Consider the following 53916-nt stretch of genomic DNA (forward strand, 5'->3'; position numbering starts at 1 on the left):
GCGGCAGGCGTCGCGGGTGCGGCCGGGCATGCCGGGCTGGCCGGACGCGCAGGCATGGCGGCGCCTGGGCGTGCAGACCGGCGGGCGCCTGATCGAGCCCGTGTCCCCGTTCGCGCACTGCGGCGCGGACGGCTGCGCCGCGGCGCTGAAGGGCATCCAGAGCCAGTACTACATCGGCGACCATCCGGCGCTCACCCAGAGCAGCGGCTGGCAGGATGCGTGGGTCTCGCAGGTCAGCCCGTACGCGGTGGCGGCGCGCACCGCGCAGGACGTCGCCGCGGCCGTGCGCTTCGCGCGCCGGCACGGGCTGCGCCTGGTGGTCAAGGGCGGCGGCCACAGCTACCTCGGCACGTCGAATGCGCCGGACTCCCTGCTGGTCTGGACGCGCGCGATGAACGACATCGCCATGCACGACGCCTTCGTCGGCCACGGTTGCGCGCCGGAGACGGCCGGGCCGGCCGTGAGCATCGGCGCCGGCGCGCTCTGGGCCGAGGCGTACGCGGCCGTCACCACGCGCGGCGGCCGCTACGTGCAGGGCGGCGGCTGCACGACGGTGGGCGTGGCCGGCCTGGTGCAGGGCGGCGGCTTCGGCAACTTCTCGCGGCGCTACGGCACGGCCGCCGCCAACCTGGTCGAGGCCGAGGTGGTCACGGCCGACGGCGAGATCCGCATCGCCAACGCGGCCACCAACCCGGACCTGTTCTGGGCATTGAAGGGCGGGGGCAGCAGCTTCGGCATCATGACCCGCCTGACCCTGCGCACGCATGCGCTGCCGGCCTTCTTCGGCGGCGTGTTCGGCAAGATCGAGGCCACGACCGACGAGGACTTCCGCGCGCTGGTGGCGCGCTTCGTGGCCTTCCATGCCGCCAGCCTGTGCGACGAACATTGGGGCGAGACCGTGTCGCTGCGCGGCGGCGGACGACGGATGCAGCTGTCGATGGTGTTCCAGGGACTGGACGAAGCCCGCGCCCGCGCCATCTGGGCGCCGTTCCTCGACTGGGTGCGGGCGCGCAAGGCGTACCGCTTCGAGGAGCCGCTGATCGTGCAGATCCCGGCGCGGCATTTCTGGGATCCGGCGTACCACGCCACGCACCTGCCGGGGGCCATGACGGTCGAGGACGGCCCGCGCGGCGCGGGCGAGCGCTTCGTCTGGACCGGCGACCGCGAACAAGCCGGCGGCTTCCTGCACGGCTACCGGTCGGCCTGGCTGCCGGCCGCGCTGCAGGACGCCGCCAGCCAGGACCGCCTGGTCGACGCCCTGTGCGGCGCGGCCGCCCAGTGGGACGTCGAACTGCACTTCAACAAGGCGCTGGGAGACGCCGCGCAGGACGCCCGCGACGCCACGCGCGACACGGCGATGAACCCGGCGGTGCTCGACGCCTTCGTGCTGGCGATCATCGCCGGCGCCGGCGGTCCCGCGTTCCCGGGCATGCCGGGCGCCGGGCCGGACGAACGGCGCGCCCGCCAGCGCGCCACCGCCATCCACGCGGCCATGGACACGCTGCTCGAAGTCGCCCCCGGCGCCGGCGCCTACCTGTCGGAAAGCGACTACTTCCAGCGCGACTGGCAGCAGGCCTACTGGGGTGGCAACTACGCCCGCCTGGCACGCGTCAAGCGCGCCGTCGATCCGGACGGCCTGTTCTTCGTGCACCACGGCGTGGGCAGCGAGGCGTGGAGCGCCGACGGTTTCACGCGCAGGCCGGCCTGACGGGCCGGCGGTCCTGCGGTCCTGCGGCCGAAAGCAGGAAATGTGCGGAGGTGGTAGCATCGGCGCCGGATTTTCGATTGGAGGAGGCGTCCGTGAGTTTCGTGTTTCGGCTGATGGCGCAGGACGAGGATGCGGCGCCGGCGGTCGCCTTCCAGGACAGCATCAGCCCCGGCTACGTACCGCTGTGGGAAGACATCGGCGTCTACGACGCGCTCTACAACAGCGACGGCCGCGAGGCGCGCGACGTCTCGCGCGCGATCGCCTACGGGATCGACAGGCTGGCCGACGACGAATCGCTGGGGCGGATGCTGCCGGCGACGTGCCGCCTGTCGGAAGCGATCCGCTTCCTGGAGAACGTGCACCGGGGCTGCGTCATCCACGCCTCGGCGCGCGTCGAGACGCGCTGAATCCCTGGCGCGCGGGCCTGAATGCAACCTGAAGATTCGGCCGCCCGGCGGGGCGGAACCGGACAAGCGCTGGTGTACTATTTCATCTCTTGAAATTGCCGGATTGTCAAAGCTGGCATCCCATGGAGACAATATCGATGCGCATCCGCTTTCTTTCCGCCGCCGCCGTCGCGGTCCTGACGAGTTCCATGGCCGGCCCGGTCGCCCGGGCGCAGGAGGTCGTCGGCAGCGCGACGTCGCCGGACGGCGCATTGAGCGTGGAGGTCCAGCTCGGCCCGACGGGCCGGCTCGGCTACGACATCAAGCGCAAGGGCAAGGACATCATCGCGCCGTCGCGCCTGGGCTTCAACCTCGCCAATGCCTGGAAGCTGGACGGCGGCTTCAGCGTGCGCGACACCCGCGTCAGCGAGCATGACGACACCTGGGAACAGCCGTGGGGCGAGCGCCGCCACGTGCGCAACCACTACCGCGAACTGCGCGTCGAACTCGAACAGAAGGAACGCGACCAGCGCGCGCTGGCCGTGGTGTTCCGCGTCTACGACGACGGCGTGGGCTTCCGCTACGAATTCCCCGAACAGCCGCAACTGCGCGACGTCGAGATCACGGACGAGCTGACCGAATTCGCGGTGGCCCAGCCGGCCACCGCCTGGTGGATCCCGGCCGGCGAGCTGCCGGGCCTGGAAGAGCTGGTGCGCAAGGCGCCGCTGAAGGAAATCGGCACCGCCAACACCCCGCTGACGATGCGCCTGGAGGACGGCACCCACGTCGCCATCCACGAGGCGGCGCTGGTCGACTACGCATCGATGTGGGTGCGCAAGGTGGACGGCCAGTTGCTGCGCGCGCAGCTGGCGCCGTCGAGCCGCGGGGCCGCCGTCGTGCGCCACGGCGCCTTCACGACGCCCTGGCGCACGCTGCGCATCGCCGACGACGCGGCCGGCCTGTACATGTCCGACCTCGAACTGAACCTGAACGAGCCGAACAAGCTGGGCGACGTTTCCTGGGTCAAGCCGTCGAAGTTCGTCGGCGTGTGGTGGAGCATGCACCTGCAGCAGACCACGTGGAACGCGGGCGAGCGCCACGGCGCCACGACGAAGAACACCAGGCGCTACATCGACTTCGCCGCGAAGAACGGGTTCCGCGGCGTGCTGGTCGAAGGCTGGAACCAGGGCTGGGAAAGCAACTGGGGCCACGGCGGCGCCGACTTCAGCTTCACCAGGCCGTATCCCGACTTCGACCTGCCGGCGCTGGCCGCCTACGCCAAAAAGAAGGGCGTGCGCCTGATCGGCCACCACGAGACGGGCGCCAACCTGGTCGCCTACGAAGGGCAGATGGACGATGCGTATGCGCTGTATGCCGCACTGGGCGTGGACAGCGTCAAGTCGGGCTACGTGCACGAGGCGGGCACGATGCTGTTCCCCGGCGCCGACGGCAAGCCGTACTACGGCAACTACGATTCGCAGGATGGCGTTCGCCACTTCCAGAAGGCGGTGACGGAGGCGGCGCGCCATCGCATCGCGGTGGATACCCACGAGCCGATCAAGGACACCGGCCTGCGCCGCACCTACCCGAACTGGCTGTCGCGCGAAGGCGCGCGCGGCGTCGAGTACAACGCCTGGGGCAACCCGGTCAATCCGGTCGACCACGAGGCCAAGCTGGTGTTCACGCGCATGCTCAGCGGCCCGATGGACTACACGCCGGGCGTCCTGAGCCTGGTCGGCGCCGAGGGCAAGGTGTTCAATTCGACGCAGGCCAAGCAGCTCGCCAACTTCGTCGTGATCTACTCGCCGATCGCGATGGCGGCCGACATCCCGGAAAACTACGCCAAGTACCCGAAGGCCTTCAAGTTCATCAAGGACGTGCCGACCGACTGGGACGATACCCGCGTCCTGAACGGCGCGGTGGGCGAGTACGCGACCATGGCGCGCAAGGACCGCCATTCGGACGACTGGTACGTCGGCGCCGTCACCGACGGCGAGGCGCGCACGCTGCCGCTGCCGCTGTCCTTCCTCGACGCCGGCAAGGACTACGTGGCCGAGATCTACCGCGACGGCGACCAGGCCGACTACCGCAACGAGCACCGTTTCGACCTCGTCGTCGAGAAGCGGACGGTGACGGCGCGCGACACGCTGCAACTGAAGCTGGCGCCGGGCGGCGGGCAGGCGATCCGGTTCGCGCCGAAGCATTGAGGCGCCGTTCCTACGGCTGCTGGATGGCCGGCGCCGCAGGAACGAGCAGCGCATCGCGCGCCGCGCCGGCCGGCGGCGCGAGCACGAAGCGCGGCACCCACAGGACGAGGCCGCTGTGCGGCAGCACGAATCTCCGGATGCCGCCCGACTGCGTGCGGCGGGCGGCCCCACCGATACCGGCCAGCGTGCCGAAACCGAAATCCCGCATCACGTTGGCGAACAGGACCGCCGAGGAATAGGTCGACGGTCCGATCGCCACGCTTACCTTGCCGCGAAAGCGCAGGGGATTGTCCATGTCGGGCTGGCGCCAGGTCCCGATCTCCCCATGCACGACCTGGCCCGCCGTCTCGCCGCGCGCGGCGTCGGGTTCGAGCACCGTCTTCACGTAGGTCGAACCGGTGCGGTAGGGCCGCATCGCCAGGTACGGCATCAGGCCGTCCAGCCACAGCGCATCATCGCCACCGCCGTTTTCCGACACGTCGATCGTCAGCGCGCTCACGCCTTCCTCGCGCATGCGCGCGAACGCCGCGCGCGTGAACGACAGGAAGCGCTCCCGGAACGCGCCGTCCAAGGAGCCCACCGTGAGCACCGCGCGCGCGCCGGGACGGATATCGATGCGGAACCGGCGCGCGAAGTCGCCATCGTCGCGCAGCAGCGCGGGAACGGCCGTGGCGGCGGCGACGTCCATCGTCCATTGCCGGGCGCCGTCTTGCAGCCGCAGGCGGTAGCGCGCGGGGCTGCCGCAAGTCTTCCAGTGGTACAGCCACCAGCGCCGCGCCAGCAGCGCGGCGCGGAACAGCGGGGTGTCGCCATGCACCAGGGCGGACAGGTCGGCTACCGCCGCCGTGGCCGGCACGCCGTCGATGGCCAGGATGCGCGTGCCTGCCAGGGGCGTCGCGCCGCCGCCCAACGCGGCGCGGATCGACAGCGTGCCGTCCACGCCGATGTCGACTTCGTACGGGAACAGCGTGCCGCCGGCCGCCAGATGGGCCATGGTGTCGGCGCGCCAGTCCGCATGGCCGACGAACAGGTGGGCGTCGGCGAGCAGCGGGTTGAGCGTCGCCAGGCGGCGCCAGGCGTCGTCGCGCGTCATGGTCGGCGGCACATCGGCCGCGAGCGCATCCAGTGCGCGGTCCAGCGCGGCGGGATCGACCGAAAAGCCCGGATCCGGATGCACGCGCATGATCGTGTGGCGGATGAAGGCGATGTCGTCGCGGAACCCGGCGGCGTCGATCGGGGCCTGGCCGGCGGCCGATGCCGTTGCCGGGACAAGTAGGCAGGCCAGGACCCAGCGGGCGAACATGTGTCGGAGTGTTGTCATGGAAGTCGCTTGTGCATGTCGTTGTTTGTTGAAATAATATAGGTGTTTTTCAACAAAAAGAGAAGCCATGAAAAAGCGCGCCATTGATGACCGCACTATCGACTACCGGGCGATCGACGCCCCGGACCTGATCGACGTGCTGTCCGCCCCGCTGCGCCAGGAAATCGTCGACATGCTGGCCGCGCTCGGCGGCGAGGCCGGTGTAGCGGAACTCGCGCTGCAGATGGGACGCCATGCGGACGGCCTGTACTATCACCTGAAGATCCTGTGCAAGGCCGGGCTGGTCGTCGATGCGGGCGCCGGGGAAGGCAGCGAGCGCCGCTACCGCCTGGCGGGGGATGGCGTCCAGCCCCTGCGGCTCGCCTACCGCACCGGTAGCGCGCCCCATGCCGCGGCCCTGCGCAAGTTCGCGCACGGTCTGCTGCAGGTGGCGGAAAAGGATTTCGGTGAGGCGCTGGAGATGGAGGACGTCGTTGGCGCCGGTCCTGTGCGCGAGTTATGGGCGGCGCGCAACAAGGCCTGGCTGACGCAGGCGGAACTGGAAGAGGTCAACGGCTTGCTGGAACGCCTGTGCGAGCTGATGAGCCGCCCGCGCTCGGACGAACGCAGCCGCCTGATGAGCTGCGCGTTCGTGCTGGCACCGCATGCCGCGCTGCCCAAGCGGCGCGGCCAGCAGGAAGCTTGACGCCCCGTGACGATTCGATAGGTTTGCGCCCGCCATTGCGTGGCACTATCGGGGATTCAGCCATCGAAGGAAATCCATGCGCATCACCTCGTCGCCCATCCTCCTCGCGGCCGTGCTGGCCTGCGGCAGCGCCCACGCCGCCGGCCCGCGCGTGCAGGAAGAACGTTTCGATACGCCCAGGCTGCAGCTGGCGCGCCTGACCCTGCACGAGGACGGGCGTGCGCCGGTGCGCTACTACCTGTCGAAGCCCGCGCAGCGCGCGCCGCTCGTGCTCTACATCCAGGGGTCGGGCTGCCTGCCGCCGTTCAGCGGGCTGGGAACGGACAACCGTTCGTCCACGATCTATTCGTGGGTGCAGCTCGCCGCGCAGGGGCGCTACGCCGTGATGTCGGTCGACAAGCCCTACCAGCCGGACGCGCCGCCGCCGGAAGGGAAGGGTGTTGCGAACGGCTGCGGCGCCGCCTTCAACGACCATTTTTCCTTCAACACCTGGCTGGCCACCCTCGAGACGGCGCTGCGCCATGCCTTGGGCCGGCCGGAGGTGGACGCGCGCCGCGTGCTCGTGATCGGCCTCTCCGAAGGCGCGCCGATGGCGGCCGCGCTGGCCCGCGCGATGCCCGCGGTGACCGACGTGGCCCTGGTCGGCGCGAACGGGCCGAGCCAGTTGTTCGACTTCGCCGCCGGCATCCATCGCGCGGACGCCAGCGACGACGACAAGCTGGAGCGCCTGCAGGAACTCGACGCGCAATACGCCGCCATCGCCGCCGATCCGCGCAGCACGAGCAAGTTCATGTGGGGGCATACCTACCTGCGCTGGAGCAGCTTCTTCGCCCATTCCACCGCCGCGGAACTGGCGCGTTCGCGCGCCCGCGTCTATCTGGTGAGCGGCATGCGCGACGAGGCCGTGCCGATCCTGTCCACCGAGGCGCTGTACGCGCAACTGCGCACGCAGGGACGCGACGTGACCTTCCGGCGTATCCCGGACGTCGGGCACGGCCTGGTGGAGGAAGGGCTGTCGATGGAGGAAACCGGGCAGCGGCTGCAGCGCGAGTACGACGCCATCATGGCGTGGTTCGAACGGCGCTGAAGCCGTCCGGCACTACTGCAGCGCCTTCTCGATATCGTCCGCGATCTCTTCCGGCTTGGTGGTCGGCGCATAGCGGTGGATGACCTTGCCGTCGCGTCCGACCAGGAACTTGGTGAAGTTCCACTTGATGGCCTCCGTTCCCAGCACGCCCGGCGCCGTTTCCTTCAGGTGCTTCCAGAGCGGATGCGCTTGCTCGCCGTTGACGTCGATCTTGGCGAACATGGGGAAGGTGACGCCGTAGTGCTTTTCGCAGAAGGCGCCGATCTCGGCGTCGCTGCCCGGTTCCTGGTGGCCGAACTGGTCGCAGGGGAAGCCCAGCACCTCGAAGCCGGGGCCGCGCGCGTGCAGCTCGCGGTAGACCTTTTCCAGGCCCTGGTATTGCGGCGTGAAGCCGCACTTGCTGGCGGTGTTCACGACCAGCAGGACCTTGCCGCGGTAAGCGCCCAGGTCGACCGGCTGGCCGGCGAGCGAGGTGGCCTGGAAGTCGAATACGTTCATGGTTGTCTCCTGCAGCGGGATGAATTTCGATGCAAGAGTGTAGAGCAAAGCGGCGATGCGTGCGTTGCAGGCGTCGCGGCCGAAAACCGGGGTCAGAGCCCTTGGAAAGCAAAACCGGGCTCTGACCCCTGGCGCACCAGGCGTCACACGAGGCCCAGGTGCTGGGTGCCGGCGGTCAGGTCGCGGTCCTTCGCATGCTTGCTGTTGAGCTTGATGTTCAGGCGCAGGTCGTTGACGGAGTCGGCGTTGCGCAGCGCGTCCTCGTAGGAGATCTTGTCGGCCTCGTACAGGTCGAACAGGGCCTGGTCGAAGGTCTGCATGCCCAGCTCGCGCGACTTCTTCATGATTTCCTTGATCTCGTGGACCTCGCCCTTGAAGATCAGGTCCGAGACCAGCGGCGAATTGAGCATGATCTCGATGGCGACCACGCGTCCCTTCGCTTCCTTCTTCGGGACCAGGCGCTGCGAGATCAGGCCCTTCAGGTTCAGCGACAGATCCATCAGGAGCTGCTGCCGGCGCTCTTCGGGGAAGAAGTTGATGATGCGGTCGAGTGCCTGGTTGGCGCTGTTGGCGTGCAGCGTGGCCAGGCACAGGTGGCCGGTCTCGGCGAAGGCGATCGCGTGTTCCATCGTCTCGCGGTCGCGGATCTCGCCGATCTGGATCACGTCCGGCGCCTGGCGCAGCGAGTTCTTCAGCGCCGCCTCGAAGCTGTCGGTGTCGACGCCGACCTCGCGCTGCGTGATCACGCAGTTCTTGTGCGGATGGACGAATTCGACCGGGTCCTCGATGGTGATGATGTGGCCGTAGCTGTTCTCGTTGCGGTAGCCGACCATCGCCGCCAGCGTCGTCGACTTGCCCGAGCCGGTGGCGCCGACCATGATCACCAGGCCGCGCTTGGTCATCACCACGTCCTTCAGCACGTCCGGCAGTTCCAGGTCGTCGAACTTCGGGATCGTCGTCGTGATCACGCGCAGCACCATGCCCACGGCGCCCATCTGCATGAAGGCCGAGACGCGGAAGCGTCCCAGGTCGCCCGGGCTGATCGCGAAATTGGCTTCCTTGGTCAGCTCGAAGCCGGCGGCCTGCTTGTCGTTCATGATGGCGCGCGCCAGGTCGGCCGTGTGCGAGGCGCCGAGGGCCTGGTTCGACACCGGCGTCATGCGGCCGTCGATCTTGATCGCCGGCGGGAAGCCCGTCGTGATGAACAGGTCGGAGCCGCCCTTGCTCACCATCAGGCGCAGCAGGTCGAACATGAATTTGGAGGCCTGGTCGCGTTCCATCGTGCGTTCTTCCTATGACTTAGCCGGGAAAGTTTTCCGGGATCTTGGCGGCGGCGCGCGCGGCGGCCGAGGAGATGACGTTGCGGCGCACCAGGTCCGTCAGGTTCTGGTCCAGCGTCTGCATGCCGACGTTCGAGCCGGTCTGGATCGCCGAGTACATCTGGGCGATCTTGGCTTCGCGGATCAGGTTGCGGATCGCCGGCGTGCCGATCATGATCTCGTGCGCGGCCACGCGGCCGGAACCGTCCTTGGTCTTGAGCAGGGTCTGCGAGATCACGGCCTGCAGCGATTCCGACAGCATCGCCCGCACCATCTCCTTTTCCTCGGCCGGGAACACGTCGACGATACGGTCGATGGTCTTGGCGGCCGACGAGGTGTGCAGCGTGCCGAACACCAGGTGGCCGGTCTCGGCGGCCGACAGCGCCAGGCGGATCGTCTCCAGGTCGCGCAGCTCGCCGACCAGGATCGCGTCCGGGTCTTCGCGCAGCGCCGAACGCAGCGCGTTGTTGAAGGACAGCGTGTGCGGGCCGACCTCGCGCTGGTTGATCAGGCACTTCTTCGATTCGTGCACGAATTCGATCGGGTCCTCGATGGTGAGGATGTGGCCGTATTCGTTCTCGTTCAGGTGGTTGACCATCGCGGCCAGCGTGGTCGACTTGCCGGAGCCGGTCGGGCCGGTCACCAGCACCAGGCCGCGCGGACGCATGGCCAGTTCGGTGAAGATCTTCGGCGCGTTCAGCTCTTCCAGCGTCAGGATCTTGGACGGGATCGTGCGCATCACGGCGGACGCGCCGCGCTCCTGATTGAAGGCGTTCACGCGAAAGCGCGCCAGGCCCGGAATGGCGAACGAGAAGTCGCACTCCAGCATCTCCTCGTACTGCTTGCGCTGGCCGTCGTTCATGATGTCATAGATCATGCCGTGCACGTCCTTGTGCTCCAGCGGCGGCAGGTTGATGCGGCGCACGTCGCCATGCACGCGGATCATCGGCGGCAGGCCGGCCGACAGGTGCAGGTCCGACGCCTTGTTCTTCACGGAGAAAGCAAGCAGTTCCGAAATGTCCATTTATAATCCTTGGGCCCTGGCGCAGCCGTTCCGCCGGGGCGCTTGTAACTGAAAAATATTTCCTACAGAAAACCATTATGTCCACAATCGCCGCGAACTTGCAAGCTGTCGAAGCGACAATCGAGGCCGCCTGCCTGGCCGCCGGACGGCCGCGTTCGGCGGTCCAATTGCTGGCCGTGTCGAAGACCTTCCCTGCGCAAGCCGTGCTGGAGGCGGCCGCCAGCGGCCAGCGCGCCTTCGGCGAAAACTACCTGCAGGAGGGCGTCGACAAGATCGCCGCTGTGGCGAAAGCGCGACCGGAACTGCGGCTGGAATGGCATTTCATCGGCCCGATCCAGAGCAACAAGACGCGCCCGATCGCGACGCACTTCGACTGGGTGCACACGGTCGACCGCCTCAAGATCGCCCAGCGCCTGGCCGAGCAGCGCCCGCCCGAGCGCGGCATCCTGAACGTCTGCCTGCAGGTGAACATCAGCGGCGAAGCCAGCAAGAGCGGCGTGCGTCCGGACGAACTGCCGGCGCTCGCGCAGGCCGTGGCGGCGCTGCCGAACCTGCGCCTGCGCGGCCTGATGGCGATCCCGGAACCGCAGGCCGACCCGGCGCTGCAGCGCGCGCCCTTCGCCCGCCTGCGCGCGCTGGCGCAGGAACTCGGCAAGGCCGGCATCGCCGTCGACACGCTGTCGATGGGCATGTCGGCCGACATGGGCGCGGCCGTCATGGAAGGCGCGACCATCGTGCGCGTCGGCAGCGCCATCTTCGGCGCGCGCCATTACGAATGAACATAGAACGGGGACTCCCATGAAGATCAGTTTCATCGGCGGCGGCAACATGGCGACTGCCCTCATCGCGGGCCTGGCCGGCAATGTGGCGCAGGGCGCGGACATCCACGTGGTCGATCCGGAGCCGGAAGCGCTGCAGCGCCTGCATGCGGCCTACGGCGTGACGAGCGCGCCGGACATCGGCGCCACCGTCGCGGCCAGCGACGTGATCGTGCTGGCCGTGAAGCCGCAGCAGATGCGCGACGTCGCCCTCCACCTGCAGTCGCAGCTGTCGGGCGGCCCGCTGCTGCTGTCGATCGCCGCCGGCATCCGCGCCGAAGACCTGTCGCGCTGGCTGGGCGGCTACGGCGCCATCGTGCGCACGATGCCGAACACGCCGGCGTTGATCGGGCAGGGCGTCACCGGCATGGTGGCGCTGGCGGGCGTCGGCGCGGCGCAGAAGGAAGCGGCCGACAGCATCATGCGCGCCGTCGGCCTGACCGTGTGGCTGGACGAGGAAAGCCTGATCGATCCGGTGACGGCGGTGTCGGGCAGCGGTCCCGCCTACGTGTTCTACTTCCTCGAGGCGATGCAGCAGGCCGCGCGCGACATGGGCCTGTCGGCGGAGCAGGGCAGGGCGCTGGCCCTGGCCACGTTCACCGGCGCGGCCCAGCTGGCGGCGCAATCGGACGAGGGCGTGGAAGTGCTGCGCCAGCGCGTGACGTCGAAGGGCGGGACCACGCATGCGGCCATTTCCAGCATGGAGGCGGCGGGCGTGAAGGAGGCGATCGTCGCGGCCATGAAGGCGGCGGCGGCGCGGGGCAGGGAATTGGGCGAGGAACTGGGGAAGTAAGCACCCCTGATACGTCGCCCCGGCGCAGGCCGGGGCCCAAGTTCGTGGCATGCCTGCAAATTGGACCCCGGCCTGCGCCGGGGCGACGACCGGCGGCGCTAGCGCCTGAACTGGCGCACGACGCCCAGCACATTGCGCACCATGCCCACGCCGGACATGAGCGCGCCGGCCAGCCCGGCGAGCCGCTTGCGCTTGGCCAGCAGCAGCCCCAGGGCAGTTGCTGCAGTGCCCAGCACCAGCTTCTTGTTGCCGACGACGAAGCCGGCCACCGGATGGCCGAGCGCGTTCGACGGCCGCAGCGCCAGCAGCGCGTCGGCCAGGCCGGCGCGCTGTTCGGCGCACTCGGCGACCAGTTGCGCGCGGCGTTGCGCGAGCGAGGGTTTAGTCATGGTGGGCTCCCGCATTCGCCTCGGCGGCGCGGATGGCGGCCGCCTGGCGCACGTAGTCGGCGTCCTTGCGCAGTTCGGCCAGCGTGGCCGACAGCAGCGGCGGCTGGGCGTTCAGCGCGGCGCGCACCTTCAGCAGGATCGCCGCGGCCACTAGCGCGAACAGGATCGCCATGCCGGCCGTGGCCTGCAGCGGATAGCTGTCCCAGAACAGCAGGATCACGAAGAACGCGCCCAGCATGAAGGCCGCCGCCAGCAGGAACGCGGCCAGCAGCGACAGTACGACGTGGCCGAGCAGGCGGCGCGCGTCTTCCTGGAACTCGACGGCGGCCAGTTCGAGCCGGGTGGCCGCCATGGCCACCACGGTCGACGCCGCGCGGCCCGCGGCCGCGAAGATGGCCATTATTTACGGGCGATCAGCATGCCGATCACGACACCGACGGCGGTGCCCAGGCCGACGGCCTTCCACGGGTTTTCCTTGACGTATTCGTCGGTGGCCTTGGCGGCGACCTTGGTCTTTTCGACGACGGCTTCTTCCAGGCGGATGATGTCTTCCTTGGCCTGGACCAGGGTGCGCTCGAACTTGGCCTTGGCCGCCTTGAACTCTTCGCCGGTCATCTGGCCGCTGTGGCGCAGCCACGATTCGGCGTCGTGGATGACGGTTTTCAGGTCGGACAGCAGTTGGTCGCGTGCGCCGGTCTGGGTCGGGATTTTTTCCATCATGGGGTGCCTCTCGAGGTGTTTATGGTGTATTGAATAATATTAACCTAATGCATAGTCTAGCGCGACTCCCGCGAACAGTGCCGCACCCAACCAGTTGTTGTGGCGGAAGGCGGCAAAGCAGCGCATGCGGTCGCGCCCGCGGATCAGCGTGTAGTGGTAGAGCGCCATGCCGGCCGCCACGACGACGCCGCCGACGAACCACCAGCGCAGGCCCAGCATCCAGCCGCACACCAGGTCGATGCCCAGCGCCACGGCGTAGCACAGCATCACGGCGGCGACGTCGTGGCGGCCGAAGGTGATGGCCGAGGTGCGGATGCCGATCTTGAGGTCGTCGTCGCGGTCCACCATCGCGTACTCGGTGTCGTAGGCCACGGCCCAGAACACGTTCGCCACCAGCAGCCACCAGGCCACGGCCGGGACCGCGCCCTGCACGGCGGCGAAGGCCATCGGGATGCCGAAGCCGAACGCGATGCCCAGGTAGGCCTGGGGGATGGCGAAGAAGCGCTTGAAATAGGGATAGCTGCCGGCCACGATCACGGCGACCACGGACAGCTGCTTGGTCAGCGTGTTCAGCGGCAGGATCAGCAGGAAGGAGACGATGGCCAGCACGGCGGCCACCATCAGCGCCTCCCAGCCCTTGATGCGGCCGCTGGTCAGCGGGCGGTCGACGGTGCGCTTGACGTGGCGGTCGAAGTCGCGGTCGGCATAGTCGTTGATGGCGCAGCCGGCCGAGCGCATCAGGGCGGTGCCGAGCACGAAGATGACGACGTACAGCGGTTCGGGGCGGCCGCCGGAGGCCATCCACAATGCCCACAGCGTGGGCCAGAGCAGCAGCAGGATGCCGATCGGCTTGTCGGCCCGGATGAGGCGGAAGTACAGCGCCAGCTTGGTCATGGAAACTCGGAAGTGATCTGCAAATCCGAATTGTAGCGTGCCGCCGCGCAACCACGTCGTCCCGGCGCCGGCCGGGGGCGCTCCCGCATGCGCGGACGGCGGCACGCCGTCGGGGTCCGCCCTGCGCCGGGGCGGGTGCGGCGGACTATGCCGCGGCCGGCAGCGTGACCATCTCCACGCCGGGCAGCCGGCACTCGGCCACCGCGTTGACCACCGCGTCGATCGCCGCGCGGCGCGTGAAACTCTTGCGCCAGACGATCACCACGCGGCGCGACGGCGCCGGTTCCTGGAACGGGACGAAGGTCAGCATGCCGTTCGGGTCCTTCATGTCCGGCACCGAGGCGCGCGGCAGGACCGTCAGGCCGATGCCGCTGGCGACCATGTGGCGGATCGTTTCCAGCGACGAGCCCTCGAAGGTGCGCTGCATGCCGTTGCCGGGGTTCGACGAGAAGCGCGCCATCTCCGGGCAGACTTCCAGCACCTGGTCGCGGAAGCAGTGGCCGGTGCCCAGCAGCAGCATGGTCTCGCTCTTGAGGTCCTCGGCCGAGATGTCGCGGCGCCTGGCCCAGGCATGGTCCTTGGGCATGGCGACGACGAACGGCTCGTCGTACAGCGCCTGCACGGCCATGCCGTGCTCGGGCAGCGGCAGGGCCATGATGGCGGCGTCCAGCTCGCCCTGGCGCAGCATGTCGAGCAGCTTGACGGTGAAGTTCTCCTGCAGCACCAGCGGCATCTGCGGCACGTTCTCGATCAGGTTCTTCACCAGCGGCGGCAGCAGGTAGGGGCCGATGGTGTAGATCACGCCCAGGCGCAGCGGGCCGGACAGCGGGTCCTTGTTCTGCTTGGCCAGTTCCTTGATGGCCGCCGTCTGCTCGAGCACGCGCTCGGCCTGGGCCACGATCTGGGCGCCCAGCGGCGTCACCGACACTTCCGAGCCGCCGCGCTCGAACAGTGTGACGCCGAGCTCGTCCTCCAGCTTCTTGATGGCGACGGACAGCGTGGGCTGCGCCACGAAGCAGGATTCGGCGGCATGGCCGAAGTGGCGGGCGCGGGCGACGGCGACGATGTATTTCAGTTCGGTCAGGGTCATGGGTCGGGCTGGCTGGGCGTATCGCGAACGACACGCCTGCTGATTATTTGGGCAGATACACACTATTTTACAATCAAAGCTGCCGATATAATGGCCGCGCCGGCGACGCCGCCCGGCTTTGATAGAGAGTCAACGATGTCCTCGACCTTCGGCCCGGAGCAAGCCCAGTCCTACATGCACAAGCTGTTGACCGTCATGCACCAGCAGGGCGGCTCCGACCTGTTCATCTCGGCCGACTTCCCGCCCAGCATGAAGCACCAGGGCGCGATGAAGCCGCTGTCGAACCAGCGCCTGACCGGGGAGGTCACGCGCGCGCTGTCGCTGGCGCTGATGAACGAGCGCCAGCGCGCCGAGTTCGAGGCCGAGATGGAGTGCAATTTCGCCATCTCGCTGCCCGGCGTGTGCCGCTTCCGCGTCAACGTCTTCGTGCAGCAGCAGAGCGTGGGCATGGTGGTGCGCACCATCGCCTCCGAGATCCCGACCTTCGAGAAGCTCGACCTGCCCGACGTGCTGAAGGACGTCGTGATGACCAAGCGCGGCCTGGTGCTGGTCGTGGGCGGCACCGGCTCCGGCAAGTCGACCACGCTGGCGGCGATGATCGACTACCGCAACGGCAACTCGGCCGGCCACATCATCACGGTCGAGGATCCGGTCGAATACGTGCACAAGAACAAGAACTGCCTGGTCACGCACCGCGAGGTCGGCGTCGACACGCTGTCCTGGCACAATGCCCTCAAGAACACGCTGCGCCAGGCGCCGGACGTGATCCTGATCGGCGAGATCCGCGATACCGAGACGATGGAACACGCGATCGCCTTCGCCGAGACGGGCCACCTGTGCCTGGGCACGCTGCACGCGAACAATGCCAACCAGACGATGGACCGGATCGTCAACTTCTTCCCGGAAGAGCGCCGCCCGCAGCTGCTGATGGACCTGTCGTCGAACCTGCGCGCCATCGTCTCGCAGCGCCTGGTGCGCACGGAAGACGGCAAGGGCCGCAAGGCGGCCATCGAGATCCTGCTGAACACGCCGACCATCGGCGAGATGATCTTGAAGGGAAATTTCCACAGCATCAAGGAAATCATGCACAAGTCGCGCGAACTGGGCATGTGCACGTTCGACCAGGCCTTGTTCGAGCTCTACAACAAGGGCTGGATCGGCTACGAGGAAGCCATCCGCAACGCCGACTCCGCCAACGGCCTGCGCCTGCAGATCAAGCTGTCGGGCGAACGCGGCGCCCCGGGCGAGTCCGGCGCCGCCGCCAGGCCGGCCGAGCTGTCGATGCTGCCGGACGAGCCGCAGGACGAGGCCCCGAAGGCCTGAGGTCCGCCCGCTGCCATCCACCGTCGTCCCGGCGCAGGCCGGGACCCAATCCGAACCGAACCACCATGCCCGACTTCGAACAAAAACTCTGCACCCGCGCCACCCTGCAAGCCCGCATCGCCGACCTGCCCAGGCCGGTCGTCCTGACCAACGGCGTCTTCGACATCCTGCACCGCGGCCACGTGACCTACCTGGCGCAGGCGCGCGCACTCGGCGCCGCGCTGGTCGTGGCCGTGAACACCGACGCCTCCGTGAAACGCCTGGGCAAGGGCGACGACCGCCCGCTGAACACGCTGCCCGACCGCATGGCCGTGCTGGCCGCGCTGGAATCGGTCAGCCTGGTCGTCGAGTTCGACGAGGACACCGCGCTCGAGGTGGTGCGGGAAGCCCGCCCCGACATCTATGCCAAGGGCGGCGACTACGTGATGGACCAGATTCCCGAGGGGAAGGAAGTCATCGCCCAGGGCGGCAAGGCGGTCGCCATCGATTTCGCGCACGACCGTTCCACCACCAAGCTGGTGGCGAAGATCCGCCAGTTCGGCGGCTGACCGGCGGCCGTAGGGTGCGCACCCCGTGCGCACCAGGCGTTCGCGTCATGCCGGCGTTCGGTGCGCACGGGGTGCGCACCCTACATGGGTGACCATGTGCGGTGCAAGGTTCAGCCCCCGCCGGCGTAGCCGTTCTGGCGCCAGGCCTCGTAGACGACCACGGCGACCGTGTTCGACAGGTTCAGGCTGCGGTTGCCCGGCATCATCGGCAGGCGGATGCGCTGCGCCGGCGGGAAGGATGCGCGCAGGGCCGGGTCGAGGCCGCGCGACTCGGCGCCGAACACGAACACGTCGCCCGGCCGGAACGCCACGTCGGCGAACGGCGCGGAGCCGTGCGTGGTCATGGCGAACATGCGCGCCGGATCCGGCCGCGCCTCGGCCAGGAACGCGTTCCAGTCCTTGTGCACCTTCATGGTGGCGTAGTCGTGGTAGTCGAGGCCGGCGCGGCGCATCTTGGCGTCGTCGAGCGGGAAGCCGAGCGGCTCGACCAGGTGCAGCTGCGCGCCGGTGTTGGCGCACAGGCGGATGACGTTGCCCGTGTTGGGCGGGATTTCTGGTTCGACCAGGACGACGTGGAACAAATGGTTCTCCTTTAAGCACATCGGTGCGCATGGGGTGCGCACCCTACGCCCGCTATTATCCATGCGGCGGCGTGCGCGCGAACACCAGGTTCGTCACGCGCGCCGCGCCGAAGCGCTTGAAGGTCGCCGCCAGCTCGCCCAGCGTGTGGCCGCTGGTCATGACGTCGTCGACGATGCCGACGTGGCGGCCGGCGACGCGATCCGGCGCCGTCACCGCGAACGCCCCGCGCACGTTGCGGGCGCGCTCGGCGGGGGCGACGCCGGACTGCGCCGGCGTGTCGAGCAGGCGCTCGGCCAGCCGCGGGTGCAATGCCGTGCCCAGCGCGCGGGCCAGGGGACGGGCGATTTCCAGCGCCTGGTTGAAGCCGCGCCCGACCAGGCGCTCCGGCCCCAGTGGAACCGGACACAACAGTTCGGGCAGCGCCAGGCCGGGGCGGGCCAGCACGGCATCGCGCAGCATGGCGGCGCACCAGGGCGCCAGCGCGAGGCGCGCGCCGAATTTCAGTTGCAGCACCAGCTGGTCGAGCGGGGCGGCGTAGTCGACGGCGGCGACGGTGGCGTCGAACGGCGGCGGCGCGGCCAGGCAGGCGCCGCAGGCCGGGGCGTCGTCCGGCAGGGGATTGGCGCAGCGGCCGCACCGCGGCCTGGGCAGCGCATACGCCGCCTCGCATGCCGCGCACACGACGCCGTCGCAGCCGCCGGCGCACAGCGCGCAGGTGGACGGCAGCAGCAGGCGCAGCGCCGTCCCCATCCAGCGGCCCCCGAGGGATGGCAGGTCGCTCATTGGTCCCATCGTCGGCCCCATCGTCGGCTCGTTCGCCGACAACCATGTACACTGGGCGATTATCTCATTCGACCGCGGTTGACCATGGTTTCACCCCAAGCTTCCTCCACATTGAGCGCGCCCATCGACCTGATGCGCGTGCGCCAGCTGTTCGACGATCCGGCCCGGATCGCCCAGTCCGACTTCCTGCGGCGCGAGATCGCCAGCCGCATGTTCGACCGCCTGGCGCTGGTCAAGACGGCGCCGCGCCAGGTGCTCGACGCCGGCTGCGGCGCCGGGGCCGACATCGCCGAGCTGCAGAAGCGCTATCCGGCCGCCCAGGTGCTGGGCCTGGACTCGGCGCCCGCCATGCTGGCCCGGGCCGGCGGGGCGCAGGCGCCGCGTTCCTTCCTCAGCCGCCTGCTGCCGGCCAAGGCCGGCATCGACCTGGTCTGCGGCGACTTCGGCCAGCTGCCGTTCGGCCAGAATGCGCTCGACCTGGTCTGGTCGAACCTGGCGCTGCACTGGCACCCGCAGCCGGACCGCGTGTTCGCCGAGTGGCGCCGCGCGCTGCGCGTGGACGGCCTGCTGATGTTCTCGACCTTCGGGCCGGACACCTTCCGCGAGCTGCGCGCGGCCTTCGCCGCGCTGGACGCGGCGCCGCACACGCTGCCCTTCGTCGACATGCACGACTTCGGCGACCAGCTGGTGGAGGTGGGCTTCACGACGCCGGTGATGGACATGGAGACGATCACGGTCACCTACGACACGCCGCAGGCCATGCTGGCCGACGTGCGCGCCTTCGGCGGCAATCCGCTCGACTCGCGCCGCCGCGGCCTGGTGGGGCGCGGCGCCTGGCGGCGCGTGCTCGACGCGCTGGCGGCGCAGCGGCGCGCCGACGGCAAGCTGGCCCTGACGTTCGAGATCATCTACGGCCACGCCTTCCGTCCGGCGCCCAAGGTGACGGCGGCCGGCGAGGCCATCGTGCGCTTCCAGCCGCGCACGCCGCCCAAGGCCTGAGGGCAGGGCGTTGCATGCGGCACCGCGTCAGTAATTTTCCTTGAATAAAAATTAGCCATTTCAGTATAATCAATGACACTTTTTTCGATTGGAGTCGTAAAAAAGCACAAAATTTAGGCAGAACAGCGCCCAGCAGCGTGCAGTCAAACTGTTGCAGCAACACAAGTCATCAAAAAGCCGGCGTCATCGAGGCCCCCACGCGGTCCCGGATGACGGCGGACATAAGGATTTCGCAGCGGCGGCTTTCGTTCGTGGAATTGCTGACCGTTTCAGAAAATTCAAAATTTTTTTGGGTGGTTGGGGACGACATGACTTATGCAAAGCGATTCAAGACGTTGATGTACGGCCTGGCGCTGGCGGCGGCGACTGCCGCCGGTCCGGCCCTGGCGGCGGACCCCGTCGTCACGGGGCGCCCGCTGGAGCACCAGCTCAACATGCAGGCGCCCGTGACCGGCATCGCGGCCTACATCTACAGCCTGCACAACTGGATGATGGTGGTCTGCCTGGTCATCTTCGTCGGCGTGTTCGGCGTCATGTTCTATTCGGTGTTCAAGCACCGCAAGTCCCTCGGCCACAAGCCGGCCACCTTCCACGAATCCACCACCGTCGAGATCGCCTGGACCGTCGTCCCGTTCCTGATCGTGATCGGCATGGCGCTCCCCGCCACGCACGCCGTCGTGGCGATGAAGGACACGTCCAACCCCGACCTCACCATCAAGGTGACGGGCATGCAGTGGAAGTGGGGCTACGACTACCTGAAGGGGGAGGGCGAGGGCATCTCCTTCCTGTCCAACCTGGCCACCCCGCGCACCCAGGTCGGCGAGCCGGGCCTGGCGCCGACGGAAAAGCGCACCGAGAACTACCTGCTCGAGGTCGACAACCCGGTCGTCGTGCCGGTGAACAAGAAGGTGCGCCTGGTGCTGACGGCCAACGACGTGATCCACTCCTGGACCATCCCCGCCTTCGCCGTCAAGCAGGACGCCATCCCCGGCTTCGTGCGCGACACCTGGTTCCGCGCCGAGCAGGTCGGCACCTACCGCGGCAACTGCGTCGAGCTGTGCGGCAAGGAGCACGCCTTCATGCCGATCGTCGTCAAGGTTGTCTCGGCCGAGGACTACTCGGCCTGGGTCGCCGGCGAGCAGAAGAAGATGGCGGCGCTGGCCGACGACCCGAACAAGGTCTGGACCATCGACGAGCTCAAGACCAAGGGCGAGAAGGTCTATGCCAGCAACTGCGTGGCCTGCCACCAGGCCAGCGGCCAGGGCGTGCCGAACGCGTTCGCCTCGCTGGTCGGCTCGCCGGTCGTGACCGGTCCGAAGGCGGAACAGATCGCCGTCCTCCTGCACGGCAAGCACAGCGGCAAGTTCCCGACCGCGATGCCGCCGTGGCCGCAACTGTCGGACACCGACATCGCGTCGGTGATCACCTACACGCGTAACAACTGGACGAACAAGGCCGAGGAGAATATCGTGCAACCGTCCGAGGTACTGGCCGCACGCGGCAAGTGAGCGTCGTCCGCGGTGCGCACCGGCATCGCATCGGCATCAAGGAGACCGGGCCGTGCGCAGCTTGCGCGGCCCGCGAAGCAGACCAGATCGACCAGGAAAACTGACATGACTTCCAGCACCATCGACCAGTCGCACGAACAGGGCCACGACCACGACCATGCGCACGACCACCCGCACGGCGCGCGCCGCTGGCTGTTCGCCACCAACCACAAGGACATCGGAACCCTGTATCTGTGGTTCTCGTTCGTCATGCTGCTGTCGGGCGGCGTGCTGGCGCTGATGATCCGCACCGAGCTGTTCCAGCCCGGCCTGCAGTTCTTCCGCCCCGAATTCTTCAACCAGCTCACCACCATGCACGGCCTGGTGATGGTGTTCGGCGCGATCATGCCGGCCTTCGTCGGCTTCGCCAACTGGATGATCCCGCTGCAGATCGGCGCGTCCGACATGGCGTTCGCGCGCATGAACAACTTCTCGTTCTGGCTGCTGCCGCCGGCGGCGCTGCTGCTGGCCGGCTCCTTCTTCGCGCCGGGCGGCGCCACCGCGGCCGGCTGGACGCTGTACGCGCCGCTGTCCACGCAGATGGGCCCGGGCATGGACATGGCGATCTTTGCCATGCACATCATGGGCGCCTCGTCGATCATGGGCTCGATCAACATCATCGTCACCATCCTGAACATGCGCGCGCCGGGCCTGACCCTGATGAAGATGCCGATGTTCTGCTGGACCTGGCTGATCACCGCCTACCTCCTGATCGCCGTGATGCCGGTGCTGGCCGGCGCCATCACGATGACGCTGACCGACCGCCACTTCGGCACCTCCTTCTTCAACGCGGCCGGCGGCGGCGACCCGGTCATGTACCAGCACATCTTCTGGTTCTTCGGCCACCCCGAGGTCTACATCATGATCCTGCCGGCGTTCGGCATCATCTCGCAGATCATCCCGGCGTTCGCCAGGAAGCCCCTGTTCGGCTACGCCTCGATGGTGTACGCGACCGCCTCGATCGCGATCCTCTCGTTCATCGTCTGGGCGCACCACATGTTCACCACCGGCATGCCGGTGACGAGCCAGCTGTTCTTCATGTACGCGACGATGCTGATCGCCGTGCCGACCGGCGTGAAGGTGTTCAACTGGGTCGCCACGATGTGGAAGGGCGCGATGACCTTCGAGACACCGATGCTGTTCGCCGTCGGCTTCATCTTCGTGTTCACGATGGGCGGCTTCACCGGCCTGATCCTGGCCGTCACGCCGATCGACATCCAGGTGCAGGACACCTACTACGTGGTCGCCCACTTCCACTACGTGCTGGTGGCCGGCTCGCTGTTCGCCCTGTTCGCCGGCTTCTACTATTGGGGACCGAAGTGGACCGGCCACATGTATCCGGAACTGCGCGGCAAGATCCACTTCTGGCTGTCGCTCATCACCTTCAACGTCACCTTCTTCCCGATGCACTTCCTGGGCCTGGCCGGCATGCCGCGCCGCTACGCCGACTATGCCGTGCAGTTCACCGACTTCAACATGATCGTGTCGATCGGCGCCTTCGGCTTCGGCCTGTCGCAGGTCTACTTCCTGTTCTTCGTGGTGCTGCCGACCATCCGCGGCGGCGCCAAGGCCGAGGCCAAGCCCTGGGAAGGCGCCGAGGGCCTGGAGTGGACCGTGCCGAGCCCGGCGCCGTTCCACACCTTCGAGAACCCGCCGCTGGTGAAGTGAGGACGACATGGACCAGCCACCGCGCCCGAAGCCGAACAACCTGCGCACCGCCCTGTGGGTGGGCGCGCTGGCCCTGTTCTTCTTCGTGATGTTGTTCGTCAAGCGCCTCTGGATGCATTGAGATGCAGGCCGACGCCGCCAGGACCGAGCAGAGCGGGCGCCTGCGCCTGAACCGCACCACCTTGCTCAAGCTGGTGGTGGTGGCCTGCGTCATGTTCGGCTTCGGCTATGCGCTGGTGCCGATCTACCGGCAGGTGTGCGAGGTCCTCGGCATCAACGTGCTGACGCAGAAGGACGGCACCGTGGAGCGCCCGGCCAATACCCAGGTCGACATGGCGCGCACCGTCACCATCGAACTGGACGGCAATGCCCAGGGACCGTGGCGCTTCCGCCCGACGCAGCGCTCGATCGACGTGCATCCCGGCGAGATGGCGACCGTGGTCTACGAAGTGGTGAACACGCAGGCGCGCACGGTGAAGGCGCAAGCCATCCCGAGCTATGCGCCGCAGGCGGCGACGCCGCATTTCAAGAAGGTGGAATGCTTCTGCTTCCAGGAGCAGGTCCTGAAACCGCACGAGGCGCGCCAGATGCCCGTCGTGTTCTTCATCGACCCGGCGCTGCCGCGCGAGGTGAAGAACATCACGCTGTCGTATACCTTCTTCGAGATCGGCGGCGCGGTCGCCGCGAGGGAGTAGGCATGGACGAGCCCACGCCGCGCCGGCAGGCCTCGTTCGGCGCCACGATGAAGGCCGTGTTCTGGTCCTTCTTCGGGGTGCGCAAGCGCAAGGACTACGAACACGACGCCGCCAACCTGAACCCCATCGCCGTCATCGTCGGGGCGCTGGTCGGGGTGGCGCTGTTCATCGGATTACTGGTGCTGGCGGTGCATGTCGCGGTCGCCAGGAGCTAGACGATATCGACGAATTACCAGATCGAGGAGACGACAAGATGGGAACCCCGCATACCGCGCCGTACTACTTCATCCCCGGGCCATCGCGCTGGCCGATGGCGGCCGGCATCTCGATGCTGGTCACGATGGCCGGCGCGTCCGGCTGGGTCAACGGCGCCGCCTGGGGCATGGCCGTGTGCCTGGCCGGCATCGTCGCCATGCTGTTCGTGCTGTACCGCTGGTTCGGCGACGCCATCCGCGAATCGGAGTCGGGCGTCTACGGGCCGCGCATCGACGCGTCCTACCGCTGGTCGATGAGCTGGTTCATCTTCTCGGAAGTGATGTTCTTCGCCGCCTTCTTCGGCGCGCTGTTCTATGCCCGCGCCATCTCGATGCCCTGGCTGGCCGACCTCGACCACAAGGTGATCTGGCCCGACTTCGCCGGCCACTGGGGCGGCACCGGCCCGGCCGGCACCGTGGAACAGTTCAACGTCATGGGTCCGTTCCCGATCCCGACCATCAACACGGCGCTGCTGCTGACCTCGGGCGTGACGCTGACCATCGCCCACCACGCGCTGCGCGCCGGGCACCGCAGCAAGACCGCGCTGTGGCTGTTCCTGACCATTTTGCTGGGCGCCGTCTTCATGGGCTTCCAGGCCTACGAATACCACCACGCCTATTCGGAGCTGAACCTCAAGCTCACCTCGGGCATCTACGGCTCGACCTTCTTCATGCTGACGGGCTTCCACGGCTTCCACGTGACGATGGGCGCGATCATGCTGGCCGTGGTGCTGTATCGCGTCATGAAGGGCCATTTCACGCCCGAGCACCATTTCGCCTTCGAAGGGGCCGCGTGGTACTGGCACTTCGTCGACGTGGTGTGGCTGGGCCTGTACGTGGTGGTGTACTGGCTGTAGGCGGGCGGCCGTCGCCCCGGCCCGGCCCGGCGTGGCGCCGGGCGACGGTCAGTGCAGGCCCTTCGGCTGGATCCACCCCATCTTGTAGGAAAACAGCACGAGCAGGAACAGCGTGATCGACAACCCGACCCGCAGCGCCAGCGCCTGCACGGTCCGGTTGCTGCGCCCCTTGTCGCGCATCAGGAAGAACAAGGCCGACCCCAGGCTGCCGAGGATGAGCACGAAGGCGATGGCGACGGCGATTTTCATGGAAGATCCTGGCAAAGGAGCAAGACGACGATGGGCATGACCAGGATGCGATTGTAATGCGTTTGCGCTCCCGTTTCCGTTTTCATTTCAGCATCATTCCCTTCGTCGTCACGCTGGCACTGGTCGTCCTGGGCATCGCCCTGGGCAACTGGCAGGCGCGCCGCGCCGCGGAAAAGACGGCGCTGCAGGCCCGGCTGGCCGAGCGCGGCGCCATGGCGCCGCTGCGGCTCGGGCCGGCCACGGCCATCGCCGACCCCGGCGCCGTCGAGTACCGCCGCGTCGTCGTCACCGGCCGCTTCGTTCCCGGCTGGCCCGTCTACCTCGACAACCGTCCCTTCGAAGGCCGCAGCGGGTTCGTTTTGCTGATGCCGTTTACAATAGCGGCGTCGAACCGCCACGTGCTGGTGGCGCGCGGCTGGCTGCCGCGCGATCCCGGCGCCCACGACCGCGTGCCGCGGGTGCCCACGCTGGCCGGCGAGCAGACCATCGAAGGCATCGCGGTGCTGCGCCCGGCGCGCGTCATGCAGCTCGGGACGCCCGCGCCGCTCGCCCCGGGCGCCATCGTGCAGAACCTGGACCCGGCCGGCTTCGCCCGCGCGAGCGGCCTGGACGTGCTGCCGCTGCTGGTCGAGCAGACCGGCGCGCGCCCCGAGGGCATGGGGGACGATGGCTTGGTACGGCAATGGCCCGCCCCGGCCGTCGACGTGGACCGCCACCGGGGCTACGCCTTCCAGTGGTATGCGCTGGCGGCGATGGCGTTCGTATTTTTCGTGATCACAGGATTCCGACGTGGAAGCAGACAAGACCGCTGATGCCCTACCGGCCACCGCCGCCCCCGCCGACCCGGCGATGCAGAAACGCGGCCGCCGCATGCTGTGGCTGGTGCTGCTGGTGTGCGCCTCGCCGCTGCTCGCGTCCTACTTCACCTATTACGTGCTCAAGCCGGAAAAGCGCAACAACTACGGGGCGCTGGTCGACCAGCGCGCCCATCCGGTGCCCGCCGGCCTGGGCACGACGACGCTGGACGGCCGTCCGCAGGCGCTGGCCGGGTTCAAGGGCAAGTGGGTGATGCTGATGACGGCCCCGGGCGCCTGCGCCGAGGCCTGCCGGAAGCAGCTGTTCACCATGCGCCAGCTGCGCCTGATGCAGGGCAAGGAGATGGACCGCATCGAGCGCGTCTGGCTGATCACCGACCGCGCGCCGCTGGAGACGCTCGTCATCCGCGAGTTCGACGGCACCCACATGCTGCGCGCCGACCCCGCCGCGGTGCAAGGCTGGCTGCCGGTCGACGCCGGCACCGGCACGGACGACCACATCTACCTGATCGACCCGCTCGGCCACCTGATGATGCGCTTTCCGCGGGATCCGGAACCGCGCAAGGTCTACAAGGACATCTACAAACTGCTGAAGGCGTCGTCCGTCGGCTGAATCCCATGCAAGCTTCCCACCTCGTCCAACTCCTGGTCCACGGCCTGCTCGTGGCCTGCATCCCGCTGTCCATGGTGTGGATGTCGTCCGACCCGCACAAGTACCGCAAGCTGGTCTGGATCATCGCCTTCTTCACCTTCGACCTGATCGTGTTCGGCGGCTTCACCCGCCTGACCGATTCGGGCCTGGGCTGCCCCGACTGGCCCGGCTGCTACGGCCTGGCCAACCCGTTCCTGGCGCACGAGCACATCGCCGCCGCCGAGGAACTCATGCCGACCGGCCCCGTCACCGTCGCCAAGGCCTGGATCGAGATGATCCACCGCTATCTCGCCATGGGCATCGGCGTGCTGATCATGGCCTTGACGATCACGTCCTGGATCCAGTGGCGCCGTTCGCGCGCGCAGGCCTTCCACCCGGCGCTGCCGACCGTGCTGTTCCTGTGGGTGTGCGTGCAGGGCGCGTTCGGCGCCTGGACCGTCACGCTGAAGCTGCAGCCGGTCATCGTCACCCTGCACCTGCTGTTCGGGATGACGCTGCTGGCCCTGGTCGTGTGGATGGGCGGGCGCGAGGACAACCTGCTCAAGCCGCCGCCGCCGGCCGCCGCGCCGGCCGCGCTGCGGCGCCTGCGCCCGCTGGCGTGGCTGTCCGCCGCCGTGCTGCTGGTCCAGCTCGCGCTGGGCGGGTGGGTGAGCACCAACTACGCCACGCTGGCCTGCAGCGATTTCCCCTTGTGTAACGGGCAGGTGATCCCGGAGATGGACTTCGAACACGGCTTCACGCTGTGGCGCGAACTCGGCAAGACGGCCGCCGGGCACTACCTGCCTTTTTCGGCGCTGACGGCGATCCACTGGGTGCACCGCAACTTCGCCATCGTCGTCGTGCTGGTGCTGGGCTGGACCGCCTGGCGCGCCTGGAGGCTGCCGGGCCTGCACGGCACGGCGCGCAACCTGGCGCTGCTGCTTGCCGCCCAGGCAACGACCGGCATCGCCACCGTGTTCCTGGATTTCCCGCTCGCGATCGCGGTGTTGCACAACGCCGGCGCGGCCGCGCTCGTGCTGCTGGTGACCGTGTTAAACTACAAGGTACAGTATCAACTCGACCCGGTGCGGATGAGTCCGCCGAGCCCACGCAGCCCGGCCCCCGCGCCCGCGAGCCATTCATGATTACCCACACCGCCACCCACAAACCGCTGCCCAACCGGATCGCCCAGTACTGGGCGCTCACCAAGCCGCGCGTCACCCAGCTCGCCGTCTTCTGCGCCGTCATCGGCATGTTCCTGGCCACCGACGGCTTCCCCGGCTGGCACGTGCTGTTCTGGGGCACGCTCGGCATCTGGCTGCTGGCCGGCGCCGCCTTCGCCGTCAACTGCCTGATCGAGGCCGAGGTCGACGCCCGCATGGCCCGCACCGCGCGCCGCGCCACCGCCATGGGCGCGCTGTCCACCACGCAGACGCTGGTGTTCTCGGCCGCCATCGGCGGCGCCGGCATGGGCGTGCTGTACGCCATGGTCAATCCGCTCACGATGTGGCTGACCTTCGTCACCTTCGTCGGCTATGCGCTGATCTACACCGTGCTGCTCAAGCCGAACACCCCGCAGAACATCGTCATCGGCGGCCTGTCCGGCGCGATGCCGCCGGCGCTGGGCTGGGCGGCCGTCGCCGGCACGGTGCCGATGGAAGCCTGGCTGCTGGTGCTGATCATCTTCGTCTGGACGCCGCCGCACTTCTGGGCGCTGGCGATGTACCGGCGCGACGACTACGTGCGCTCCGGCCTGCCCATGCTGCCGGTCACGCACGGCATGGCCCATACCGGCCTGCAGGTCTGGCTGTACTCGATCGCGCTGGCCGCCTGCACGCTGTTCCCGTTCGCGGTGGGCATGAGCGGCATCGTCTACCTGGCCTGCGCCATCGCCCTGAACGCCGTGTTCCTGCGCTACGGCTGGCTGATCCACAAGCACTACAGCGACCGCATCGCGCGCAAGGCCTTCGCCTGGTCCGTGGTCTACCTGGCGCTGCTGTTCGCGGCCCTGCTGGTCGACCACTACGTGAAGCCCTACCTGAATTTCTGACGATGACACGATCCCTGACCGCCGCCTCGGCCGCCATCGCGCTGGCCGCTGCCTTGGCCACCGCCCTGGCCACCTCGCTGGCCGCCTGCGACAAGCTGCCGGGCCGGCCGCCGGCCTTCCAGAACACCGACGTCACCGGCCTGGACTACGCCAAGGACTTCTCGCTGACCGACCACCACGGCAAGCCGCGTACCCTGGCCGACTACAAGGGCAAGGTCGTGGTGGTGTTCTTCGGCTATACCCAATGCCCGGACGTGTGCCCGACCACGATGGCCGAGATGGCCAGCGCGATGCAGAAACTCGGCCCGCAGGCCGACCAGGTGCAGGTGGCCTTCATCACCCTCGACCCCGAGCGCGACACGCAGGAACTGCTGGCGTCCTATGCGCCGGCCTTCGACAAGCGCTTCGTGGGCCTGCGCGGCTCGCCCGAGCAGACCGCCAGGGTGGCCAAGGAATTCAAGGTGTTCTACTCGAAGGTGCCGGGCACGGAGCCGGGCAGCTACACGATCGACCACACGGCCGGCAGCTACGTGTTCGACCGCGAGGGCAGGCTGCGCCTGTTCATCCGCCACGGCCAGCCGGCCGACGCCATCGTGCACGACATCCGTCAGCTATTATCCTGACATCGACAACGTCAGGGTGAACGGGCGGCATGGACCAACGACCAGGAAGGAACTACACCCGCGCCGCCGCCGTCATCCTGCTGGCCATCGGCTGCCTCTACGTCCTGCGTCCCTTCCTGGCCGCGATCCTGTTCGCGGCCGCCGTCGTCATCTCTTCCTGGCCCCTGTACCAGAGGCTGCTGCGCCGCATGCATGGCCGCCGCACCCTGGCCGCCCTGTGCATGACGCTGTCGCTCACGCTGCTGGTCATCATCCCGCTGGCGCTGGTCGCCTGGAACCTCGCCGACAACATCGGCAGCGCCTTCGAGCAGCTGCGCGACGCGCTCGGCCACGGCGAACTGCTGCCGCCCGCCTGGATCCGCGACATCCCGCTGGTCGGCGAACAGGTCGACCTGTATCTGCGCCAGCTCGTCGCCAGCCGCGAGCGCATGCTGGAACTGGCGCGGCGCATGCTGGAACCGGCGCGCCACACCCTGCTGGCGGGCGGCCTGATGCTCGGCACGGGCGTCGTGCAGATGAGCCTTGCCGCCTTCGTCAGCTTCTTCTTCTACCGCGACGGCAATGCCCTGATGACCGTGATCGGCGCCGCCATGCGCCGCATCATGGACGAGGAGGCGCAGGCCGTCACCGAGATCGTCAGCCAGACCGTGCGCGGCGTGATGTACGGCCTGCTCGGCACGGCGCTGGCCCAGGCGCTGGTGGCGGCGCTGGGGTTCGCCATCGCCGGCGTGCCGGCCGTGCTGCTGCTGTCGGTGCTGGTGTTCGTGTCCTCGCTGATCCCGGTCGGCCCGCCCGTGATCTGGGGCGGGGCCGCCGTCTGGCTGTTCTCGCAGGGCCAGACCGGCTGGGGCATCTTCATGCTGGTGTGGGGCTTCTTCGGCATCAGCGGCGTCGACAACGTGGTGCGGCCTATGCTGATCAGCCGCGGCTCCAGCCTGCCGTTCCTGCTGACGCTATTGGGCGTGCTGGGCGGCGTGATCGCCTTCGGCTTCATCGGCCTGTTCATCGGGCCGACGCTGCTGGCGGTGGGGTATTCGCTGCTGAGCGGGTGGACCCATACCAGGGATCCGATCGTGAAGCAGAAGGGGGGCGGACTGTAGGCCGGGGACCGTCGTGTTCAGGCGCCGGGCCGCGCGAACGGCGCGATGGCGGGCGCCGGCGCCGCGCCGGGTGCTGCCGGCGACGCCGGAAACCAGCGCGCGCGCAGGCGCATGCACGGTGTCTCGACCAGCCGGTACAGCAGCCAGCCGCCGAGGATGCCCAGTCCCATGACCGCGAGGATCGCCGCCGGCGCCTCCGGATCGATGCCGAGCCGGCCGAGCGGGGCGCGCAGCGCCATGAACACGGGCTTGTGCACTAGGTAGACGGCATACGACCACAGTGCCAGGCTGGCCGCGCCGGGAATGCGCACGCGGTTCAGCAGGCAGTGCGGGGCGAGGGCGGCGCCGACCAGCAGCGCGAAGCTCATGGCCACCAGCGAAAAGCCGAACGCCGTCACGGCGAACTCGCCCGGCAGCATCCGGTGCATGCAGGCCAGCAGCCCGACGGCGCCGGCCAGGCCCGCCGCGAGAAGGGCGTTGGCGTGGCGCAGGAGGCTTGTGAAGCGCGCGCGGTGGAAGTGCTTGAGCATGGCCAGCGCGACCCCGGGCAGCAGCTCGTCGAAGCGGCAGGCGCTGGCGTAGTACACCTCGGCCGCCTGGAAATGGTGGCCATGGCGCAGCCAGGCCATGCCGCGCACCGTCATGCCCAGGGCGATCGCCCCGAGCAGCACGCACCAGGCCAGGCGCAGGGAGCGCGTGCGCGCCAGCGCCAGCACGGCCAGCGGCAGCACCACGTAGAACTGTTCCTCGATGCACAGCGACCAGGAATGGGTGAAGGTCTGGCCGTAGGCGAGCCCGAAGTTCTGGGTGAAGGTGAGGAACTGCCACAGCGGCGCCGCGCCCGACCCCGCGAACGGCGCCTGCGGGAACAGCAGGTAGACGGCCAGCACGGCGTAGTAGTTGGGCAGCGTGCGCAGCAGGCGGCGCGCGAAGAAGGTTGTCAGGCCGGGCGCTTCGCCGAGCGCGACCGGCGCCAGCAACTGGTTGCCGATCAGGTAGCCGCTCAGCACGAAGAACAGGTCGACGCCGGCCCAGCCCACCTGGCCGAGCACGCCGAACGTCGGGCCGCGGCTGACGAAGCTGGCGTAGTGGGACATCAGGACCAGCAGGATGGCGCAGGCACGCAGGGTGTCCAGGCCGGCGAGGCGTTGGTTGTCGTGGTGGCGCATCAGGCAGGCGTCGACAGGGAGATCGGGATGGTCGCGGTGCGCCGCGCCAGCGCGTCGGCCAGCGCCGGCATGTAGGTGCGGCTGGCGCGCAGCAGGGTGCCGTCGCGCAGGCGCAGCAGGGCGTCGCGGTTGGTCAGGGCGCGCAGCTCGGCCACCATGTCCAGGCGCACGATGGTGGAACGGTGCACGCGCTGGAACTGCGCGGGATCCAGGCGCTGCGCGAGCGCGTGCAGGCGCTCGCGCACGAGGAACGCCTTGGCGCCGGCGTGCAGCGTCGCGTAGTCGCCGTCGGCCTCGATGTGTTCGACGTCGGCGGCGTCGACGATCACCGTGCGGTTGCCGGCGCGGACCGTGAAGGAGCGCGTCCATTGCGGCGCGGCCGCGCTTGCCGCGCGGCGCCAGGGGAAGGCGTGGCGCGCGCGTTCCAACGCTTCGTCCAGGCGTTCGTCGTCGATCGGCTTGAGCAGGTAGTCCAGCGCCGCCAGCTCGAACGCCTGCAGGGCGTAGCCGTCGTAGGCCGTCAGCAGGATCGCCATCGGCCGGGCCGCGCGCGGCAGCGCCGCCAGCACCTCCAGGCCGCTCCTGCCGGGCATCTCGACGTCGACGAACACCAGGTCCGCGTGCGCGGTGGCCAGGCCGGCGGCGGCGCTGTCGCCGTCGCCGTATTCGGCCACCACCTCGAAGCCGGGCCGGCGCGCCAGGCGCGTGCGCACCGCCAGCCGGGCCAGCGGTTCGTCGTCGACGAGGGCCACGCGGATCATGCGGCCACCGGGGTCAAGGGGAAGGCGATGCGCACGCCGAAGCGGCCGTCGGCGCGCCAGCCGGCATCGACCTGCTGGTCGTCGCCGTACAGGCGGCGCAGGCGCTCGGCCACGTTGGCCAGGCCGATGCCGCCGCTGCTGCTGCCGCCCATGGCGTCGGCCCGGTCCGCCTGCCTGCCGTCGTTGCTGACGTCGACCAGCAGGCGCCGCCCCTCGCGCTCGACGCGGATGTCGACCCGGCCGGGCTGCGCCAGCGGGGCGATGCCGTGGCGGATCGCGTTTTCCACCAGCGGCTGCAGCATCAGGTAGGGCACGGCGGCGTCCAGCAGGTCGGGGCCGGCCTTCATCGTCAGCTGCAGCCGGTCGCCGAGCCGCGCCTTCTCGATGTCGAGGTAGGCCTCGGTCAGCGCCAGTTCCTCGGCCAGCGCGTGCTCGTGGCGGCCGTCGTGCGCCAGCGTGGCGCGCAGGAAGTCGGACACGCGTCCGATCATGCGGTTGGCGTCGCGGTTGGCGCCGTCCGCCACCAGCGCCGAGATGGCGTTCAGGGTGTTGAACAGGAAGTGGGGGTTGACCTGCAGGCGCAGGGCGCGCAGCTCGGCCTCGCGCGCCGCGCGCTGCGCCTCGGCCAGTTGAAGCCGCGCATGCTGCAGCGACAGGTAGTACATCATGACCGCGTGCAGCGCGCAGAACACCAGCAGCGCCAGCCAGCAGCCGTCCAGGCCGACCGTCAGCTCGTTCCAGCGGTAGCCCTGCTCGAGGCCCAGGCCGATCGCCAGGCGTTGGCCCAGCAGGCTGTTCAGCACCGACATCGCATAGGTGGCCGCCAGCAGCGCCAGCCCGGTGGCGGGCCAGGAGGCGTCGCGCCGCCACAGCAGCCGCTGCAGCAGCGCCAGCGGCACGGTCCAGGCCATGCAGGCCACGATGTAGAGGCCGCGGAACAGCGGCGCATGGCCGTGGCCGAGGGCCGGCAGGCCCAGGATCGCCATGCAGGCGAACACCGACAGGGCGGCGAGGACGGGGACGAACGGCGACGCGGGTGCTTTCACGGGGTGTCCTGGAGGGCGGCGGTCCCTGGATTCTAGCCGTTCAGCGGCCGATGGAGAACAGCATCGAGTTGATCTTCCAGCCGTCTTCCGTGCGCACCATCTGCCACGATTCGGCGCCGCGGTTGCTCACCTTGCCGTCGGAGAGGAAATCGAAATCGAAGTACACCGAGGCCACGGCGCCGTTGGTATCGATGCGCACGTCGTAGAAGCGCTCCTCGACCGGCTTCCTGCCGTCCTGGATCATGGCGGCGAAGTCGCGCCAGCTCGACTTGTGCACCTTGCGCAGGTTGTCCACCTTCGGCGTGCGCGCCTTCGCTTCGGCCCAGGTCTTCTCGTCCAGCACCGACAGCCAGCTGTCGTGGTCCTGCAGGAACAGGCTGCCCAGCGTCTTGCCGTCGTGGGCGATGATGGCGGCCTGGAATTGCCGGACCACCTGGGCGATGGCGGCGCGGTCGGCCTCGGGGCCGCTGTCGGCATGGGCACGGCCGAGGCAGCAGGCGGCGAGGACGACGGTGGCGAGGCAGCGGGAAGCGTTCATGCGGACTCCGGCGTGAAGTGGAGTCGCCACGGTAGCGGGGGCGTGCCGTGCCGGTCCAGCGCCGCGCGCCGACCCGTGCACGGCATGCGGCGAACCGTTAGCGCAGCACGGCGTCGCTGGACACGATGCGCACGTCGTGCATGCGGTCCAGGTAGGCTTCCAGGTAGGGCTTGTGCGAGGCGCCGACGATGACCAGCGTGCGCCCGCCCGGCCGCAGGCCGATGGCCTCGCGGATGTTGGCCGCCATGCGCAGGTTGCGCGTTTCCCAGTAGCCCACGTACTGGCGCCCGAAGCCCTGTGGCGAACCTTCCTCGAGCGCCGCGCCGAAGTCGCTGTCGTAGGCCAGCCGCGCCTGCCCCGGATCGTTGATGGCGCGGTACAGCGCCATGATGCCGGCGGCGTCGCCGGTGGCGGCGTGCAGGCGCTCGTCGTCGGCCTTGCGGCGCGCGGTGGCCGGATTGTCCCAGGCCTGCATGATGGCGGCGCCGGCCGCCTTCGGGTCGGCGTCGGGCGCGTCGGCCGTATGGTCGTCCATCGCCACCACGCGTTCCAGGCCCAGCGTGGCGGCCAGCGGAGCGGCGATCAGGGTGTCCTCGCTGCGCTTGCCGCGCCCGACGCGCTGGTCGTCGAGCATGGCCACGAGCGTGGCGTCGAGGCCGTCGCCGGCGCGCCGCTCGGCAGCCGGCAGGCGCAGCCATTGCACCAGCGCCGACACCGGTTCGCCGCCGGCCAGGAACAGCGCGGCCAGGCGGCGGCGCCGGGCCGGCGCCGGATCCGCCGGCCAGCCGGCCAGCAGGCGCTCGATCTCGGCGGTGGCGGCCGGCACGTCCAGGCCGGTGGCGGCGCGCGCCGGCGCCGGGTCCCAGCAATACGACTTCACCGTGTCGGCGTAGCGCTGCGGATAGCGGCGCATGACGTCGCACTGCATGCCGGACAGGCGCTCGATGGCGACGATGCGCGGCTTCCAGGCCGCCAGGCGCGCGTTCAGTTCCTGCAGCGCGGCCGGCCGGAATGCGGCCGGCATGTAGGCCAGGTGGGCCGTGCCGAGCACCAGCACCTCGTTCGGCACGCCCTGCGCCGGGCCCTTGAGCGCGCCGGTGTCGAAGATGCGGACCGGTTCCTGGGCGCCGGCGCTTGCCGCGCACAGCATGGCGGCCAATAGAAGGCCGGCGAGGCCCGTGGTTCGTCGTAGCATGTGTGGATCTCCTTTCATGACAGGTCGGACTTCACTCCCCGGCCGCGGCGCGGCGCAGGTTCCACGCATGGCCCGTCCACGCGGCCGCGAGGCCGGCGGCCAGCCAGCCCAGCACCGACACGCGCGTCGCGGTGCCGTGGAAGCCGACCAGGTCGAGCGCCGCCACGTCGCTGGCGTTGACGCTGACGTACAGGCAGAACAGGAACAAGGCGAGAAAGGTGCGCGCGCTGCCGCTGGCGCGGCCGAGCAGGGTGGCCAGCGCCGCCAGCGCGAACAGGCCGGCCAGCAGGGCCCAGGCGCGCAGCGGGTCGTGGACGGCCAGGCGCAGCGCCGCCACGCCGGTGAACATCAGGCCCAGCACCAGCGCGGCGAGAAGCTGGCGCCAGTAGCGCCGCGCGGCGCCGCCGGGCACGGCGGCGCCCAGGCCGGCGCAGGCGCAGTCGCCGTCGCGCGTGGACAGGTCGCTGGCCAAAATGCCCCAGCAGGCGACGGCGGCCAGCGCCAGCGCGGGCAGGCGCGCCACGTCGACGGCCAGCGCCGCCGCCTGCGCCGCCAGCAGCAGCGCGAGCGCCGCCGGCGCCGCCGCCAGCGTCAGCGCGACGTCGGCGAGCGTTTGGCCGGCGATGCCCGGCAGGCGCGCGGCCAGCCCGAACAGCGGCTGCGCCAGCCGCGCCAGCGGGCGCAGCCAGCCGTTGAGCAGCGCCAGCGGCGCGCGGCGCGCGCGGGCGCGTCCCGGCTTCACGCGGTCGGGCGAAAAGCGGTGGAACAGCGGCACGGCGAGCAGCAGCGGCACCACGGCCAGCACGGCGGCCAGGACGCGCGCCAGCACCAGCGGGCCGGTCCACAGCCAGGCGGGCAGGGCGAAGGGAGGCACGGCGCGGTCGAAGGTGGCGATCCCGAGCATCATGTCGTGCGTGTCGACGTGGGCGGCCAGCGCGGCGACGATGGCGCTCATGCCGGTGAAGTCGATGGGCGGCACGGCCGGTGCGTGGGCGACAGCGGCGGCGCCGGCGGTCGTCTCGGCCAGCATGCCGAGCTGCGCGACCCAGCCGAGGAAGAACAGCAGGTCGCCGCCCTTGCCCATCAGCGGCGCCCAGCTGTCGCACAGCACCGCGCAGCTGGCGCAGTACAGCGCCAGCGGGACCAGCACCAGCGCATGGGTCTGCAGGTACACCAGCGGTTCGATCGGCCCTTCGCCGCGCAGCAGGTGGCAGGCCAGGATCGTCAGCAGGAACACGCCCATCAGCGCGAGCAGGTACAGCACGCCGCCGCACCAGCGCGCGGCCAGGAACAGCGCATTGCCGGCCGGACTGGCGCCGATCACGCCGCCGAGTCCGGCGCGCAGGTCCTCGGCCATGCGCCCGCGCAGCAGGAAGAAGCCGGCCAGCCCGAACACCAGCGCCGCCAGCGACGCGCTGCCCAGCGCCAGCGCCGAACTGGTGTAGACCACGCGCGCGCCGGCGACGGCGATCAGGGTGCTGCCGCCGCGCGGGTCGGGGATCATCAGCCAGCCCAGCGCCACCACGGCCAGCAGCACGACCAGCGTCGACAGCCGGCGCAGGCGCTGGCGCGCCTCGGTCAGCGCCAGCGTGCGCAGCAGGTCGACATTCATGCGGCCTCCCGCACCGCGTAGCGCTGCGCCATTAGCGCTTCTTCCAGGCTCGGCTCGGACGGCTGGGCGTCGGCGCAGGGCCTGCCCGGATGGGCGATGCGCAGGGCGAAGCGCTCGCCCTGGCGCAGCGCCTGCAGCACGTGGGTGCTGGCGCGCAGGATAGCGTATTCGGCGGCGTCGACGCTGGCCGACCAGACCTGGCCGCGCGCGCGGCCGAGGATCTCGTCCGGCGTGGCGCAGGCGACCAGGCGGCCGCTCTTCATGATCGCCAGGCGGCCCGCGACGGTCTCGACGTCGGAGACGATGTGGGTCGAGACGATCACCAGCTTGCTGAATCCCAGCTCGGCCAGCAGGTTGCGGAAGCGTAGTCGTTCTTCCGGATCGAGGCCGGCGGTCGGCTCGTCGACGACCAGGATGTCGGGATCGTTGAGCAGGGCCTGGGCGATGCCCAGGCGGCGCAGCATGCCGCCCGAGAAGGTGCTGGCCATGCGCTGCGCCTGCTCGTGCAGGTTCACCAGTTCGAGCAGGCGGCGGATGCGCGCATCGTCGCGCACGCCCTTGAGCGCGGCGAAGTAGCGCATGAATTCGAGCGCCGAGACGTTGCGGTAGACGCCGAAGTCCTGCGGCAGGTAGCCCAGGCGGCGCCGGATCGCGTCGGGCCGCTTGACGATGTCGGCGCCGTCGAACAGGATGCGCCCGCCGGTCGGCCGGGCCAGCGTGGCGATCATCTGCATCAGCGTGGTCTTGCCGGCGCCGTTGTGGCCGATCAGGCCGACGACGCCGGGTTCCAGGCGCAGCGAGACGCCGGCGACGGCGGTGACCTGCTTGCCGAAGGTCTTGGTGACGTCCTGCAGTTCCAGCATGGCGATGCTCCGTACGGTGGCGATGACGCTACTGTACGACGTTGCGGCGCGCCTGGCCCGCGCCGTGCGACGGGCTGCGCGTTTGGCGGGATGAACGGAACGCCGGAGCGGAAAATCAGCGCACCGCGCCCGCGTCGAAATGCGGATTCTCGATCAGCCCGAGCACGTTGCCGAACGGGTCCTTCAACTCCGCCACGCGGATGCCGTCGCCCACGTCCTGCACGGCCTCGTGCTCGGTCGCGCCCAGCTCCACGATGCGCGCGACCTCGGCCTCGATGTCGTCCACGCCCCAGTACACCACCGAGCCGGTGGTGCCGGGCGTGCCGTCCGGGACCAGGCCGAGCTCGAAGCCGCCGATCGCGAAACCGACGTAGAACGGCTGGTCGAAATAGGGGGCGGTGCCGAACGCCTCGGCGAACCAGGCCTTGGCGCGTTCCAGGTCGGCGACGGGGTACTTCACGGTGCGTAATCCCTTGATCATGGCGGTCTCCTGTGGACAGTGAAAACCCCATGATGCCACTGCGCCGTGGCGGCGTATTGGAAAAATGGAAGATGCCGGATGCGTCGCCCCGTCGTCCCGGCGCGGGCCGGGGCGACGGGGTGGCGTGCTTACTTCGGCTTGACGAACTTGAGCGTCATGCGGTCGCTCTCGCCGATGGCCAGGTACTTGTCGCGGTCGACGTCCTTGTTGGCCAGCGTCGGCGGCAGGGTCCACACGCCTTTCGGATAGTCGGCCGTGTCCTTCGGGTTGGCGTTGATCTCGGACTTGCCGGCCAGCTTGAAGCCGACGCTCTCGGCCATCTTGATGACGTAGGCTTCGTGCACGTAGCCGCCGGTGGAACCGGCCGCGCGCGCCGCCGGCAGGCGGTGGTCCTCGAAGCCGAGCACGCCGCCCGGCTTGACCACCTTGTAGATCTCGGCCAGGGTCTTCTTCAGGCTGTCGTCGCCGTCGGCCATCCAGTTGTGCAGGTTGCGGAAGGTGACCACCATGTCGACGCTGTCCGGCGCCGCGATGTCGTAGGCGCGCGGCGGCTCGAACACGCCGCGCTGGACCTTGCCGAACATGGCCGGGTTCGACGCCAGCTTCTTCGTCAGGTTGTCGGCGTAGCGCTTCGCGCCCGCGTTGGGCGAGTCGGGCGATTCGCCGGCCACGATCAGCTTGCCCTTGTCGCGCAGGTAGGGCGCCAGGATCTCGGTGTACCAGCCGCCGCCCGGCGCCAGCTCGACCACGGTCATGGTCGGCTTGATGCCGAAGAAGGTCAGCGTCTCGTACGGGTGGCGCGCCGGATCGCGCGCGGCGTTGGCCGGCGTGCGCTCCTTGCTGGCGATGGCCGCCTTCAGGGCGTCGTCGGCGTGCGCCGCCGGCATCGTTGCGGCGGCCACGGCGAGGGCCAGGATCAGTCGTTTCATGTATCGGTCTCCCCATCGGTTTTTGGTGGGAGGATGATCGGGCAGCATGCCGGGCCGGTCAAGCGAATTCGTCCCCGGCGCGCACGCGCTTGTAGTAGATGGTGGTCGCGCACGGCGCCCCGTCCGGCAGCAGCGCGTAGTCCGGCACGCTGCCCACGCGCTGCCAGCCGAGGCGTTCGTACAGGCGCTCGGCCGCCGCGTTCGCGGTGTCCAGCACCAGCACGCGCTTGCCCTGGGCGCGCGCCGCGTCCTCCACCGCCTCCATCAGGCGCCGGCCGATGCCGGCGCCGCGCGCGCCCGGGCGCACCAGCAGCTTGGCGACGTCGGCGCGGTGCGGCTGGTTCTCGGGCAGGTCCGTGACCAGCTGCACGGTGCCGGCGATGCCGTGCTCGTCCTCGGCGACGAGCAGCGTGCGCGCGCCGCGCGCGACGCCGGCGGCCACGTCCTGCCAGAAGCGCTGCGCCGTCGCGGGGGCGATCGGCAGCATGAAGCTGACCGAGGCGCCGCCTTCGACGCAGTCGATCAGCACGCGCGCCAGCTGTCCGATGCGGGCGGCGGCTTCGCCGGCGTCGAGGCGGCGTATGGCGAGGTCCTGGCTCATGGTTGTCTCCGCGAAGATGGGTGCGATGGGGATGCCAACGCCACGAGGTAGCGCGCCGGGGCGTCGGTGCGGTTGTGGTAGGCGATCGGCCGGTCCAGGCGCATGGCCAGGCAGTCGCCGGCTGCCAGCGTCCAGGTGTCGTCGCCGACGGTCACGGTCATCGTGCCCTCGATGATCCACACCTGCTGGTGCACGTCGACGTCGCGCGCGGCGGTCTCGTAGGCGACGCGCTGGCCCGGCGGGAATGCGACCTCCACCAGCTGCAGCGGCGCCGGCAGCGCGGGCGACAGGTTGCGGCGCACGTAGCCGGAGCCGGGATCGGTCCACACCGGCTGCTCGGCCGCGCGCGACACCGGCGAGGGCGCATCGGCCGGCCGTTCGAACAGCGAGGCGACCGTGACGCCGAGGGCGGCGCTCAGCTTGTCCAGCACGGTGGCGGTGGCGCTGCTCTCGCCGCGCTCGATCAGCGAGATGTTGGAGCGGCTGACGCCGCTGCGTTCGGCCAGCGCGGCCAGCGACAGGCCGCTGGCGTCGCGCAGCGTGCGCACGCGTCGGGCGATGAGGGCATTGATATCCATGCCATCCAGTATAGTGGATTATTTCGTCTTGTAAACTGGATTTCGTCGTTCAGGCGGCGAAGTCGGCCGGCGTGTCGCCGGACAGCAGGCGGAATTCGTGGATCAGGTGCGACTGGTCGTAGTAGCCGCATGCGGCGGCGAGGTGCGCCCAGTCGATGCGCCCGCCCTCGTGCCGGCGCGCCGCGGCGCCGGCGTGGCGGAAGCGGCTGACCATCGCATAGGTCTTGGCGTTCAGGCCGACGCGTTCGCGGAACTGCAGCGCCAGGTGCTGGCGCGACACGCCCAGGCTGCGCGCCAGTTCCTCGATGCGGACGGCGCCGTGGGCGGCGTCGATGCGCGCCAGCGCCGCGCGCACCAGCCGCTCGCCCGCCGCCGGGACGTGGGTGCGCAGGCGCGCGAGCAGGGCGTCTTCCAGCGTGGCCAGGCGCTGCGCGCTCGTCCTTTCGCGTTCCCACAGGCTGGCGGCCAGCGCCTCGGCTTCGGCGCGCGGCCACAGCGCGTCCAGCGCGGGATGATCGTCCTGCAGCGTGTGCAGCGGCAGGTCGAGGAAGGCGCGCGCGGCGCCGGGCCGGAAGCGCACGGCGACGGTCAGCAGGGGGCGGTCGGTCTCGAACAGGTGCGGGCGCGACATCATGCCGGCGACGACGCCGAGCGCGGTATCGGCCTGGTCCTGCCACAGGATGTCGATGCAGTTGTCGGGGAGGATGCGGCGGCGCAGCGGGGCGCCTTGCGGGACGGCGTGGCTGGTCCACAGGCAGGCCACGTATGGGGCCAGGGCGGGGTGGGGCGGGTATTCGCGGTAGGCGTGCATGCCCTACCTACGTCGCCCCGGCGCAGGCCGGGGCCGAATTTGCGCGCATTGCTGCAGCGCTGGAAACATCCGGCCCCGGCCTGCGCCGGGGCGACGAGGTTGGCCGGGGCGTCGAGGTTGGCCGGGGCGACGGCGTTCAGTCGAGATCATCCTCGTCCGCTCCCCTTGCCAGCTGCGGAATCACCTTCACCAGCAGGATGCGCGGGCCGCTGGTCTTCTTGACCACCACGTCGAACTTCGGGAACTCGATGCGCTGGCCCTGCTTGGGGATGTCGCCCAGCTTGGCCATCAGGAGGCCGCCGACCGACTCGACCTCGTCCAGCCCCATTTCCTCGTTGTTGATGTCGATGCCCAGCACGCGTTCGAGCGAGACGATCGGCAGGCTGGCCTTGCCGATGTAGGTGCCGTCGCCCTGGCTGATCCAGTCGTTCTCGTTGAGGCGGAATTCGTCGCGGATCTCGCCGACGATGGCGCCCAGCAGGTTGTCGAGCGTGATGAAGCCGACCGGGCGCTTGCCTTTCTCGCCGATCAGCGCGAAGTGCGGCGCGCCGCCGCGGAAGCGCCGGAACAGCTCGATCGCCGGGGTGCGCGCCGAATAGGTCTCCACCGGGCGCAGGTAGGGCGCGAGGTCGGTGATCTCCTTGCCCGCCTGCTCGGCGAAGAACAGGTCCTTCAGGTGGATCACGCCCAGCACTTCCTCGCCCTCTTCGTCGAAATACGGATAGCGCGAGAAGCGGTTGCGGCGCATCGTCTCCAGGTTCGACGCCAGGCTGCGGTTGGCGTACAGGGCGCTGACCTCGTTGATCGGGCGCATCAGGTCGGACACGGTGCGCTGGCCGAATTCCAGCGACTGCGCCAGGATGTGGCGCTCGTCGTGGGTGAAGCGTTCGTTCGAGGTACTGGTGTTGGTGCGCAGGATCAGCTTCAGTTCCTCGTTCGAGTAATGGGTCTCGTGCCCGCCCACGCCGGACAGGCCGGCGATGCGCAGCACCAGGTTGGCGCTGCCGTTGAGCAGCCAGATGGCCGGGTACATCGCCCAGTAGAAGCCGTACAGCGGGACGGCGCTCCACAGGCCCACCGCTTCCGGCACGCGGATCGCCAGCGACTTCGGCGCCAGCTCGCCCACGACGATGTGCAGGAAGGAGATCACGCTGAAGGCGACCACGAAGGAGATGCCGTGGATGAGCTTTTCGCTGGTCACGCCGACGATGGCGAACACGGGTTCCAGCAGGCTGGCGAAGGCGGGTTCGCCGACCCAGCCCAGGCCCAGCGAGGCCAGCGTGATGCCGAGCTGGCAGGCGGACAGGTAGGCGTCCAGCTGGCTGTGGACCTTGTACAGGATGCGGCCGCGCAGGCCGCCGGTTTTCGCGATCGCGCGCACGCGCGTTTTGCGCAGCGTGACGATGCCGAATTCGGCCGCCACGAAGAAGCCGTTCAATGCCACCAGGAACAGGGCCAGAACGACGAACAAGACGTTTTGCATGACAGGTCGTAAGGGACCGCGTTAGCGGGTTTCGGGGTCCCGATGGTTAATAAAGAGGCAAAGCCTGGATGCCATTGTACCGTTCAAGCCGCCGCGCGCACCGCTTTTTGTGCGGCATCGAGGATCGCCTCCACGGCCGGGTGCTTGATCTTGCGGTCGTTCGAGATCGCGAAGAACTGCTCGCGCACGCCTTCCACCTGACCCACGCGGCCGGCGCCGAACTGCTCGGCGACTTCCTGTTCCAGCGCGGCGGGCGCGAAGAACAGGCCCAGGGCGCGCCGGCCGAAGGTGTTGAGCAGGGCGTTGTCCTCGAATTCGCCGACCACGTCCGGATGCGCGTGGTGCTGCAGGAACCATTCGTCGATCTTGCCGCGCAGCGCGTTGTTGCGCGCCGGGAGCAGGAACGGCGCGCCGCCCAGGTTGGCGGGAAAGCCGTCGCGGTAGCGCTCGACCAGGCTGGGCGCGCCCATCACCACCATCTCGCTGTCGAACAGGCGGTGGCTGAATACCCGGATCGCGCTGCCGGACGGCACCTCGCGGTCGGTCAGCACGACGTCCAGCTTGTGCAGCGCCAGGTCGGCCAGCAGGGCCTCGAACTGGTCTTCGTAGCACACCACGTGCACCTTGCGGTCGGGAATGCGCATCGCCGGCTCCAGCATGCGGTAGGCCGACAGCTTGGGCAGCGAATCGGAGATGCCCACCGTCAGGCGGATGCGTCCGCTGTCGGCCTCGTTCAGCGCATCCTGCATCTGCTCGCCCAGCAGGAAGATCTGGTCGGCATAGCTGAGCGCCGTGCGTCCGGCCTCCGTCAGCACCAGGCGCCGGCCCTGCTGGGTGAACAGCGTCTTGCCCAGCGACTGTTCCAGCAGCGTCAACTGGGAACTGATGGTCTGCACCGCCAGGTGCAGGCGCTCGGCGGCGCGCGTGATGCCGCCTTCCTTGGCCACGACCCAGAAATAATACAGGTGGCGGAAGTTGATGTCGTTTTTCATGACGCCTTCGATCCTTAGATTTTTCCGAAGTAATTCTCATATTATCTTCGCTTTTTTGATTTGTTGCATGGTTCTACACTGCACTTCATCAACAACACATAACGCTACGGGGTGACGAGAACATGAAGTATTTCCGGTGGTCATTCATCATCACCGCCCTGTGCCTGTTCGGCTCGGGCTGGTGGGGCTACGAACACGGCGGCTTGTCCGGCATGGTCACGGCGATCGGCATCGCGTCGATCCTGGCGGTCATGGAAGTCTCGCTGTCGTTCGATAACGCGGTCGTGAACGCGTCCGTGCTGAAGAATTGGGACGAGTTCTGGAAGAAGCTGTTCCTGGGCGTCGGCATCATCATCGCCGTGTTCGGCATGCGGCTGCTGTTCCCGCTGGTGATCGTCGCGGTGGCGGCGGACCTGGGCCTGGCGGACGTGTGGAAGCTGGCGCTGGAGAATCCGAAGGCCTATTCGCAGCACCTGACCAACCACCACGCGGAAGTGGCGGCATTCGGCGGCATGTTCCTGCTGCTGGTGTTCCTGAACTTCCTGTTCGACGACGAGAAGGAACACCACTGGCTGGGCCACTTCGAGCAGAAGCTGGGTTCGCTCGGCAAGGTGTCCTCGATCGCCGTGATGATCGCGATCGGCGCCCTGATGGCGGCCCTGAGCCTGGTGCCGGAAGCGCAGAAGATGATCGTCCTGATCTCGGGCCTGTGGGGCATCCTGGTCTACGTCGGCGTGGACGTGCTGTCGAACCTGCTCGAGAAATCGGAAGAGGGCGGCGGCGAGGTCGGCGAGATGGTCAAGCGCGGCGGTATCGGCGGTTTCCTGTACCTGGAAGTGCTGGATGCGTCGTTCAGCTTCGACGGCGTGATCGGCGCCTTCGCGATCACCAACGACGTCGTGATCATCATGCTGGGCCTGGCCATCGGCGCGATGTTCGTCCGTTCGCTGACGGTGTACCTGGTGGAAAAGGGCACGCTCGACCAGTTCGTCTACCTGGAGCACGGCGCGCACTATGCGATCGGCATCCTGGCGCTGATCATGCTGGCGAGCATGAAGTTCCACGTACCGGAACTCATTACCGGCCTGGCTGGTGTAGCCTTCATCGGCGCCTCGGTGTGGTCGTCGATCCGCTACCGCAAGCAGCAGGAGGCACTGGGTTCGAGCAATAAAGCAGTGGCCCACGCAGAGTAAAGCAGTGCGTCGGCGTGGCGCCCGGTAGGGTGGACGGGTTCCCCGTCCACGCGTTCAACCAGCGCAATCGGTCGGAAGCGAAAACAGAACCTGCGGCGAACGGCCGAACACCAGTTCCCCGCACGAGGCAGCAAAAGGTGTTCAACACAGCAGCATCCATTCATACATTGAAGGAGATACACATCATGGCAATCAGCTTGCAAAAAGGCGGCAACGTCAACCTGTCGAAGGAAGCGCCGGGCCTGTCCAACCTGAAACTGGGCCTGGGCTGGGACGTGCGCGCCACCGACGGCGCCGCATTCGACCTGGACGCGGTGGCATTCCTGCTGGACCAGTCGGGCAAGGTGCGTTCGGATGCCGACTTCATCTTCTACAACAACGCCAAGTCGAGCGACGGCTCGGTCCAGCACTCGGGCGACAACCGCACCGGCGAAGGCGAGGGCGACGACGAATCGCTGAGCGTGGACCTGGGCAAGGTCCCGGCCGACGTCGACCGCATCGCGCTGGCCGTGACGATCCACGACGGCGAGACCCGCCGCCAGAACTTCGGCATGGTCGGCAAGGCCTTCATCCGCTGCATCAACGCCGCCAACAACAGCGAGATCGCCCGCTTCGACCTGTCGGAAGACGGCTCGACGGAGTCGGCCATGATCTTCGGCGAGGTGTATCGTAATGGCGCGGACTGGAAGTTCCGCGCAGTCGGCCAGGGCTTCAACGGAGGCCTCGGCCCCCTCGCCAAGAATTACGGCGTCAACGTCTGAGAAGACATTATCTGCCGCCGCGCCGGGTGCGCGGCGGCAGCCTGAAAGGAAGCCAAGCAATGCCAGTATTTACCGTGACCGGGGACATCGATCCTTTCCTCCACGTGTCCATGAAGCGCGGAGAGACCATCTACTGCGAATCGGATGCGATGGTGATGATGGAATCGACACTCGACCTCAAGGGCAAGATGAAGGGCGGCCTGGGCAGTGCGCTGATGCGCACCTTCGCCAACGGCGAATCCTTCTTCCAGCAGCACATCGAAGCGGTGCGCGGCGACGGCGACTGCCTGCTGTCGCCCACGCTGCCGGGCGCGATGCAGGTGGTCGATTGCGGACCGCGCCAGTACATCATCAGCGACGGCGCCTTCGTCGCGGCCAGCTCCGGCGTGGACCTGCGGGTGCGCACCCAGAGCCTGGGCAACGCGCTGTTCGCCCAGAGCGGCGGCTTCTTCGTGACCGAGACCTCGGGCACGGGGCAGGTCGTGGTGTCCGGCTTCGGCTCGATGAACGAACTGGAAGTGGAACCGGGCAAGGACGCGATCATCGACAACTCGCACGTGGTGGCCTGGGACAGCACCCTGCACTACGAGGTCTCGATCACGACCGGCACCAGCGGCGGCTTCCTGGGCAACCTGATCAACAGCCAGACCAGCGGCGAAGGCATCGTCCTGCGCTTCTCCGGTCGCGGCAAGATTTACGTCTGTTCGCGCAACCGCACCGCATTCAAGGCATGGATGCAGGCGCCGGGCAAGTAACAGGCACCAAACACTAGGAGGCAAGCATGAGCGTCAATCTGCAAAAGGGACAAAAGATTTCGCTGGACAAGGAAGCCGGCGGCGCGCTGTCGCGCATCACCATGGGACTCGGCTGGGACGTCGCCAAGAGCAAGGGCTTCTTCGGCTTCGGCGGCGGCAAGGGCGATCCGGTGGACCTCGACGCGTCGGTGGTGATGTTCGACGAAGCGAACCGTCCGATCGACGTGGTCTGGTTCCGCCAGCTCAAGAGCCGCGACGGCAGCGTCGTCCACACGGGCGACAACCGCACCGGCGCGGGCGACGGCGACGACGAGCAGATCAACGTCGACCTGAACGCGGTGCCGGCCAACGTCAAGGCGCTGGTGTTCACCGTGAACAGCTTCACCGGCCAGAACTTCTCGACCGTGGAAAACGCCTACTGCCGCATCGTCAACGCCGGCAACCAGCAGGAAATCGCGCGCTACGACCTGTCCGTGCAGGGCTCGCACACGGCCCAGATCATGGCCAAGCTGTACCGCCACAGCGGCGAGTGGAAGATGCACGCGATCGGCGAGAACGGCAGCGGCCGCACCTTCGACGACCTGATGCCGCTGATCGTGCCGCACGTATAAGCGCAACCCTTTCCTGTCTCCTCAGGAACACCCCGCGGATGTGTCGTCTTCGCGGTTTGTAGTGGGCGGCTTGGCGCCCACGCCCTTTAACGGCCCTTCGGGGCCGTCTTTTTTTGCCTGTCGGCACCCCTGCGACCGGCGATCGCGCAAATGGGCATCATGGACCGGACCCCACGAACAAGGAGAAGGACATGAAGCTGGAGAATGGCCGGGTAGTGATCATGGGCGCGTCGAGCGGCATCGGTGCCGCGACGGCGCTCGCCTTCGCCAGGCACGGCGCGCACCTCGTGCTGGGCGCGCGCGGCAGGGAAGGGCTGGACGACATCGCGCGGCGCTGCGCGCAGGCCGGCGCCCGGGTGGAGATCGGCGTCGTCGACGGCACCGATGCGGCCGCCGTCGCCGCGTTCGCCCGCGAAGCGCGCGCGGCGCTCGGCGGCATCGACCTGTGGTTCAGCAACATCGGGATCGGCGTGGTCGGCAAGTACCAGGACGTGCCGCTCGACGACCACCGCCGCGTGGTCGAGGCCAACCTGGTCAGCCACATGCACGACGCCCACGCCGTGCTGCCGGTGTTCCTGGAACAGGGCCACGGCATCTGGGTCAACATGATCTCGCTGGGCGGCTTCGTCGCCTCGCCCTACGCGGCGGCGTACTCGGCCAGCAAGTTCGGCCTGCGCGGCTTCAGCGAGGCGCTGCGCGGCGAACTCTACAGGCATCCGCGCATCCACGTCTGCGACGTGTACCCGACCTTCGTCGACACCCCCGGCTTCAGCCATGCGGGCAACTACACCGGCGCGCGGCTGTCGTATCCGCCCGGCGTGATCGCGCCGGAACGGGTGGCCCGGGCCGTCGTCCGGCTGGCGCAGCGGCCGCGCGACACGACCGTCGTCGGCGCGCCGGCGAGCGTGCCCAGGCTGATGGAGATGGCCACGCCGTTCGCCACGCGCATGATGGGCCGCTTCATGGACAAGTGGGCGCAGCGCGCCGCGCCCGCTTCCGACACCACCGGCACCATGTACGCGCCGCCGGAGGCGCCGAGCGGCATCCACGGCGGCCAACGGCGTCCCGATGCGCAGCGCCATGCGGCGCTGGTGGCGGGGGTGGCGGCGCTGGGCCTGGCGCTCGGGGCGGGGTGGTGGCAGCGGCGCTCGACCGAGTGAGGTAATCGGCATGCGGGGTGCGCACGGGGTGCGCACCCTACGGTTCCGTTCGAACCCCGGGGATGCGTCGGGTGGGCACGTTTCATCCTCCTTCTCCATGGCATGTCTTCCTCGTAAAAAAGCTTGACGCGGTAGCGTTTCGCATCTACTGTATTAATCAACTAATACAGTAGACACATGACACCGCACACCGCCACCCTGTTCTCGATCGCGACCGGATCTTCCGAACCGATCTACCGCCAGCTCGTCGAGCAGGTGCGCCGCCTGGCGGCCGCCGGCCAGCTGCAGCCGGGCGACGAGATGCCCTCGGTGCGAGAGATCGCCCAGCAGCTGGCGCTCAATCCCATGACCGTCTCCAAGGCCTACGGGCTGCTGGAAATGGAAGGCGTGCTGGCGCGCCGGCGCGGCCAGGGCATGGTCGTCGCCGCACGGGCCGCGCCCGCGCCGGCGGACGAACGCGCCGCCCTGCTGCGCCCCGTGCTGGAGCGCGCCGCCCGCGAGGCGCGCCAGCTCGAGCTCGATCCCGACACCGTCCTCACTTTGTTCGCCACCATCCTGAAGGAAACACCATGAGTGCCCCGCTTGTTCAGTTGTCCTCGGTCTCGAAGCATTTCGGCAGCCAGCACGTGCTGGACGGCCTCGACTGGCAGGTCGCGCCCGGCCAGGTGATCGGCCTGCTGGGCCGCAACGGCGCGGGCAAGTCGACGCTGCTCGAATGCCTGCTGGGCCTGCGCGAACTCGACGGCGGCCGCGTGACGCTGTTCGGCGAGGACGGCGCCGGCCTGTCCGAGGCGGCCCGCGCGCGCATCGGCTACGTGCCGCAGAAGGCCGACCTGTTCGACTGGCTCACGCCGGACCAGATGCTGGACTACTTCAAGGCCATGTACCCGCGCTGGAACCAGCGCAAGGTCGAGGGCCTGCTGTCGCGCTGGGGCTTCGGCCCGGACATGCGCAGCAAGCCGATCAAGAAGATGTCCGGCGGCGAGCAGCAGCGCCTGGCCATCGTGCGCGCGCTGGCGCACGACCCGGACCTCCTGATCCTGGACGAGCCGGTGTCGGCGCTGGACCCGGTCGGCCGCCGCGAATTCCTGCGCGAGCTGGTCGACGACGTGATCGAGCGCGGCACCACGGTCGTGTTCTCCACGCACATCCTGACCGACCTGGAGCGCGTGGCCTTCGACCTGGCGTTCCTGAGGGATGGAAAGATCGCGCTGCAGGGCCAGACCGACGCGCTGCTGGAAGGCGCGCGCCGCCTGCTGGTGCCGGCCGCCATGCTCCCGGAGCGCAGGCTCGACGGCGAGGTGCGCCGGGTGCGCGACGGCGGGATGGTCAGCGTGATCGTGCAGGGGCGGGGCCAGGACGGTAACGCCGACCGGCTCGCCGCCGAGCCCGGCGTGCGCGTCGAGAAGCTGAGCCTGGAAGACCTGTTCATCGAGATGACGCGCGAGGCCGCGAAATGATGGCCGCCACCTTCGTGGACATGCGCCGTATCTGGGGCGTGACGCGCCGGCGCGATCCGGCCACGGTCAAGTTCATGACCGGCCTGTCGCTGCTGCTGACGGTGGCGATTCCCATCGTCGGCGGCCTGTTCCTGTGGCGCCAGCACACGCTGCCGGTCGTGCTGCTGCTGCGCATCCTGCTCGGCATCGGCGCCTTCTGGCTGGCGGTCGTCTGGGTCTGGCTGTTCGTGCCGGGCGCCGTGCTGATGAATTCGGCGGCTAATGCGCGCCTGCTGCCGCGCCAGCGCCGCCGCCTGGTGCAGATGGCGATCGCCGGCTGGCTGCTGGTGACGCTGGCCGCGGCGGTGGCGATCGGCGAGTGGGGCGCGTTCCCGATGGTGGGCCTGTACGTGCTCGGTTTTGCGCTGATGCGTGCCGGTCACCTGCAGGCGGTGGCGCTGACCGTGCTGCCCGGGTTCTGGCCTGCCCTGGCGAAATACGTGCTGCCGGCGCCGTTCGTCGCGGCCATCACCCACGGCACCGGCCTGTTGATGTTGTCGGCGCTGCTGCTGGTCGCGGTCGCATGGTCGCTGGCCAGGCTGTTCCCGGCCGCCGGCGACCGCCACCTGCGCCGGCGCAGCGAACAGGTCGTGCGCCTGAGCCGCCTCGATGCCGGGGGCTGGGGCACGGTCGGCGAAACCGACAGCGTCATGACCGCGCCGGGCCTGCGCGCCTACCGCGCCATCCTGCGCCGCGATTGCCGCGCACCGCGCGCCGATGCGATGCTGATGCACGCCCTCGGACCGAACGCACACTGGAGCGCCTGGATCGCCGCCATCCTGCTCGTGGCGGGCCTGAACCTGTTCGCCTACCTGGTCGTGCTGGTGCGCGGCGCGGATGCCGTGCATTCCTTCATCGAGGGCTTTTCCTGGGGCGGCCTGTCGGGGCTGGCCCTGATGATCGCCTTCAGCACCGCCTCGATCCGCCAGCAGATGGACCGCAAGCGCGGCGAGCAGGCGCTGCTGCTGCTGACGCCGCTGGCGGGCGACCGCGCCCTGCTGAACCGGCGCCTGGGCACGCGCATGCTCCAGAACGCCCTGCTGCAGTGGGCGGCGATCACCGCCGGCGTGCTCGCGACCGGCGCCCTGTTCGGTGACGCCGGGCTGATGCTGCGCCAGCTGGCGCTGTGCTGCCTGGGCGGACAGGTGGCACTGGCCTGCCTGTTCGGCGATTTTTCGCGCACACCCAAGCTGGGCATCGTCCGCGCCGTACTGCTGGGCGCGCTCGCCCTGTTCGAACTGGGCGTGGCCGCCGGCCTGGGCTGGCTGTGCGGCGCGCTGCTGCCGTGGATGTGGCCGTGGCTGATCGCGATCAGCGTCATCGCCGGCGCGCTGCAGGTGCGGCATGGCTGGCGCGTGCTGATGGCGGCCCCGGTCGCGTTTCCCGCGGGTCGGCTGGCCTAGCGTTCAAGCGCCCCGCGCAGCCGGCTGGCGCTGACCGCCAGCGCCACGACGGTCGCCGCCACGGCGATGCCCAGGCACAGCCGGATCGCGTGCAGGCCGGCCGCGCCGCCCGCCAGGTCGCGGTCGAGCAGCGACAGCACGATCCCGACCAGCGCCGTGCCCAGGCACTGGCCGAAGGTGCGCACGATGGACAGGATGGCGGAGGCGTTGCTGCTGCGCTCGCGCGCCACGTTGGCCAGCATCTCGCGGTTGTTCGGGCTCTGGAACAGGCCGAAGCCGATGCCGCACAGCAGGTTGCGCCAGGCGATGTCCCAGGCCTGCGCCTCGGCCGGCAGCAGCGCCAGGCAGGCCAGGCCGGTCGCCAGCAGCGCCAGTCCCGCCGACGACAGCACCGCCGCCGGATGGCGGTCGGCCAGCCGGCCGGCGTGCGGCGCGGCTAGCATGATGCCGATCGGCCAGGGCGTGAACAGCAGGGCCGAATGCAGCGCGGAGTCGCCGTGCACGGTCTGGAACAGGAAGGGCAGGGCGACGAACGCGATGCCCTGGCCGACGAAGGACGCCAGCGAGGCCAGTGCCGCCAGCGTGAAGCGCGCCGACGCGAAGATGTCGAGCGGGATGAGGGGCGCGGCGGCGCGCCGCTGGCGCCGCACGAACGCCCAGCCGGCGCCGAAGGCGAGCGCGCCGTACAGGCCGGCCGTGCGCCCGGCGTGCGGGTCGCTGCCCAGCCGGGCGCAGGCGTCGGCGGCCAGCAGGAACGCGCCCATGGCGGCGGCCGACAGCACGGCGCCGGCGCCGTCGAAGCGGCCGCGCGCCGTCCGGGATTCGCCGGGCAGCGCGCGCAGCGCCAGCGCCACGCCGACGGCGCCCAGCGGCACGTTCACCGCGAACAGCCAGGGCCAGCCGGCCCAGGACAGCAGCGCGCCGCCCAGCGTGGGCCCGGCCGCCGTGCAGGCGGCGATCAGGAGGGCGTTCAGGCCCAGGATGCGCCCCAGCAGGCGCTGCGGGAAGATGGTCCGGTGGATGGCCGGCGCGATGCTCAGGCAGGCCGCCGCGCCCACGCCCTGCAGCACGCGCAGCGCCACCAGCACCTCCAGCGACGGCGCCAGCGCGCAGCCCAGCGACGCCAGCGTGAACACGGCCAGGCCGGCGGCGAACAGGCGCCGGAAGCCGGTGCGCGCCGCCAGCGCGGCGAACAGCGCCAGCGTCATGGCGACCGCCAGCAGGTAGGCATTGGCCACCCACAGCGCGCCGCCGGCGGGCGCGTCCAGGGCGCGGGCGATCTGCGGCAGCGCCACGTTGACCATGCTGCCGTCCAGCACGGCCATCGCCGTCGCCGTCATGACGGCGCTCATCGCCAGGCGGCGCCGGGGGCCGGGCAGGCCGTCGTCGCCCGGTTCGTCGGAAAACAATGTCATGGAAGCGTCCTTGGGGCGCGTTGCGCCTGTCGATCGGGCCATCGACTATAGCGGCGCCGCCGGCATGGCGGAAGGCGCATGGCGTGCAATGACATCGTGCATGCGGCGCCATGCCAGGACGCGTTGTCGCGGCCGGCCGTGTGCTAGCATCGGCGCATGCTCGACGCCGACCTCGACCTGAACCTGCTCGTCGCCCTCGACGGCCTGCTGGCCGAAGCCAGCGTGGCCGGCGCCGCGCGCCGCCTGGGCCTGAGCGCCTCGGCGATGAGCCGCACCCTGGCGCGCCTGCGCGCGGCCACGGGCGACCCGCTGCTGGTGCGGGCCGGGCGCCGGATGGTGCCGACGCCGCATGCCGAGGCGCTGCGCGACCGCACGCACCAGGCGCTGCAGGAGGCGCGCGCCGTGCTGCGGCCGTCCGGCGGGACGCTGGACGTGGCGCATCTCGCGCGCACCTTCACCATCCGCGCCAACGACGGCTTCGTGGAGGTGTTCGCGGCGCGCCTGATCGCCGCCGTCGCGGCCGTCGCGCCGGACGTGCGCCTGCGCTTCGCGCCCAAGCCCGACAAGACGGCCGGGCCGCTGCGCGAGGGCGCGGTCGACCTCGAGATCGGCGTGCTGGGCGAGATGGCGCCGGAGGTGCGGTTGCAGGCGCTGTTTCGCGACCGCTTCGTCGGCGTCGTGCGCCAGGGCCATCCGCTCGCCGCCGAAGCGCAGGTCGACGCGGCGCGGTATGCCGCGCTCGGGCACGTGGCGGCCTCGCGGCGCGGGCGTTTCGAGGGACCGGTGGACGTGGCGCTGGCCACGCTGGGGCTGGCGCGGCGCATCGTCGCCATCGTGCCGGGCTTCCCGGCGGCGCTGGCGGTGGTGCGCGCGTCCGACCTGGCGACGGTGCTGCCGGCCTCGTTCTGCGCCACCGGCGCGGCCATCGGCGTGCACGCGTTCGCGCTGCCGGTGGCGACGGCGCCGATCACGGTATCGCAGATGTGGCATCCGCGGCTGGATGCCGATCCGGCGCACCGCTGGTTGCGGCAGGTGGTGCTGGGGGTGTGCCGGGACGCGGCGTGAGTCCGCTGCCGCGCGCCGTCGCCCCGGACCTCGCCGGCTGCCTTGGCCGGGGGCCAAGGTGCGCGCATCACGGCAGCGCTCGGAAATTGGGCCCCGGCCTTGCGCCGGGGCGACGGTCTTGCTGCCAACGATCTGTGGCAGTCAGCTGGGCCCTAGTGCCCCTTCTTCTGCACCAGCGCGCTGCCGACGCCGTGCCGGCGTCCTTCGCTGACCGCCGTCACGGTGCCGTCCGGGTTGAACACGATCGCGTTCGCCGCGCCGATCTCTTCCGGCGCCGGACTGGTGGCCCACTTGTGGCCGTACCCTTCCAGGGCCTTCGCCTGTTCGGTGCCGGCGAAGCCCGGCTCGACCTCGGTTTCCCTGCCGTTGCGCTGCGACAGGCGCGGCGCGTCGATCGCCGCGCTCATCGGCATGCCGAGGTCGACGTGGTTGACGATGGTCTGCAGCACCGTCGTGATGATCGTCGCGCCGCCCGGGCTGCCGATGGTGAAGGCCGGCTTGCCGTCCTTGAAGGCGATCGTCGGCGCCATGCTGCTGCGCGGGCGCTTGTTCGCTTCCGGGATGTTCGGGGCCGGGCCGGTGAAGTCGAAGTCGGTCATCTCGTTGTTCAGCAGGAAGCCGTAGCCCGGCACGACGATGCCGCTGCCGCCCCAGGACTCGATCGTGAACGTGTAGGCGACGATGTTGCCGTCCTTGTCCGACACGGCCAGGTGCGTGGTGTGCGTGCCTTCGCGCTGGATCAGGTTGGCCTGCGGGCGCAGCGGGAAGCTCTGGTCGTTCTCGTACAGGAAGGCGTCGCCGGCCGCGACGGGACCGGCGGCGGCGCGGTCCGGCCGGATCAGCGAGCGGCGCTGGGCCGCGAACTGCTTGGTCAGCATGCCCTCGATCGGCGCGTCGACGTATTCCGGGTCGGCCAGGTAGGCGTTGCGGTCGGCGAAGGCCAGGCGGCTCGCTTCCAGGTACAGGTGCTCGACGCCGGCGCGCGGCATCGCCTTGAGGTCGAAGCCCTCGAGGATGTTGAGCGCCTCGGCCACCGCCACGCCGCCGCTGCTGGGCAGGGGCATGCCGTAGATGTCGTAGCCGCGGTAGGTCGAGCGCACCGGCTGGCGGATGCGCGCCTCGTAGTTGGCCAGGTCGGCCATGCTCATCGTGCCGGGGCGCACCTGGGCGGTGCCCGCCAGCGGCGGCTGGTTGACGGCGGCGACGATCGCCTGCGCCATCGGCCCGCCGTAGAACGCCTTGTAGCCCTGCGCGGCGATGGCGCGGTAGGCCTTGGCCAGGTCCGGGTTCTTGACGATGGTGCCGGCGGGCAGCGCCTTGCCGTTCTTCAGG

Annotated in this window: 58 protein-coding genes (2 of these 58 running past the window's edge); 30 read left to right on the forward strand and 28 right to left on the reverse strand. The window is 69.3% G+C overall.

Annotated features, from left to right (window positions below; genetic code table 11):
* The 3 genes from QZ749_RS09960 to QZ749_RS09970 form a co-directional block, all read left to right on the forward strand.
* Nucleotides 1–1708, forward strand: the 3' portion of a protein-coding gene (locus tag QZ749_RS09960; RefSeq protein ID WP_296946049.1) for an FAD-binding oxidoreductase. The gene continues 77 nt to the left of window position 1, outside the view; the window shows 1708 of its 1785 coding nt (coding positions 78–1785); its start codon lies beyond the left edge, outside the window; its stop codon occupies nt 1706–1708.
* A gap of 92 nt (nt 1709–1800) precedes the next feature.
* Nucleotides 1801–2115: a hypothetical protein gene (locus QZ749_RS09965; protein WP_296946052.1), complete on the forward strand. Its 315-nt coding sequence runs from the start codon at nt 1801–1803 to the stop codon at nt 2113–2115.
* Between the two features lie 137 nt (nt 2116–2252).
* Entirely contained in the window at nt 2253–4301 is a 2049-nt protein-coding gene (locus tag QZ749_RS09970) for a glycoside hydrolase family 97 protein (protein ID WP_296946054.1), read from the forward strand.
* A 10-nt stretch (nt 4302–4311) separates the two neighbouring features.
* On the opposite strand, the gene QZ749_RS09975 is transcribed toward QZ749_RS09970, so the two are convergent.
* On the reverse strand, nt 4312–5622 hold the full coding sequence (locus tag QZ749_RS09975; RefSeq protein WP_296946057.1) for a S41 family peptidase: 1311 nt from the start codon (nt 5620–5622) through the stop codon (nt 4312–4314).
* A 67-nt stretch (nt 5623–5689) separates the two neighbouring features.
* On the opposite strand from QZ749_RS09975, the gene QZ749_RS09980 reads away from it, so the two are divergent.
* On the forward strand, nt 5690–6307 hold the full coding sequence (locus QZ749_RS09980; protein ID WP_296946060.1) for a helix-turn-helix transcriptional regulator: 618 nt from the start codon (nt 5690–5692) through the stop codon (nt 6305–6307).
* Nucleotides 6308–6383: 76 nt separating this feature from the next.
* Nucleotides 6384–7394, forward strand: coding sequence for a S9 family peptidase (locus tag QZ749_RS09985; RefSeq protein ID WP_296946063.1), 1011 nt, complete (start codon nt 6384–6386; stop codon nt 7392–7394).
* Nucleotides 7395–7406: 12 nt separating this feature from the next.
* Here the strand turns inward: QZ749_RS09985 and QZ749_RS09990 are convergent, their stop codons facing one another.
* The 3 genes from QZ749_RS09990 to QZ749_RS10000 all read right to left on the reverse strand — a co-directional run bounded on the left by QZ749_RS09990 (nt 7407) and on the right by QZ749_RS10000 (nt 10235).
* On the reverse strand, nt 7407–7892 hold the full coding sequence (locus tag QZ749_RS09990) for a glutathione peroxidase (protein ID WP_296946065.1): 486 nt from the start codon (nt 7890–7892) through the stop codon (nt 7407–7409).
* A 143-nt stretch (nt 7893–8035) separates the two neighbouring features.
* Nucleotides 8036–9172 (reverse strand): PilT/PilU family type 4a pilus ATPase, encoded by a 1137-nt coding sequence (locus QZ749_RS09995; RefSeq protein WP_296946068.1) that lies wholly within the window; start codon nt 9170–9172, stop codon nt 8036–8038.
* 19 nt (nt 9173–9191) lie between these two features.
* On the reverse strand, nt 9192–10235 hold the full coding sequence (locus QZ749_RS10000; RefSeq protein ID WP_296946071.1) for a type IV pilus twitching motility protein PilT: 1044 nt from the start codon (nt 10233–10235) through the stop codon (nt 9192–9194).
* Nucleotides 10236–10312: 77 nt separating this feature from the next.
* Between QZ749_RS10000 and QZ749_RS10005 the strand changes: the two genes are divergently transcribed.
* Together QZ749_RS10005 and proC are read left to right on the forward strand one after the other, a co-directional pair.
* Nucleotides 10313–11014 carry a YggS family pyridoxal phosphate-dependent enzyme gene (locus QZ749_RS10005; protein WP_296946074.1) on the forward strand — a complete coding sequence of 234 codons (702 nt, stop codon included), beginning with the start codon at nt 10313–10315 and terminating at the stop codon, nt 11012–11014.
* A gap of 19 nt (nt 11015–11033) precedes the next feature.
* Complete coding sequence (proC, locus tag QZ749_RS10010) at nt 11034–11846, forward strand: pyrroline-5-carboxylate reductase (RefSeq protein WP_296946077.1); 813 nt, start codon at nt 11034–11036, stop codon at nt 11844–11846.
* Nucleotides 11847–11944: 98 nt separating this feature from the next.
* On the opposite strand, the gene QZ749_RS10015 is transcribed toward proC, so the two are convergent.
* The 5 genes from QZ749_RS10015 to QZ749_RS10035 all read right to left on the reverse strand — a co-directional run bounded on the left by QZ749_RS10015 (nt 11945) and on the right by QZ749_RS10035 (nt 14939).
* Nucleotides 11945–12235, reverse strand: coding sequence for a hypothetical protein (locus QZ749_RS10015; protein ID WP_296946080.1), 291 nt, complete (start codon nt 12233–12235; stop codon nt 11945–11947).
* A complete protein-coding gene (locus tag QZ749_RS10020; RefSeq protein ID WP_296946082.1) occupies nt 12228–12635 on the reverse strand; it encodes a phage holin family protein in 408 nt (135 codons plus the stop codon). Before QZ749_RS10020 ends, QZ749_RS10015 begins: the two co-directional genes overlap by 8 nt.
* Nucleotides 12635–12955 (reverse strand): YqjD family protein, encoded by a 321-nt coding sequence (locus tag QZ749_RS10025; protein WP_296946084.1) that lies wholly within the window; start codon nt 12953–12955, stop codon nt 12635–12637. The genes QZ749_RS10020 and QZ749_RS10025 overlap by 1 nt, the downstream gene beginning before the upstream one ends.
* 39 nt (nt 12956–12994) lie before the next feature.
* Nucleotides 12995–13849, reverse strand: coding sequence for a 4-hydroxybenzoate octaprenyltransferase (gene ubiA / locus QZ749_RS10030; protein ID WP_296946086.1), 855 nt, complete (start codon nt 13847–13849; stop codon nt 12995–12997).
* A 145-nt stretch (nt 13850–13994) separates the two neighbouring features.
* Nucleotides 13995–14939: a hydrogen peroxide-inducible genes activator gene (locus tag QZ749_RS10035; protein WP_296946089.1), complete on the reverse strand. Its 945-nt coding sequence runs from the start codon at nt 14937–14939 to the stop codon at nt 13995–13997.
* A 135-nt stretch (nt 14940–15074) separates the two neighbouring features.
* Between QZ749_RS10035 and QZ749_RS10040 the strand changes: the two genes are divergently transcribed.
* Together QZ749_RS10040 and rfaE2 are read left to right on the forward strand one after the other, a co-directional pair.
* Nucleotides 15075–16262, forward strand: a complete 1188-nt coding sequence (locus QZ749_RS10040) for a PilT/PilU family type 4a pilus ATPase (protein WP_296946091.1) — start codon at nt 15075–15077, stop codon at nt 16260–16262.
* Nucleotides 16263–16327: 65 nt separating this feature from the next.
* Complete coding sequence (rfaE2, locus tag QZ749_RS10045) at nt 16328–16810, forward strand: D-glycero-beta-D-manno-heptose 1-phosphate adenylyltransferase (protein WP_296946095.1); 483 nt, start codon at nt 16328–16330, stop codon at nt 16808–16810.
* Nucleotides 16811–16920: 110 nt separating this feature from the next.
* On the opposite strand, the gene trmL is transcribed toward rfaE2, so the two are convergent.
* Together trmL and QZ749_RS10055 are read right to left on the reverse strand one after the other, a co-directional pair.
* On the reverse strand, nt 16921–17391 hold the full coding sequence (trmL, locus tag QZ749_RS10050; RefSeq protein WP_296946098.1) for a tRNA (uridine(34)/cytosine(34)/5-carboxymethylaminomethyluridine(34)-2'-O)-methyltransferase TrmL: 471 nt from the start codon (nt 17389–17391) through the stop codon (nt 16921–16923).
* A gap of 55 nt (nt 17392–17446) precedes the next feature.
* On the reverse strand, nt 17447–18175 hold the full coding sequence (locus QZ749_RS10055; protein ID WP_296946101.1) for a ComF family protein: 729 nt from the start codon (nt 18173–18175) through the stop codon (nt 17447–17449).
* A gap of 84 nt (nt 18176–18259) precedes the next feature.
* Here QZ749_RS10055 and QZ749_RS10060 point away from each other — a divergent pair, with 84 nt between their 5' ends.
* The 6 genes from QZ749_RS10060 (at nt 18260) to QZ749_RS10085 (ending at nt 24195) form a co-directional block, all read left to right on the forward strand.
* Entirely contained in the window at nt 18260–19174 is a 915-nt protein-coding gene (locus QZ749_RS10060) for a methyltransferase domain-containing protein (RefSeq protein ID WP_296946103.1), read from the forward strand.
* A 308-nt stretch (nt 19175–19482) separates the two neighbouring features.
* Nucleotides 19483–20682 (forward strand): cytochrome c oxidase subunit II, encoded by a 1200-nt coding sequence (gene coxB, locus QZ749_RS10065; RefSeq protein WP_296946107.1) that lies wholly within the window; start codon nt 19483–19485, stop codon nt 20680–20682.
* Nucleotides 20683–20787: 105 nt separating this feature from the next.
* A complete protein-coding gene (gene ctaD / locus QZ749_RS10070) occupies nt 20788–22389 on the forward strand; it encodes a cytochrome c oxidase subunit I (protein ID WP_296946110.1) in 1602 nt (533 codons plus the stop codon).
* A gap of 122 nt (nt 22390–22511) precedes the next feature.
* Nucleotides 22512–23084, forward strand: coding sequence for a cytochrome c oxidase assembly protein (locus QZ749_RS10075; RefSeq protein ID WP_296946114.1), 573 nt, complete (start codon nt 22512–22514; stop codon nt 23082–23084).
* A gap of 2 nt (nt 23085–23086) precedes the next feature.
* Nucleotides 23087–23299: a DUF2970 domain-containing protein gene (locus tag QZ749_RS10080; RefSeq protein ID WP_296946116.1), complete on the forward strand. Its 213-nt coding sequence runs from the start codon at nt 23087–23089 to the stop codon at nt 23297–23299.
* 38 nt (nt 23300–23337) lie between these two features.
* A complete protein-coding gene (locus QZ749_RS10085) occupies nt 23338–24195 on the forward strand; it encodes a cytochrome c oxidase subunit 3 (RefSeq protein WP_296946118.1) in 858 nt (285 codons plus the stop codon).
* A gap of 48 nt (nt 24196–24243) precedes the next feature.
* Here QZ749_RS10085 and QZ749_RS10090 read toward each other — a convergent pair whose 3' ends face one another.
* The gene (locus tag QZ749_RS10090; protein ID WP_296946121.1) at nt 24244–24444 is read right to left on the reverse strand and encodes a twin transmembrane helix small protein; all 201 of its coding nucleotides are present in this window, start codon (nt 24442–24444) and stop codon (nt 24244–24246) included.
* Nucleotides 24445–24500: 56 nt separating this feature from the next.
* Between QZ749_RS10090 and QZ749_RS10095 the strand changes: the two genes are divergently transcribed.
* The 6 genes from QZ749_RS10095 to QZ749_RS10120 are packed head-to-tail and all read left to right on the forward strand — an operon-like array spanning nt 24501 to nt 29663.
* Nucleotides 24501–25256, forward strand: coding sequence for an SURF1 family protein (locus QZ749_RS10095; protein WP_296946124.1), 756 nt, complete (start codon nt 24501–24503; stop codon nt 25254–25256).
* 37 nt (nt 25257–25293) lie between these two features.
* Complete coding sequence (locus tag QZ749_RS10100) at nt 25294–25872, forward strand: cytochrome C oxidase subunit I (RefSeq protein ID WP_296947136.1); 579 nt, start codon at nt 25294–25296, stop codon at nt 25870–25872.
* A gap of 5 nt (nt 25873–25877) precedes the next feature.
* Complete coding sequence (locus QZ749_RS10105) at nt 25878–27035, forward strand: heme A synthase (protein WP_296946126.1); 1158 nt, start codon at nt 25878–25880, stop codon at nt 27033–27035.
* The gene (gene cyoE / locus QZ749_RS10110) at nt 27032–27940 is read left to right on the forward strand and encodes a heme o synthase (RefSeq protein ID WP_296946129.1); all 909 of its coding nucleotides are present in this window, start codon (nt 27032–27034) and stop codon (nt 27938–27940) included. Before QZ749_RS10105 ends, cyoE begins: the two co-directional genes overlap by 4 nt.
* 2 nt (nt 27941–27942) lie before the next feature.
* Entirely contained in the window at nt 27943–28563 is a 621-nt protein-coding gene (locus tag QZ749_RS10115; RefSeq protein ID WP_296946130.1) for an SCO family protein, read from the forward strand.
* 29 nt (nt 28564–28592) lie between these two features.
* A complete protein-coding gene (locus tag QZ749_RS10120) occupies nt 28593–29663 on the forward strand; it encodes an AI-2E family transporter (RefSeq protein WP_296946132.1) in 1071 nt (356 codons plus the stop codon).
* A 17-nt stretch (nt 29664–29680) separates the two neighbouring features.
* Here the strand turns inward: QZ749_RS10120 and QZ749_RS10125 are convergent, their stop codons facing one another.
* The 14 genes from QZ749_RS10125 to nhaR all read right to left on the reverse strand — a co-directional run bounded on the left by QZ749_RS10125 (nt 29681) and on the right by nhaR (nt 42722).
* The gene (locus tag QZ749_RS10125; protein WP_296946135.1) at nt 29681–30832 is read right to left on the reverse strand and encodes an acyltransferase; all 1152 of its coding nucleotides are present in this window, start codon (nt 30830–30832) and stop codon (nt 29681–29683) included.
* Nucleotides 30832–31593, reverse strand: coding sequence for a LytTR family DNA-binding domain-containing protein (locus QZ749_RS10130; RefSeq protein WP_296946136.1), 762 nt, complete (start codon nt 31591–31593; stop codon nt 30832–30834). The genes QZ749_RS10125 and QZ749_RS10130 overlap by 1 nt, the downstream gene beginning before the upstream one ends.
* Nucleotides 31590–32639, reverse strand: coding sequence for a sensor histidine kinase (locus QZ749_RS10135; protein WP_296946138.1), 1050 nt, complete (start codon nt 32637–32639; stop codon nt 31590–31592). The genes QZ749_RS10130 and QZ749_RS10135 overlap by 4 nt, the downstream gene beginning before the upstream one ends.
* Before the next feature lie 40 nt (nt 32640–32679).
* Entirely contained in the window at nt 32680–33177 is a 498-nt protein-coding gene (locus tag QZ749_RS10140) for a nuclear transport factor 2 family protein (protein ID WP_296946139.1), read from the reverse strand.
* 97 nt (nt 33178–33274) lie between these two features.
* Nucleotides 33275–34372, reverse strand: coding sequence for a DUF5694 domain-containing protein (locus QZ749_RS10145; RefSeq protein WP_296946141.1), 1098 nt, complete (start codon nt 34370–34372; stop codon nt 33275–33277).
* Nucleotides 34373–34403: 31 nt separating this feature from the next.
* Nucleotides 34404–35984, reverse strand: coding sequence for a hypothetical protein (locus QZ749_RS10150; protein WP_296946143.1), 1581 nt, complete (start codon nt 35982–35984; stop codon nt 34404–34406).
* Entirely contained in the window at nt 35981–36847 is an 867-nt protein-coding gene (locus tag QZ749_RS10155) for an ABC transporter ATP-binding protein (protein ID WP_296946145.1), read from the reverse strand. Before QZ749_RS10155 ends, QZ749_RS10150 begins: the two co-directional genes overlap by 4 nt.
* A 115-nt stretch (nt 36848–36962) precedes the next feature.
* On the reverse strand, nt 36963–37328 hold the full coding sequence (locus tag QZ749_RS10160) for a VOC family protein (protein ID WP_296946147.1): 366 nt from the start codon (nt 37326–37328) through the stop codon (nt 36963–36965).
* Nucleotides 37329–37456: 128 nt separating this feature from the next.
* Nucleotides 37457–38257, reverse strand: a complete 801-nt coding sequence (locus tag QZ749_RS10165; RefSeq protein ID WP_296946149.1) for a class I SAM-dependent methyltransferase — start codon at nt 38255–38257, stop codon at nt 37457–37459.
* Between the two features lie 58 nt (nt 38258–38315).
* The gene (locus QZ749_RS10170) at nt 38316–38858 is read right to left on the reverse strand and encodes a GNAT family N-acetyltransferase (protein WP_296946150.1); all 543 of its coding nucleotides are present in this window, start codon (nt 38856–38858) and stop codon (nt 38316–38318) included.
* A complete protein-coding gene (locus QZ749_RS10175) occupies nt 38855–39436 on the reverse strand; it encodes an XRE family transcriptional regulator (protein ID WP_296946152.1) in 582 nt (193 codons plus the stop codon). Before QZ749_RS10175 ends, QZ749_RS10170 begins: the two co-directional genes overlap by 4 nt.
* A gap of 49 nt (nt 39437–39485) precedes the next feature.
* Nucleotides 39486–40247 carry an AraC family transcriptional regulator gene (locus tag QZ749_RS10180; protein ID WP_296946154.1) on the reverse strand — a complete coding sequence of 254 codons (762 nt, stop codon included), beginning with the start codon at nt 40245–40247 and terminating at the stop codon, nt 39486–39488.
* A 136-nt stretch (nt 40248–40383) separates the two neighbouring features.
* Complete coding sequence (locus tag QZ749_RS10185; RefSeq protein WP_296946156.1) at nt 40384–41730, reverse strand: hemolysin family protein; 1347 nt, start codon at nt 41728–41730, stop codon at nt 40384–40386.
* An 83-nt stretch (nt 41731–41813) separates the two neighbouring features.
* Nucleotides 41814–42722 carry a transcriptional activator NhaR gene (nhaR, locus tag QZ749_RS10190; RefSeq protein WP_296946158.1) on the reverse strand — a complete coding sequence of 303 codons (909 nt, stop codon included), beginning with the start codon at nt 42720–42722 and terminating at the stop codon, nt 41814–41816.
* A 122-nt stretch (nt 42723–42844) separates the two neighbouring features.
* Here nhaR and QZ749_RS10195 point away from each other — a divergent pair, with 122 nt between their 5' ends.
* The 8 genes from QZ749_RS10195 (at nt 42845) to QZ749_RS10230 (ending at nt 50104) form a co-directional block, all read left to right on the forward strand.
* Nucleotides 42845–43915 (forward strand): DUF475 domain-containing protein, encoded by a 1071-nt coding sequence (locus tag QZ749_RS10195; protein WP_296946160.1) that lies wholly within the window; start codon nt 42845–42847, stop codon nt 43913–43915.
* Between the two features lie 185 nt (nt 43916–44100).
* Nucleotides 44101–44676 (forward strand): TerD family protein, encoded by a 576-nt coding sequence (locus QZ749_RS10200; RefSeq protein WP_296946162.1) that lies wholly within the window; start codon nt 44101–44103, stop codon nt 44674–44676.
* Nucleotides 44677–44735: 59 nt separating this feature from the next.
* The gene (locus QZ749_RS10205) at nt 44736–45431 is read left to right on the forward strand and encodes a TIGR00266 family protein (RefSeq protein WP_296946164.1); all 696 of its coding nucleotides are present in this window, start codon (nt 44736–44738) and stop codon (nt 45429–45431) included.
* 26 nt (nt 45432–45457) lie between these two features.
* On the forward strand, nt 45458–46042 hold the full coding sequence (locus tag QZ749_RS10210; RefSeq protein ID WP_296946166.1) for a TerD family protein: 585 nt from the start codon (nt 45458–45460) through the stop codon (nt 46040–46042).
* 191 nt (nt 46043–46233) lie between these two features.
* Nucleotides 46234–47202: an SDR family oxidoreductase gene (locus tag QZ749_RS10215; protein ID WP_296946168.1), complete on the forward strand. Its 969-nt coding sequence runs from the start codon at nt 46234–46236 to the stop codon at nt 47200–47202.
* Nucleotides 47203–47379: 177 nt separating this feature from the next.
* Complete coding sequence (locus tag QZ749_RS10220; RefSeq protein WP_296946170.1) at nt 47380–47775, forward strand: GntR family transcriptional regulator; 396 nt, start codon at nt 47380–47382, stop codon at nt 47773–47775.
* Nucleotides 47772–48662 (forward strand): ABC transporter ATP-binding protein, encoded by an 891-nt coding sequence (locus QZ749_RS10225; protein ID WP_296946172.1) that lies wholly within the window; start codon nt 47772–47774, stop codon nt 48660–48662. Before QZ749_RS10220 ends, QZ749_RS10225 begins: the two co-directional genes overlap by 4 nt.
* Nucleotides 48659–50104 carry a hypothetical protein gene (locus QZ749_RS10230; RefSeq protein ID WP_296946173.1) on the forward strand — a complete coding sequence of 482 codons (1446 nt, stop codon included), beginning with the start codon at nt 48659–48661 and terminating at the stop codon, nt 50102–50104. Before QZ749_RS10225 ends, QZ749_RS10230 begins: the two co-directional genes overlap by 4 nt.
* Here the strand turns inward: QZ749_RS10230 and QZ749_RS10235 are convergent.
* The gene (locus QZ749_RS10235; protein ID WP_296946175.1) at nt 50101–51519 is read right to left on the reverse strand and encodes an MFS transporter; all 1419 of its coding nucleotides are present in this window, start codon (nt 51517–51519) and stop codon (nt 50101–50103) included. The genes QZ749_RS10230 and QZ749_RS10235 overlap by 4 nt on opposite strands.
* A 156-nt stretch (nt 51520–51675) precedes the next feature.
* Between QZ749_RS10235 and QZ749_RS10240 the strand changes: the two genes are divergently transcribed.
* Nucleotides 51676–52584, forward strand: coding sequence for a LysR family transcriptional regulator (locus QZ749_RS10240; RefSeq protein ID WP_296946177.1), 909 nt, complete (start codon nt 51676–51678; stop codon nt 52582–52584).
* Between the two features lie 152 nt (nt 52585–52736).
* Here QZ749_RS10240 and ggt read toward each other — a convergent pair whose 3' ends face one another.
* Nucleotides 52737–53916 carry the 3' portion of a gamma-glutamyltransferase gene (gene ggt, locus QZ749_RS10245; protein ID WP_296946180.1) on the reverse strand. It continues 584 nt past the right edge of the window, so only the last 1180 of its 1764 coding nucleotides appear in the window; the start codon falls outside the window, past its right edge; the stop codon is at nt 52737–52739.

This window comes from uncultured Massilia sp., assembly GCF_913773735.1.
Classification (GTDB): Bacteria; Pseudomonadota; Gammaproteobacteria; order Burkholderiales; family Burkholderiaceae_D; genus Telluria.

Excerpts from the sequence above, each read along its gene's own strand:
- QZ749_RS09970 (WP_296946054.1), top strand. The coding sequence starts at position 2,253 with ATGCGCATCCGCTTTCTTTCCGCCGCCGCCGTCGCGGTCCTGACGAGT.
- QZ749_RS09975 (WP_296946057.1), bottom strand. The coding sequence starts at position 5,622 with ATGACAACACTCCGACACATGTTCGCCCGCTGGGTCCTGGCCTGCCTA.
- QZ749_RS09980 (WP_296946060.1), top strand. The coding sequence starts at position 5,690 with ATGAAAAAGCGCGCCATTGATGACCGCACTATCGACTACCGGGCGATC.
- QZ749_RS09985 (WP_296946063.1), top strand. The coding sequence starts at position 6,384 with ATGCGCATCACCTCGTCGCCCATCCTCCTCGCGGCCGTGCTGGCCTGC.
- QZ749_RS09990 (WP_296946065.1), bottom strand. The coding sequence starts at position 7,892 with ATGAACGTATTCGACTTCCAGGCCACCTCGCTCGCCGGCCAGCCGGTC.
- QZ749_RS09995 (WP_296946068.1), bottom strand. The coding sequence starts at position 9,172 with ATGGAACGCGACCAGGCCTCCAAATTCATGTTCGACCTGCTGCGCCTG.
- QZ749_RS10000 (WP_296946071.1), bottom strand. The coding sequence starts at position 10,235 with ATGGACATTTCGGAACTGCTTGCTTTCTCCGTGAAGAACAAGGCGTCG.
- QZ749_RS10005 (WP_296946074.1), top strand. The coding sequence starts at position 10,313 with ATGTCCACAATCGCCGCGAACTTGCAAGCTGTCGAAGCGACAATCGAG.
- proC (WP_296946077.1), top strand. The coding sequence starts at position 11,034 with ATGAAGATCAGTTTCATCGGCGGCGGCAACATGGCGACTGCCCTCATC.
- QZ749_RS10015 (WP_296946080.1), bottom strand. The coding sequence starts at position 12,235 with ATGACTAAACCCTCGCTCGCGCAACGCCGCGCGCAACTGGTCGCCGAG.
- QZ749_RS10020 (WP_296946082.1), bottom strand. The coding sequence starts at position 12,635 with ATGGCCATCTTCGCGGCCGCGGGCCGCGCGGCGTCGACCGTGGTGGCC.
- QZ749_RS10025 (WP_296946084.1), bottom strand. The coding sequence starts at position 12,955 with ATGATGGAAAAAATCCCGACCCAGACCGGCGCACGCGACCAACTGCTG.
- ubiA (WP_296946086.1), bottom strand. The coding sequence starts at position 13,849 with ATGACCAAGCTGGCGCTGTACTTCCGCCTCATCCGGGCCGACAAGCCG.
- QZ749_RS10035 (WP_296946089.1), bottom strand. The coding sequence starts at position 14,939 with ATGACCCTGACCGAACTGAAATACATCGTCGCCGTCGCCCGCGCCCGC.
- QZ749_RS10040 (WP_296946091.1), top strand. The coding sequence starts at position 15,075 with ATGTCCTCGACCTTCGGCCCGGAGCAAGCCCAGTCCTACATGCACAAG.
- rfaE2 (WP_296946095.1), top strand. The coding sequence starts at position 16,328 with ATGCCCGACTTCGAACAAAAACTCTGCACCCGCGCCACCCTGCAAGCC.
- QZ749_RS10055 (WP_296946101.1), bottom strand. The coding sequence starts at position 18,175 with ATGAGCGACCTGCCATCCCTCGGGGGCCGCTGGATGGGGACGGCGCTG.
- QZ749_RS10060 (WP_296946103.1), top strand. The coding sequence starts at position 18,260 with ATGGTTTCACCCCAAGCTTCCTCCACATTGAGCGCGCCCATCGACCTG.
- coxB (WP_296946107.1), top strand. The coding sequence starts at position 19,483 with ATGACTTATGCAAAGCGATTCAAGACGTTGATGTACGGCCTGGCGCTG.
- ctaD (WP_296946110.1), top strand. The coding sequence starts at position 20,788 with ATGACTTCCAGCACCATCGACCAGTCGCACGAACAGGGCCACGACCAC.
- QZ749_RS10075 (WP_296946114.1), top strand. The coding sequence starts at position 22,512 with ATGCAGGCCGACGCCGCCAGGACCGAGCAGAGCGGGCGCCTGCGCCTG.
- QZ749_RS10080 (WP_296946116.1), top strand. The coding sequence starts at position 23,087 with ATGGACGAGCCCACGCCGCGCCGGCAGGCCTCGTTCGGCGCCACGATG.
- QZ749_RS10085 (WP_296946118.1), top strand. The coding sequence starts at position 23,338 with ATGGGAACCCCGCATACCGCGCCGTACTACTTCATCCCCGGGCCATCG.
- QZ749_RS10090 (WP_296946121.1), bottom strand. The coding sequence starts at position 24,444 with ATGAAAATCGCCGTCGCCATCGCCTTCGTGCTCATCCTCGGCAGCCTG.
- QZ749_RS10095 (WP_296946124.1), top strand. The coding sequence starts at position 24,501 with ATGCGTTTGCGCTCCCGTTTCCGTTTTCATTTCAGCATCATTCCCTTC.
- QZ749_RS10100 (WP_296947136.1), top strand. The coding sequence starts at position 25,294 with ATGCAGAAACGCGGCCGCCGCATGCTGTGGCTGGTGCTGCTGGTGTGC.
- QZ749_RS10105 (WP_296946126.1), top strand. The coding sequence starts at position 25,878 with ATGCAAGCTTCCCACCTCGTCCAACTCCTGGTCCACGGCCTGCTCGTG.
- cyoE (WP_296946129.1), top strand. The coding sequence starts at position 27,032 with ATGATTACCCACACCGCCACCCACAAACCGCTGCCCAACCGGATCGCC.
- QZ749_RS10115 (WP_296946130.1), top strand. The coding sequence starts at position 27,943 with ATGACACGATCCCTGACCGCCGCCTCGGCCGCCATCGCGCTGGCCGCT.
- QZ749_RS10120 (WP_296946132.1), top strand. The coding sequence starts at position 28,593 with ATGGACCAACGACCAGGAAGGAACTACACCCGCGCCGCCGCCGTCATC.
- QZ749_RS10125 (WP_296946135.1), bottom strand. The coding sequence starts at position 30,832 with ATGCGCCACCACGACAACCAACGCCTCGCCGGCCTGGACACCCTGCGT.
- QZ749_RS10130 (WP_296946136.1), bottom strand. The coding sequence starts at position 31,593 with ATGATCCGCGTGGCCCTCGTCGACGACGAACCGCTGGCCCGGCTGGCG.
- QZ749_RS10140 (WP_296946139.1), bottom strand. The coding sequence starts at position 33,177 with ATGAACGCTTCCCGCTGCCTCGCCACCGTCGTCCTCGCCGCCTGCTGC.
- QZ749_RS10145 (WP_296946141.1), bottom strand. The coding sequence starts at position 34,372 with ATGCTACGACGAACCACGGGCCTCGCCGGCCTTCTATTGGCCGCCATG.
- QZ749_RS10150 (WP_296946143.1), bottom strand. The coding sequence starts at position 35,984 with ATGAATGTCGACCTGCTGCGCACGCTGGCGCTGACCGAGGCGCGCCAG.
- QZ749_RS10155 (WP_296946145.1), bottom strand. The coding sequence starts at position 36,847 with ATGCTGGAACTGCAGGACGTCACCAAGACCTTCGGCAAGCAGGTCACC.
- QZ749_RS10160 (WP_296946147.1), bottom strand. The coding sequence starts at position 37,328 with ATGATCAAGGGATTACGCACCGTGAAGTACCCCGTCGCCGACCTGGAA.
- QZ749_RS10165 (WP_296946149.1), bottom strand. The coding sequence starts at position 38,257 with ATGAAACGACTGATCCTGGCCCTCGCCGTGGCCGCCGCAACGATGCCG.
- QZ749_RS10170 (WP_296946150.1), bottom strand. The coding sequence starts at position 38,858 with ATGAGCCAGGACCTCGCCATACGCCGCCTCGACGCCGGCGAAGCCGCC.
- QZ749_RS10175 (WP_296946152.1), bottom strand. The coding sequence starts at position 39,436 with ATGGATATCAATGCCCTCATCGCCCGACGCGTGCGCACGCTGCGCGAC.
- QZ749_RS10180 (WP_296946154.1), bottom strand. The coding sequence starts at position 40,247 with ATGCACGCCTACCGCGAATACCCGCCCCACCCCGCCCTGGCCCCATAC.
- QZ749_RS10185 (WP_296946156.1), bottom strand. The coding sequence starts at position 41,730 with ATGCAAAACGTCTTGTTCGTCGTTCTGGCCCTGTTCCTGGTGGCATTG.
- nhaR (WP_296946158.1), bottom strand. The coding sequence starts at position 42,722 with ATGAAAAACGACATCAACTTCCGCCACCTGTATTATTTCTGGGTCGTG.
- QZ749_RS10195 (WP_296946160.1), top strand. The coding sequence starts at position 42,845 with ATGAAGTATTTCCGGTGGTCATTCATCATCACCGCCCTGTGCCTGTTC.
- QZ749_RS10200 (WP_296946162.1), top strand. The coding sequence starts at position 44,101 with ATGGCAATCAGCTTGCAAAAAGGCGGCAACGTCAACCTGTCGAAGGAA.
- QZ749_RS10205 (WP_296946164.1), top strand. The coding sequence starts at position 44,736 with ATGCCAGTATTTACCGTGACCGGGGACATCGATCCTTTCCTCCACGTG.
- QZ749_RS10210 (WP_296946166.1), top strand. The coding sequence starts at position 45,458 with ATGAGCGTCAATCTGCAAAAGGGACAAAAGATTTCGCTGGACAAGGAA.
- QZ749_RS10215 (WP_296946168.1), top strand. The coding sequence starts at position 46,234 with ATGAAGCTGGAGAATGGCCGGGTAGTGATCATGGGCGCGTCGAGCGGC.
- QZ749_RS10220 (WP_296946170.1), top strand. The coding sequence starts at position 47,380 with ATGACACCGCACACCGCCACCCTGTTCTCGATCGCGACCGGATCTTCC.
- QZ749_RS10225 (WP_296946172.1), top strand. The coding sequence starts at position 47,772 with ATGAGTGCCCCGCTTGTTCAGTTGTCCTCGGTCTCGAAGCATTTCGGC.
- QZ749_RS10230 (WP_296946173.1), top strand. The coding sequence starts at position 48,659 with ATGATGGCCGCCACCTTCGTGGACATGCGCCGTATCTGGGGCGTGACG.
- QZ749_RS10235 (WP_296946175.1), bottom strand. The coding sequence starts at position 51,519 with ATGACATTGTTTTCCGACGAACCGGGCGACGACGGCCTGCCCGGCCCC.
- QZ749_RS10240 (WP_296946177.1), top strand. The coding sequence starts at position 51,676 with ATGCTCGACGCCGACCTCGACCTGAACCTGCTCGTCGCCCTCGACGGC.